The following is a 57,671-nucleotide window of genomic DNA, read 5'->3' as shown; positions in this document are numbered from 1 at the left end:
CTTTTTAGTTTTGGTGCGTTTCATGGCTTTGACCATACCCGTCACAAATTTGGTCACCTCCTTGGCGTCTCCGGTGTGATGCGGTTCGTTGCTGATTTCGAAGGCAATCACATTGGGGTCGTCTTTATAAGCAATAGCCTTATAAGGATTGACGTGATTTAAAAACTGATACAAGTAATTTTGTTGTGCCTTGATAGCATCGGGATTGGTAAGACAATCGTCTTTGCCGTATTTATGTGAAAAACCCGGCGTTTCGGTATTAGGTTCGGGCCAACCATCGCCCCAAAATGCAATGGGTGTGATGACGTAATTGATGTTGTTTTCAGTTAATTTATGAAGTAAATAATCAAAAGCATCCAGATATTCACTCTCCAATAAATTGCCATCTACATCACTAATTTGGGTATCCCAAACATGCAAACGGTACAGATCAAATCCCAAGCGACTAAAATGATACACATCGTTGTCTATGGCTTCCTTAGGATTAATTCCAAGTCGCTTTGCAGAACGATACGCATGGGCAAACGGCACCGAATAATTAACTCCAAAACCCTTCACTTCTTCCCGGTTTTGTTCCCATCGCATCACACCTTCTTTATCTACATAAACGTTGCCATTTTGTGCAGGTGTATGATGAAAAATAATGAAGCTTAGAAAAATGAGAATAGCATATTTGTAACCGGAATAGTTCATTTTTAGTGGTTTTATTTATAAACTTTTCAACATTTCAGCGGCACTTTCTGCCGTAATATCACGTTGCGGTGTGCCAAACATTTCGTAACCTACCATAAACTTTTTAACGGTGGCACTACGCAATAATGGCGGATAAAAACTCATATGCCAGTGCCAATGCTCATTGTTTTGGCCGTTGGTAGGCGATTGATGAATCCCTGCTGAATATGGAAATGAGGTATTAAATAATCGATCGTATTTGCGAGTTAAGACTGAAATGGCTTCGGCAAAATTCATACAAGTATCATCATCCATTTCTAAAATGTTTTTGAGGTGATGTCTTGGTACAATCATAGCTTCGTATGGCCAAACTGCCCAAAATGGCACCAAAACTATAAAATGCTTGTTTTCAAAAATGATGCGTTCATTGAGTGCCAATTCTTGTTCTAAATAATCGCCTAATAAACTGCTTCGCTTTTCTTCAAAATAGGCTTTTTGTTGTTGGTCTTTTTTCGCCACCTCATTGGGAATGGTACTCTGACTCCAAATCTGACCATGCGGATGCGGATTACTGCAGCCCATGACATCGCCCTTATTTTCGAAAATTTGCACATGGTTTATTCCTTCCATGTCACCCAGGGTTTTATATTCGTGCTGCCAGGCATTGACCACTTTTTTAATGTCTTCCACAGCCATATCGGGTAAACTCTTGGAGTGATCAGGACTAAAACATACCACTTTACAAATGCCACTTTCGCTTTCGGCGATCATCAATCCGTCCCTCACTTTAAAAGTTGGAGCGTCGGTTTGTAAGGCGGCAAAATCGTTTTCAAATATAAAAACGTCTTTGTATTCCGGATTTTTTTCGCCATTAGCCCTGGTATTTCCGGGGCATAAATAACAACTGGCATCGTGCGCAGGTCGTTGTTCGGCAGCCAGGTCTTCCTGTTTGCCTTGCCAAGGTCTTTTGGTGCGGTGCGGCGATACCAGCACCCATTCACCTGTTAAAATGTTATATCGTCTGTGAGAATATTCTTTTAAGTGTGCATTCATGACTTTATTTTTAAATTGAAACCAATCTTGTTCCCTGAGATAATTTTACCATATATATGGAACAATTGTTTTTAAATTCTTTTTTAAAGGCTTTAGACACCGACTTTTTAAAATGGTCTACCACATCTTCTCTTACCAAATTAATGGTGCAACCACCAAAACCGCCACCCATCATTCTGGCGCCAACAACGCCTTTGGTTGACCTGGCAAAATCAACTAAAAAATCCAGTTCCTCACAACTTACTTTGTACTGTTTGCTTAAACCTTTATGCGACGCATAGAGCAGCTGACCCATCGTTTTTACATCAGAATTTTTAGCTGCTTCTATAAATTCTAAAACCCGATGATTTTCTTGAATAACATACAGCGCTTTTTGATAGTCTGCTTCTGAAAGCTCATCTTTTATTTTAGACAAATCGTCTTCAGAAACGTCTCTTAAGGCCGTTACTTTAAGCATTTCTGAAACTTTTTCACACACAGCTCTTCGATCGTTATAGGCACTTTCAGAGAGATCGTGTTTAACATTAGTATTAATTAAAACCAGTTTATAATTTTTGAAATCTACTTTAAAAGCTTCAGAGGTAATACTTCTGCAATCTAACAACAAAGCACTTTTTTTCTCGCCAAACATGCTGGTGTATTGGTCCATAATACCACAATTGACACCGGCGTAGTTATGTTCGGCTTTTTGAGAAATTAAAATCATTTGCTTTTTTGAAAGTTTTAAATCAAACAATTCGTTTAGTGCAAAAGCCACACTGTTTTCTAAGGCTGCCGAAGAAGACATACCGGCACCACCGGGAATATTCCCCGAAAACACCATGTTAAAATTATTCAGTATAATGCCAAGGTTTTGCATCTCACCAATAACACCTAAAACATAATTGCGCCAGCCGCCGTTTTCCAGTGGTTTTACCTCATTTATATCAAATTCATACAATTCATCTTTATCTAAGGCACCAACTTTAGAAACCGACGCGTGGGATTTTGCTATCGCTACGGCAATGCCTTTATTAATGGCAGCAGGAAATGCATAACCGTCGTTATAATCGGTGTGTTCTCCTATTAAGTTGATTCTTCCCGGTGCGAATACCAACAAGGGTTCGCTTTTGAAGTAATTCTTAAACTTGCTGTAAACTTTTTTAACTATCTTTTTACTCATATCTAAGCGAAATAATAATAAATTAAAATAACCATCAGGGTAATTAAACCACCAACTATGTAAACAGGTTTCCATGGCGTGATATCAACCTGTTTGGTATATTCCTGCACATAGGCTTCTTTTCTTGGATATAGTTTGCCAATAACAAGCATGATGGCAATATTTAAAATGAAAAGAATAGCCATTACATCCAGATAATGTGGATAGGCATCGGCTTTAACAATAGCCAGACTCGCCGCATCGGCGATACCATTGTTGGCGGCATTTGCCAAGGCTTTGTTTACCAAATATGGCTGTAGTAAAAACTGACTTACCACATATAACAAACAACCAGACAACAGCCCTATTTTTGCGGCAATTGCCGGTACCCGTTTGGTGGCAAAACCAACCACAATAATCGTTAAAATAGGAATACTGTAAATACCATTCACCTCTTGCAAATAGTCAAACAAACTTCCTGCTTTTTCAATAAACGGTGCAATACACATCGCAAAAACTGCCAGTAATATCCCAAAGGTTTTACCCTTTCTAACTACCAGACGCTCGCTGGCATTGGCATTAAAATGCTGCTTGTAAATATCTAAACCAAAAAGAGTTACTGAACTATTTAAAGCGCCATTAAAAGAGCTTAAAATAGCACCAAAAAGTACCGCAGCGAAAAAGCCAACAAAAGCTTTTGGCAGCACGGCGTTTACCAACATTGGGTAGGCGCTGTCGGTATTTTCAAGCTGACCTTCAAAAATATGATACGCAATAATTCCGGGCAACACTACAATAATTGGCCCCAGGATTTTTATAAATCCAGCCAAAAGGAGTCCTTTCTGGCCTTCTTGTAAATTTTTCGCCGCCAAAGCCCGTTGAATAATTTGCTGATTGGTACCCCAGTAAAACAGATTAACCAGCATCATCCCGGTGAATAAGGTGTGAAATGGTACAGGATCGGTTTTGGCACCCATCGATTTAAATTTCTCGGGGTTTTCATTCATCAATATGCTGATGCCGTCGAGTAAACTCCCATCGCCTACCATAATTAAACCAAAAACCGGAATTAACAAACCACCGGTGAGTAAACCAATAGCGTTGATAGAATCTGATATTGCCACTGCCTTCAGTCCGCCAAAAACCGCGTAGAAAATACCGGCAATACCAATTAACCAAACACAAATCCAAATAGATTGCGTGTGTGAAATACCTAAGAGTTCGGGTACATTAAACATACCGCTAATGGCCAGCGAACCTGAATACAACACAATAGGCAGTAATACTACCGCATAACCGGTTAGAAATAACGCAGACGTAAGGGTTTTGGTAGTGACATCAAATCTATTCGCCAAAAATTGCGGAATGGTAGTCAACCCACTTTTTAAATATCTGGGCAACAAAAATATAGCTGTTAAAATCATGGCGATAGCCGCTAATGTTTCCCACGCCATTACCGAGATACCACTGGTATAGGCCGAGCCGTTTAATCCAACGATCTGTTCGGTAGATAAATTGGTGAGTAATAACGACCCCGCAATAACGCCGGCGGTTAAACTTCTTCCGCCCAGAAAATAACCATCAGAATTGGTATTGGGTGTGTTTCTGGTTTTTAGATACGCAATGATGGCGACCAGAGCTGTAAACGCGATGAAAGATAAAATTTGCATATGATTTATTTAAGAGTTGGTTTTATTAATTATTAACATCCAGGTTTCGGTATGACTTGCACCGGCTTCGAGAATTTTTAGTCCCAATCCGTTATTAAAGCTATTGGCTGGTGCTGTCATAGGCTCAATGGCAATGACACTTGCATCGGCAGGTGTGTAGATTTGTAAATAATTTGAGGTGTTATCGAGCTTAAGCGTTAGCTGATATTGAGGTGTTTGAAATAACGCTTCATTACTTGCCAGCTCAAAACAATCATCAAAAGATTGATCAAAATTTAAGCTCACCGCTTCAAGACGAGACTTAACTTCTACCGGAATGTTGCGATGGTTATTAATAAGTTGATTTTTAGATTTAAACTGAAGTGATGATTTATTTTTTTCTGAAGTAGAAAAATAAGGATGCCAGCCCAATGCGAATGGAAAAGCATATGCATCGGCATTGGCAACTTTGATTTGACACAAAAATTCATTGCCAAACAATTCATAAGTCAACTCAACTTTAAACTTAAAAGGAAATCCCTCAAAACTGCCATCAGAAACATAATCAAGTTTGACTTCTGCCTTTTCTTTATTTTGAATTCGCTCAACAACATCAAAAGCTTGATTGTAAATTAAGCCATGCAGCGCATTGTGTTCCTTAGTTTGATTACAAGTCAACACATAATCAACATTATTAAAATTATAAACGCCATCTTCTATCCTATTCGGAAACGGAAACAACACCGAAGCTGCATAACTATCGGCATAATCAATACCATCAGGTTCGGTGATAATGGGTATGTTTTCAATAACAAGATTGGTGACTCTGCCGCCTTGGCTCGGTGCAACTTCAAAATATGAATTGAAATCTCCAACCCTCAAAATAGCTTGTTTTTCCTGCGAATTTGACGCGTTGACATTATTACTAACTTCCTTAGGCATCTTTACAAAGATTTTCTAATAATTAAATAATTAGGGTTCTCTATTTGTTTGTGTTCTCCCGAAAAAATCATCTTGGCGAGATTTCTCCCCATTAATTTAAAATCGGTTGAAATGGTGGTAATACCGTCTTCAACCACTTCCTTTAGCATAGTATCGTTATAGGAGATAATGCCAATATCTTCACCTAATTTTAGTCCAACCGACTTTATTTTTTTGATGAGCTTAATCAGGTTTTGATCGTCTAATACCAAATAAACCTCGCCTCTTTGCGGAATCCGTTTTTCTAGACTTGAAATAACTTCATTGGTAATACTCATTTCCTTTTTAAACCTTTGAAATCCGGTGAGCATTCCCAAAGGCTGTTTGGTTTCAGGGAATAATAAAATGAGTTTGTTGTATTTACGAATATGCATTTTAGCTGCGCGAAGACTGCTGTAAATATCCGCTTCGAAGTTTTGATAAACTGCGGGATAATGTTTGAGCTCATCGCTAGTTTGGTCCAGGATAAAAACCTTGTCGTCAGGAAGGTTTGACAGTACAGCCGCCGTATTCTTAAAATTTACCGGCATAATTACATAATAGCTGTAGTTACCTACATTGTCGAAAATAAGTTTGCTAAATAGTTCAAAATTAAAATGATGAAAAAATATATCTACCTGAACATTGTCATCCAAGGTCTCTAGAAAGGAATTATATAAATCTTCCTTAAATGCGTTGAGCTCGTCAAACAGCAAGAATATTTTTTGAGTAACGTTAATGTCGGTACTTTTTACATAATAACCCTTTCCGGCTATGGAATGTACAATCCCCCGTGTTTTTAACTCGTTAAACGCCATTAACACCGTATCTCGTGATAAACCAAATTCATCTTTAATGGTGTTAATAGAAGGCAACTTATCACCTTTTACTAGCTCGCCTGTTTGAATGGCATTTTCTATAGATTTTACAATTTGCTTGTACTTAGGTATATCTAATTTGCTATGTACGGTGACTAGGTTCATTTCGCAAATATATAAAAAACTGGTAGGTACTGGTAGGTTTTATTAAAAATATTTTGTTACTTTTGTAATCAAACACGAATTTTTCTGTTTAATTAACAATCAAATGAACTGTAATTTAAATATTTCCGATTTTATAGCTACTTTGAAAAAAGTTTTTCTTTTGATGTTTTTCTCTGTAATTCTTTTCAATTGTAACACAGATAACAATAAAGAGAACGAACAAATCACCAATCCCGAACCTGACATTTTGTTTTACAAAGGCGCTGATTTATCCTACGTCAATGAAATGGAAGATTGTGGTGCCTTTTATAAAGATGCAAACAACATTACCAAAGACCCTTATCAGATATTTAAAGAAGCAGGTGCCAATTTGGTGAGAATACGACTTTGGCATAATCCTGACTGGACCAACTATTCTAATTTTGAAGACGTTAAACTCAGCATTGCCAGAGCCAAAGAACACAATTTAAATGTATTGTTAGATTTTCATTATTCCGATTCCTGGGCAGACCCGGAAAAACAACAAATTCCTGCCGCCTGGATAGAACACATTCATAATACCGAAGTTTTAGGCGATTCACTTTACAATTACACCCTTACCACCTTAAACAATTTGGCCGATTTAAATCTTACACCAGACATCGTTCAGGTTGGTAATGAAATTAACGCAATGATATTACAGGACGGCGAATTACAATGGCCTATAGATTGGCAACGCAATGCCTTTCTTATCAACAAAGGCATCTCTGCCGTTCGAGACTTCTCCACACAACAACAAAAAGAAGTTGACGTTATGTTACACATTGCTCAACCTGAAAATGCCTTATGGTGGTTTGAACAAGCTTCCGCCAATGCTGTAACCGATTACGACTGGATTGGGTTGTCCTATTATCCCAAATGGTCTACCTACAATTTGAATAATGTAGGCCAAGCCTTATCAACACTTATCAACACTTACAATAAAAAATTAATGGTAGTTGAAACCGCTTACCCATTTACTCTAACCGACGTGGATCAAGCCGGAAATATTTTAGGAACCGATGCCTTAATTGAAGGCTTTCCGGCAACACAACAAGGCCAACAGGATTATTTAACCGCTCTTAGTCAAGCCATTTTTGATGCAGGTGGAAAAGGTGTGGTTTATTGGGAACCTGCTTGGGTCTCTACCGGTTGTTCAACACTTTGGGGGCAAGGATCTCACTGGGATAATGCCACCCTATTCGATCACAATAATAAAACTAATTTGGGAATGCAATTCTATAACTTAAACTTCGCCGAATAACATGCGCAATCTTCCTTTTATATGCTTGATACTTTTAATTTGTTTTGGTTGTGCTGAAAAAATTGAGCCCGAAACCAGAACAGTTATCACCTTAAAAAAAGGATGGAAATTTCAAAAAGGCCAACATCCAAATGCTGTAAATCCATCATTTGATGATTCAACCTGGGAAACAGTAACCGTTCCGCACGATTGGGCTATTTATGGTCCGTTTGATAAAGAAATAGACAAACAAGAAGTAGCTATTATGCAGAATTTTGAATCCGTTGCCACCGAAAAAACAGGCAGAACAGGAGCCCTACCTTACATTGGTGAAGGCTGGTATCGCAATACTTTTTCTGTGCCCAATTTAGACGACAACAAAAAGGTTATCATTCAATTTGATGGTGCCATGAGCGAACCCGAAGTATTTATTAACGGACAAAAAGTTGGTGAATGGAAATACGGTTACGCCTATTTTCATTTTGATATTTCTAAATATGTAAAACCCGAAAATAACCTGATAACCGTTAAACTCAATAACCGCGAACAATCATCACGTTGGTATCCCGGTGCCGGTTTATACAGAAATGTCAAGGTAATTGTAAAGAACAGAGAAAGTATTGACCATTGGGGTACATTTATAACAACACCAATCATCACTAAAGAGCTTGCCAAGGTGAATATAAAAACTAAAGTAACAGGCAATGATCTTAAACTTATTACAACCATTTTTGACGCTAAAGGCAACGTAATTACTGCACAAGAAAGTGAAAGTTTATTCAATAACGAATTCGATCAAAATCTGGCCGTACCAACCCCAAAACTTTGGAGTCCGGATACGCCTTATTTATATACAGCCGTAACCAAACTTTATTCAGGTAATGATTTAAAAGATGAAATAAGCACCAAATTTGGCATTCGAGAGATTAAATTCGACAGACTTACAGGATTTAGTCTTAATGGCGAGATCACCAAATTTAAAGGCGTTTGTTTGCATCACGACTTAGGTCCGCTGGGTGCTGCCATCAATACATCAGCCTTAAGAAGGCAACTTACTATCTTAAAAGATTTAGGCGTTAACGCCATTAGAAGTTCGCACAACATGCCTTCATTAGAGCAATTAGAACTTTGCGATGAAATGGGTTTTATGTTTTTAGCAGAAAGTTTTGACGAGTGGAAAGTCCCAAAAGTTAAGAATGGCTACAATTTATATTTCGACGACTATGCCGAAAAAGATATTGTCAATCTGGTGCACGCCACCCGGAATCATCCAAGCATTGTCATGTGGAGTTCCGGCAACGAAGTCCCCGATCAATGGGGTAGCGAAGGCGTGAAACGCGCCAAATGGTTGCAGGATATTTTTCACAGAGAAGACCCAACCAGACCCGTTACTGTTGGAATGGATCAGGTGAAAGCAGTTATGGAATCGGGGTTTGGTGCTATTATGGATATTCCCGGATTAAATTACCGCGTTCATTTGTATGAAGAAGCCTATGAACGGTTTCCGCAAGGATTTATTTTAGGATCTGAAACTGCTTCAACAGTGAGTTCACGCGGGGTCTACAAATTTCCTGTTGAAAAAGGAAGTATGAAAACTTACGACGATTTACAATCGTCTTCATACGACTTAGAGTATTGCAGTTGGTCTAATTTACCCGAAGACGATTTTATTTTGCAAGATGACAAGCCTTGGGTGTTAGGCGAATTTGTATGGACAGGTTTTGACTATTTAGGCGAACCCACTCCTTACGACGAATTCTGGCCATCAAGAAGCTCATACTTTGGTATTGCCGATTTAGCCGGCTTACCCAAAGATCGTTATTACCTGTACCGAAGTCGTTGGAACACCAAAGAACCAACCCTTCATATATTACCACACTGGAATTGGGAAGGTCGAGAAGGCCAAACCACTCCGGTTTTTGTGTACACCAATTTCAATAGCGCCGAATTATTTGTAAACGGAAAAAGTCAAGGCATACAAACCAAAACCAAAAACGGTTCACCACAAGAACGCTACCGACTCATGTGGATGGACGTTACATACGAGCCCGGAACTTTAAAAGTGATTGCGCTTGACGACAATGGCAAACAGGTAGTAGGAAAAGTTATTAAAACTGCCGGAAAACCCCATAAAATTGTTTTAGAACCAGACGTCACCGTTTTAAAAGCCAATGGTGAAGATTTATCTTTTGTAACCGTTTCGGTTGTTGATGAAAATGGTATTCCCTGTCCTACCGCAAACAATCAACTCAATTTTGAAGTCAGTGGCAACGGCACTTTTAGAGCAGTTTGTAATGGCGATCCAACTTCGTTAGAGTTATTCCACCTGCCAACCATGAAGTTATTCAGCGGGAAACTGGTGGTTTTAGTTCAATCTACAGAAGCAGCCGGCAGTATGGAATTAAAGGTGAGTGGCGAAGGATTGATATCTAGGTCCGTTCAACTTCAATCATTTTAAAAAGTTAAATTCGTTATGAAACAAATAATAGTTATTGCTTTACTAACAATTACAAATATGACAATGAGTGCTCAAAATTTTGAATCACACCAATGGAAGCACAGGCTTGTACTTGTAATCTCAAGCGATGGTGATTCTGAAATCTTTCAAAAACAACTTGAGGAATTGAGTACAGACAGAAAAGGTTTAAAATCGCGAAAACTAATTATTTATAAAATCTTACCGGAAAACCGGCAGATACCCAATAAAGACAACACTTGGGTGTATAATTCAGAACTGTGCGCATCATACACAAAAAGCGGAGAACCCTTTAAAGTAATTTTAATTGGACTTGATGGTGGTATTAAGCTCGAGCAAAACGCGGTATTAACAACGGAAGAATTATTTTCAAAAATTGATGCCATGCCTATGCGACAGAGTGAGCTCAAAAACAATAATTAAAAACTTTAGTTCTATATTGGTTTTGGTATGGCCAAAACCTGTTCTTTATATCTGTAAAACACGGTTGTATCATCTTTTATATTCTTATCAATCATCATTCCGGCTTGTATAACATTATCATTGCCAATTTCTTTACCTGGTATTACCGATGAACGCAAACCAAAATAATTATTGTTTCCAATTTTTACATTACCGGCTATACCTGCTGTCGAGAAAAAATTATTATCCCCAATCACACAATCGTGGCTTATAAAACTATAGGTTGTTAACAAATTATAATTACCAACTTTAGCGTATTTTTCAATTACACAAAAAGGAAAGACTATTGTTCCTATTCCCATATCAATATTCTCAGAAACTATGGCGCTATGATGGATAAAACTGCCTATTTTGGCGTTTTTGGCTTCTAATCTTTCAATCTCTTTTTTTCTAGAATGCACATCCATTATGGCAATTAAGAGTTCTTCACCGGGTTTGGGTTTATATGAAGGAATATCGCACAAAAGAGGCGCTTTAAATTGGTATTTGTCGTAATTATCTGCAGCAACGTTTTTGTAATCTATATACCCCAGAATTTGTATTTGATCTTCGTTTTTAACAAATTCGTTGTGATTTTCAATATAAAATGTGACTTCAGCCGCACAGCCACCTGTTCCAACAATGATTACATTTCTCATAGCTTCATTCCTTTAAATTGGATATCTTTATTTTCTTAGACGCTTGAAATTTTTATTTGTTTAAAAACTCAAAATGTACAATCCTCTCATAATGATAATGACAAAGAGCCACTATCTTACCTTTCATTTATTATTTTAATGAAGGTGTACACTCCTGTTTAATTTCAATTAATTCCTTTAAACCCGAAATTGTCAACGAGTTTTCAATTTCTTCTCTAGTCAATTCAACATGATATTCGTCTGAAACCACTGCTATAATCGACAAAATTGTTAAGGAATCCCAGCTGTCAAAAGCAGTGAGCTCGTCTGTCATTTCTATCGAATCTACTTCTAAAACTTCGGCCATAATGCCCTTAAATTTTTCCATAACACTATTTATAATTGATTAATTCACAAAACATCAATTTATCCATGCGCATTATTAAAGCGGCCCAATTTAAACCGGTTCCGAAGCCTGCCATACACACTAAAAATGACTCGTTGACTAATGTATCTCCTAAATTATATGTAATTGCCGTTGGGACAGAAACGCCACTGGCATTGCCAAAATTTTCTACAATATTATCAGGCATTTTAGCATAAGGTACTCCAATTTTATCGGCTAGTTTTCTTAGCATAAATCTATTGGGTTGATGAAACAGATAATAATCAATATCATCTTTATTATAACCTGATTTCTGGAGAAGATTTTCAATCATAGGTGGAACCTCTCGTTGTACAAAATTAAAAACCTCATCACCTTTCATTTTTAAATTATCTAACGATCTAAGATTTCCTGACTGATCTTCTTTTAATTCTGACGTTTCGTTGCTGGATGGCATCTTAAATGCGCCGGCAGGTATTATTAAAGCCTCCGCACCTGTTCCGTCTACCTTAACTGCTCCAAATATGTTTGTGTTATTGTTATCATTTTCAATAATTGTTATGGAGGCACCATCGCCAATGATGGGGTTGCTATTTCTATCGCGATTTGATACTTTTTGGCTTAGAATATCTGCATTTAATAATACAACTTTATTAATTTCCTCTTGCTCCAGCAACATAAATGCCTGATTAAGGCCAACAATATAACCAGAACAGCCTTGATTAATATCCATACACACCATATCCTGTTTTAGATCTAGTTTACCATGAATAACGTGACTGGTAGGCGGCATAAAATAATCTGGAGACTGAGTCACCAAAACCATGGCATCAATATCTTCCTTCTTGAGCAGATTCTTTTCAAAAAGATAATTCAATCCAAAAATGCATAAATCTGAACACGTTGTACCCTCTTTAATTACCCTTCGCTTATCGTAACCCATAACCAATTTAAGTTTCATTGATTGGCTCTTCGAGAAATTATAGTTATCCAATTCATCTTCAAACTTTATCTCTTTTTCTGGCAGAACGGTTAGAATTCCGGATATTCTTTTATTCTTGAATTTTAAGTTCATTTTTTACTCCATTTTTAATTAGGATCGCAAGTATGCTATCGATACTTGAAAAATTTTCAGGTATAATATCCATACCATCAATTGAAATATTGTAATGTTCATCTAAGGCTGCTACCAACTGTACGACATCGAAAGAATCCAGTAAGCCTTCTGCTATAAAATTTGATGATTCTTTAAAATCAAATTCAGGTCTAATTTCAGATAATTGCTGTAGTATTTTGTCCTTCATGATATGCTTTTAATTATTAATCTTGCTATATTTATTTACAATAAGACTCCCATCACTAAATTTTATTAGCATTCCCAAATCGGCATCGAGATACAGGTTATTAGCACCATATTTAGTCTGTATTTCATTGTTTAACGCTTTTGAAGCTTTAATGGCACTCCGGATCTTGTAGCCATTTAATTGCGCACCGTAATAAGGCTCTGAAACGCCTCTTATAAGATTATAAGCAGCATCGCAACCCTTTTGAAGTTCTATATTACACTGCGTTTCTTGTAGTTTTCCATAATAGCTTCCCTCTGATGGGTTTTGCAAAACAGGTGTTATTTTTTTCGCCATTATTAATTCAATAGCATCTTTTACAATATGTTTATACGTTGCTAACATTTTTTGTTGCAAGCTTGCAACGTGCATATCAGGTTCAATTTTAATTTTTTGCTGAAGAATAATATTTCCTGTATCTATCCCTTCGTTTATAAAATGAACTGTTATTCCGGTTTCATCATCACCATTGATAATTGGCCAATGTTGGGGAGACAACCCTCGGTAATGAGGTAACAAAGAAGGATGTAAATTGATACATCCAAGAAGTGGTATATTGATAATATTTTTCTTTAGAACTTTTTCAAAATGACACACCACAATTAATTCCGGTTTAAGACTTTTAATAATAGCCTCATTATCTGTTGAATTAATATCATTTACCCTATAAAATTCAATTTGATGTTTTTTACAAATTAATTCCAATCGGGCGTGAATATGATTTTGATACATTGGGCAAAATACAGCCATTATTTGATGCCCATCAAAAATTAGAGACTCAACAACATGAGCGCTAAAGGTGTCTTCCCCAAAAAAAACTAGTTTCATATTAAATTGTTTTTTCTAGTAAAACTCTATCTATTTTTCCGCTCATGGTTAAGGGCAGTTGCTCTGTTTTAATATATTTTGTTGGTATCATATATTTAGACAGTACTGAAGTAAGTTTTATTCTAAAATCTTTAACGGAAATTTCGGTTGTAGATTCATAAAATAAAACAAGCTCTTTAGCTTTATGATCATATACAACACAAGCATTTATAGAATCGAATGTACTTAAAATCGCATGTTCAATTTCACCCAATTCAATCCTATAGCCCAAATGCTTTATTTGTCGATCTTTTCTTCCAACGTAAATAATCTCGCCAGACGCATCTGTAAAAACAATATCGCCGGTTCGATATATTTTTTCAGGATAAAAATTATTTAATGGGTTCTGTACAAAAACGGCATCTGTTTTTTCAAAATTGTTCCAATAACCTAAGGCGAGCGAAGTACCTCTTACGCAGAGTTCTCCGAATTCATTTTGACTACAAATTTCATTCTGATCATTTAAAATAATGATGTCGGTATTTTTACAAGGTTTACCTATTGGTAAGACGTCATTGTCTTTAAAAGTTCTGTCGATAATATAATAGGTGCAATCAACAGTGATTTCTGTAGGTCCATAAAGATTGGCGAATAAGACGTCTTTATCTAAATTATTAATCCAATAATTTAAGTGTTTAGTAGACATTACCTCACCTGCAAATAAGACTTTTCTAAGAGATCTAATTTTTACCGATTCAAGAAGTTTTAAATTGGCAATATTAATTAATACAGAAGGTACCCAAAACACAAAATTGATGTGATTCAATTCTAAAAATTCTAAAAGTTTTGCAGGAAACATAAACAGTTGCTCCGGCACGATTTGAAGCTCAGCGCCCGTAAACATCATGAGATATAAGTCTAGCGTTGAGTTATCAAAAATAAAGGGCGCTTGATTACCGATAATTTCCTTATCTGTAATATCAAAAGTATCAATTGCCCAATTGATGTAATTAAAAATAGATCTATGCGAAATAGCCACCCCTTTGGGGACACCAGTTGATCCAGAAGTATGTATAATATAAGCAGGATCGGTGTCAATGCAATGAATGTAATTAAAACTGTTGGTTTCACTCTGCAACCAATCAATGGTATCAATATTAATAATTTGAACATTTAAATTACAGGCCGATAATTTATTAAAATAGGCGTTATTGGTAATTACAGCGACAGGCTGTAAAACATTGATAACAGATTGGATTCTATTTTCAGGATTTTTAACATCTAGTGGTGCATAACAATTACCACTATACAAAATGGCGATAAATGCAACGACAGCATCATTACCTTTTGGCAAAAAAACAGCAATTGGGAGATTGATTGACTCTGATTGTTTTGAGATAAATCCAGCCAATTGCTGTGCGCTTTGCTTGAGTTCACTAAAACTTAGCCGTGACTCTCCATCACCAATAGCCGTTTTATCCGGGAATAAATCGACTGTGTTTTCAAAATATGATATAAGATTAATGTGCATTGACTGTTATGATTAGTTAAATTGGAAATACGAGCGCAACTTTAAACTTTTACAATAACATTGCCTAACAAAGTTATCTTCAAAAACTCATGTAATCAATGATATTAGTCATTTCGAGAAAAGAAATCTGCAGGTTCAAAGGGGCTTAGAAAACGTTGCATGAAGTAAAAATTCTAGAGACTGTTTTAAGAACTCAAGCTTTAGTTTAGTAGGTAGAAATGGCTGCCAGAAAGGCCTATTATTTGACTTAACTAAATGATTTTATAAACAAAAAAACGCCACCCGACAAGAGCAACGTTCTTTTTAAAGTTGTGCGGGCGGGGAGACTTACTTCGACTTCGCTCAGCATAAACTTCTCGTCTCCCCGCTTATTTCAATTAAACAAAAAACGCTACCCTATTAGAATAACGTTCTTCTTAAGTTTGTGCGGGCGGGGAGACTCGAACTCCCACACCTCGCGGCACCAGATCCTAAGTCTGGCGTGTCTACCAATTCCACCACGCCCGCGTAGACTTTCCGAAAATATCGGGCTGCAAATATAAACAATAGTTTGAATTTATATAATATTTTTATTTCTAGTTTTTTTTTTGGAGTTTTGGATGATGCAAAATGATAATTTAAAAATTAGTCAAAATAACGGCTCAATTTTCATATATGAGTACATATAATCCTCACACGAATGAAAATGACATTTTCTTAAATTTTAAGAAAGGACAGGAGCGCGCGTTTGATTTTTATTTTAATAATTACTACTCAAGAATTGTTGGATTTTGTATACAGTTTCTTAAAGATGAAGATAAATCTAAAAGTATAGCTCAAGAAGCCTTCATTCACCTTTGGAAGAGTAAAGAAACCATTAATACGCCCGCAGGAATAAAGTCTTTTTTATATACCTCAGCAAAATCAAATTGCCTGAATATTTTAAGGCATGAAATTGTAAAACAAAAAAGTAAGAGTATAATAATACATAATTATGAAAATCAATTAAATATTGATATTCTTGAATCGTTTAAATTTGATTCTGCTACATTGAGTGAACTAGAATCAAAGATTAATCACTGCATAGAAAATTTGCCGGAGCCCACTAAAACCATTTTCATTAAAAAAAGAATTGAAAATTTAAAAAATGCTGAGATTGCAAGTATTTTAAATTTATCTATTAAGTCTATTGAAGCTCACATGACTAAAGCTCTAAAATATTTTAGAATTGAATTAGCAGATTATTTATCTTAAATATTTTCTTAGGGTTTTTATCGATGTAGGTTTACTAAAAGAAACACCAATTAACAAGTGATTAATAAACTTATATACAAGTATCTTCGTTTTAAGACTAGCGAAAAAGAAACCGCACAATTATTTGAGTGGATCAATAAATCCGAAAAAAACAAACAAACATTTATTAAGCTAAAGCAATCTTGGGCCATAAATAGTAATTACAAATATGAGGCGAAAGAATTAGCAAAAGTTAAAAAAGCAGTTGGCTTTAAAACTGCTGAAAATTATTATCAAAGAACTATTTTAAAGTATGCAGCGGTTATAATTTTATTTTTAGCCATTGGTGGTATTGTTTTTAATTCGATTATAAAAACACAAAAGCCTGAAATTAATAGCTTCGTTACCATTAGCTTAGAAGATGGTAAAAACATCATAATACCTGAAAACACCATTAATCAGGTTTTAAATTTTAACAACAGTCACAAAGCTACTTTAAATGACAAGAAGCTTGAATATTCAAATAAAACAACCCCGAATAAATACGAGATGCACACCATAAATGTGCCTTTTGGAAAAACTTTTGAAGTGGTGCTTGAAGATGGCACGCTAGTTCATCTTAATTCCGGATCGTCATTAACTTATCCTTCTTATTTTGAAGAAAAAAGCAATAGAGAAGTTCTGCTTACAGGTGAAGCCTATTTTGAAGTAAAACAAGACTTTGGAAGACCTTTTTTGGTTAAAACTACATCTGTAGAGATCTTGGTTACTGGCACCAAATTTAATATTTCTGCCTATGGCGACGATAAAATTACTCAAGCTTCTTTATTAGAAGGATCAATAAACGTTATCAACGAAAACAACCGTAAAAAAGATACGGTAAACCTATCACCCGGTTTTGGCTATAAATGGGATAAAGAAAACCAATCATCAACTATTATTGAAATACTTCCTTCAGAATGTATTTCGTGGATGGAAGGAGAATTAGTATTTAAAGACACCGACTTTAAAAATTTAATAACTAAATTAGAACGAAACTATAATATTTCAATAGAAATAAATTACCCTTTTTTAGAAGATCAAAAATTTACTGGGAAATTTAAAACCAACGAACTTTCAATAGCTGATATTCTAAAGATTATAAGTATTGATACCGATTTTACTTTTGAAATTAATGGCAAAAAAATAAGTATAAATGCACCCGGTTTATAACTAATTTAAATGACAAACAATTCAATACATAACCAATCAATCAAACTTCACAAAAAGACAATTACATCTTTTATGGTGTTGTTTATGCTAAGCATAAGTTCGTTTGCCTATAATCAAAACGCAAAAATTAGTATTAATCTTATTGACCAACCGCTTTTCAAAATAATCAAGGAAATTGAGCAACAATCCTCTTACAGAGTGGTCTACAATTCTCAAAAAATTAACGACCGGGAAAAATTAACTGTCAAGATTAGCGATTTAACACTCGAGGAAACGCTTAGTGCAGTATTTAAAAATACGAATATAGATTATGTGATTTTAAATAATCAAATCTTATTAACCCAAAGTAACAAGAATTCAACAACTTCCGCTATTAAACAAGAAACTGAAAGGCTTATCACCGGTAAAGTCTACAGTACCGCAGATAACATGCCTTTAGCCGGCGCAACAGTATTAATCAAGGGTAGTTCACGAGGTGCTGTAACAAATTTTGATGGTGAATTTACCTACTTAGTAAAAGGCAACAATATTCCAGAATTGATATTAGAAATAAAATATCTGGGAATGAAAACATTGGAACAAAGAATTGGCAATAATTCAGAGTTTATTATTTATCTGGAAGAATCAGCAGATCAATTAGATCAAGTGGTTATTACCTCATCTTACGGAACAAAAACCTCAAAACAAGAAATTGTTGGTAGTATTGCTACCCTTAGATCTGAAGACATCGCGGTTGAACAAGCTTCAGAAAGTATAGATAAAATTGTAACCGGACAAATTGCAGGAGTGTTAATTGAAAATACTTCGGGCGTGGGCGGTCCTGTTAGAATTGATATTCGTGGTCAAGGCTCACTAACCCCATTAGGTAATCCTAACTTAGGCACTTCAACTCAACCATTAATTATAATTGATGGGGTTATCATAGCAGAATCGGTTACCATCGATAACAATTTTTTTGACGGACAAGGTGCGCTTTCTGAAGATTTATCAAATCCGTTGTCACAAATATCTGCTGAAAACATCGAGAGCTTTACGGTTTTAAAAGACGCTGCTGCTGTAAGTATTTACGGTGCAGATGGCGCCAACGGCGTTATTTTGATTACCACAAAAAGAGGAAAAAAAGGTGCCGCAAAGTATAACTTTTCTACCCAAATTGGCTTGTCTTCGGCAATTAACCAAATAAAGTATTTGAACGGCGAGCAGTATACACAACTGCGTAATGAATATTTAACAAATACAGGACAGCAAACAATCGACTTCAATGGTGTTGACACTGATTGGTTTAATTTACTCAACGGAACAGGTGAATTTAAACGTTATAATTTTAACGTTTCGGGAGGCTCAAATAATTTTACTTACAGGGCAAGTATTAATCATTTAAATATTGATGAAGCACAAATTGGCAATAATACCAAACAATATAATCTCGGCATAAATTTGGGTTACAAAGTAAATAAGTTAAATATGCAATTATCTATGTCGCCTAGTTTTATTAGGAAAGACGCCCCGAATATTTATTTTAATTTTGCCCTTCCGCCAACTTTATCGCCTTTTAATGACGATGGAACCTTTGCTCTATTGGGAATACAAGGTTTGGGTAATCCCTTGGCCGCTGTTGAACAAAACAAAAATATTGCAGATACATATGGACTTATAGGAAGTTTTTCCGTTAATTACAATATTTCAAATGCTCTAAGAGTCTATACCCTATTTGGTATAGATTACAAAACTAGAGAACAAGACCGCTATTTTTCCGGGCTAAATGAAAGTGGTCAGTTAAATGGCACCTTCACACTTGATGGCGTGACTTATCCGGCTTGGGGCAGACGACTACTTAATAACCGAGAAACCACTAAGTGGAACTGGCAGGGACAATTGCTTTACGACACTCAGTTTGGCGAACATCACAGCTTTGGAGCAATCACGGGAGTGGAATTATCTGAAGAAAAAACAGATTTCGGATATGCTTCCGGGAGGGGTTTTGTAAACCCTAATGTTATCAATAATGTGGAAGATGCTCTACAGGATGACAACCCTAATACAACACAAGATGAAACAAGATCGCTGCAAAATTTTCAACAAGATATTAATTATAATTCCAGGGTTTCGGCCTTTGCTCAATTCAATTATAACTATAAAGGAAAGTATTTTTTGCTTGCCAATATTCGTCGAGATGAAAGCTCTGTATTTGGCGTAGATACAAATGTGGCTCTTAATGGCGGAGCGGGAATAAGCTGGATCTTAACAAATGAAGATTTTCTGGCAAATAGTTCTTGGATTGATTTTTTAAAGCTTAAACTTAGTTATGGCTCTACAGGTAATTCTAGAATTGGGTCTTATCGTTCCAGAGGGCTTTATATAGTATCTCAAAATGGCTATAATGGTGGCATTAGCGCAACACCAAGTGCAGCACCTAATGGTAACTTAAGCTGGGAGACCAACAATAAATTTAACGCAGGAGTAGAGTGGAATATATTTAAGAAAATAAGTTTGGGGCTTGACGTATATCACGACGATATTCAGGATCTTATTACTTCACGCAGTATTCCTAATGAAACAGGTTATACCTCCATACAGTTAAACGCTGCAAGTATGTATAACAGAGGTATCGAATTTTCAACTAATATAAAATTATTTGAAAAAGAAAACTTTAAGTGGAATGCCTCATTCAATATTGCAACTTTAGAAAACAAGGTCACTGATCTTATTGGTGCCGGAAGTGCCTTCTCCGGTTCTGAACGTGCCTTGTCTCAGCAAATAGGATTTAGCACTTCAACCATATGGGGTGTAAAATGGGCAGGTATAGATCCTGCAACCGGACGAAATCTAGTAGAAAGACAAGGCGAAATTTATGATGCAGCTACTTACACCAGCCTATTTGGAAATACAGATTGGGTGCCTATTGGAGACAGACAAGCAGATGCTTTTGGGGGCTTTTCAACAACCTTTATTTTTTTTAAGCAACTTACACTAGCCATAAGAGGATCTTATCAAATTGGCGGTGATTTTTTAATTCAAGACGAACTAGTAGACCAATACCGAATTTCAGTAAACCGAAACATGTCTGTTAACGCACTGGATTATTGGTCGGCTCCTGGAGATATTGCAATCAATCCACTCGTAATTAACAATAATCCTATCATTCCTAATTTAAGTAAATTTGTTTACGACAATACCTACCTAAAACTAAACAATATCAATCTAAACTATAATATCCCATTAAAAAAGGAACAGTTGTTTATAGATAACCTTTCTGTCTTTATTGATGCCACTAACGTGGCTTATTGGTACAAACAAAAAAGTCCGGTAGACCGGAATGGTATAAGAGAGTTTAGATTTTTGTACCCGCAAAACAGAACTATTTCACTGGGATTAAATGCTAGATTTTAAAAGTATGAAAAGACTATTAAAAAAATATTTATTAAAAAACATAGCATTCAAAACTTATCATTTCGGTATGTTAAGTCAAGGCAAGTTTTCAAGACAAATCAAAATAGTATTTAATCATTATACTATAATAATATTGTTAGGACTAATTTTATTTTCATGTAGCGATTTTCTTGAGCAAGAACCTGGAAATCAAACTTCTATTACAGAATTGTTATCTACTAAAGAAGGCGTTTTGGCGGCTCTAAATGGTACTTATACCACTTTAGAAGCCAGCGTAAGAGAAGAGCGATTTGCAGTTTATGCCGATATGCAAGGCGGCAACATCAAATTTACTCCAATACCTACCGGTAGCAATCGCGGTAATATAATAATTCCGTTTAGAATAGAAAATGTTTATTCTTTTCAAGATCAAGCTATTTCAGGCGATTTTAGCTCGTTTTACCAACAGTCCTATTCAGTTATTAATCAAGCTAACCTCATTTTAGAATTTGTAGACGACCTTATTGACGCTACCAATTCAGAAAAAAATCAAATAAAAGCCGAGGCTTTATCCATTAGAGCTTACGCTCACTTTTTATTGGCCTTAGTGTATGCTCAAAACTATAGTTTTACACCTAATGCTTCACACCTTGGAATAGTTTACAATAGAACTACCTTAACAGAAAGTGGTGTAACATTTCCTTCAAGAGAGACTTTAGATAATACCTATACCCTCATCATTGATGATATTCAACGGGCTTTAAGTTTGTATACAAACCTATCAGCCTTGGATGGTCCAATTCAAACCTATTTTAACGAAAATAATACCAAAGCAATTTTAGCCAGAGTCTATTTAAACAAAAACGATTGGCAAAACGCTTTTGAAACGGCCATAGAAGTTATCAATACCTCTGGAGTTAATTTAACCTCACAAGAGAATTACTTGAGTGAATGGGAAAACTCTGTAGTTCCAATGACTGAGATACTATTGCAACTGTCGGTACCTAGAGATTCTGGCGGCAGTGCCGGAGGATCACTGTCGCAGCACTTTGGATTTCAAACTATAACTGCCTATGGAAATTATGTAGCTACCAATGATTTACTTAGCCTATATGAATCTTTCGATATTAGATCTCAAATGTTCTTAGAGCAATCTCTGGCAACTAATATTAATGGCGAATTAGAAAATGTTAACTATTACTTTACCAGAAAGTTTCAAGATACACCACCCTATCCTGCTGTTAGATTGAGCGAAATGTATTTAATCGCTTCAGAAGCTGCATACAACTTAAACAGAACTGATGATGCTTTAAACTATTTGAATTTCATAAGAGTGCGTGCTAATGCCAGTTTAATAAGTAGCACCACTAATTTACAAAATGAAATCCTTAATGAAAGACGAAGAGAATTGGCTTTTGAAGGGCATTACTTTTTTGATTTGGGTAGAAATCAAAGGTCAATTACGAGAAATGACGGCTGCCTGGCAATTGTTTGTGATTTGAACTACCCTTCACCAAAGTACGTTCTTCCAATTCCTCAGGAGAATATTAATTTAAATTCAAACTTACAGCAAAATGAATCGTATTAGCCTTTATTTTTTAGTTCTAACAATTACAGTGCTTTTTACATGCTCTGATGATGACAATCAATTGGCTCCATCGATCTCACAATCTTTTGTGCGATTTAATTTTTTGGTTAACAATAATAATATTCCTTTAGAATTTCCGCAACAACACGGTAGTTTAATACCGCAAAGCACTTACGAAAATGCCTTGTTAAAAACCCTAAAAATCCCTGTTACATTAACTACAAGCAACATAGAACAACCGGTATCAGTAACTTTTAGTAGTACATTATCGAGCGGTTTAAGTTCTGAAGATGTCAATATATCTCCTGTCAATACAGTTACGTTTGAAGGCACACGACTTACCGATACTATTTACGTAAGCTTTGCTGAGCGATGGACACCCGGCGAATCAATCTTTTTTAAACTTGAATCTGTTTCAGATTCATCCATAAATATTGGTAATCTCAATAATACAGCGGTTAACGATACCTTTCTGCTACAACTGGAAACTGTAGAACCATCTTTTAGTTTTGAAACCAATCGAATAGAGATTACCGGTATCATGGGTGAAGAGGTATTTTTTGACGTCCTTTTTCCAGAAGGTTATTTGAACGCAGAAATTGAGAACGGTGATATTTTTGAGGCATTAGATGGCTTTAACTATTCTCTGGAAATTTTAAATTTAGGAAGTCTTTCAACATCTATAACTTACAAAATGATAATTAATGAAGATTTGCAAAACGATGATGTATTTTATCAAACCATCTTGTCACTAACAGATGGATTTGGATATAACCCAACGGGTAATACCGTTTTGCAAATAGTAAAACCTATTAATACATTTAGAGATCCGGCCGTTAATACTGCCTCCAATTTCTACGATGTTTCAAACACTTTTTATAGAACCTTTGGTGAATCTTGGGGTGACCATAATAATACAGGCACCTGCAGTTGGTTTAGTTTTTCGGCTTTTACGCGTCCTGTAATAGTAGATGTCAACCACCCAAATGCAGTTTTATTTGACGATATGGGAACCGCCGACCCAAGCGACGATATTTATCACGATGCCTTTAGAATAGGATTTAGATCGCCTACCAACCCCAACGTTACCACCAATTCGTTTAATATGAAACGTTGGTTCTCAAACGAATCTACAAACTTTGCCAATTCTCCCGGTTTTGATGTTAATCCGGCCTTAGAATTTTTCCCGGATAACGGTACCAGTAACTCCTCGGGGACAGTTTTAGTGATTCCACAGTTTATAACCATTGCCGGCACCAATGGCAATAGTTATTCTATTGCTATATCAGGAGAAGGCAGCTATCAAGATATTGGAAACGGACTCTACGAAATGACTTTAACAATGAACGCAACCAACGACCAATTGTTTGGCGGAACTATTTCTGTAGAATATCGTATTTACAACAATCAAAACTACCCAGAACCAGAACCTTTAAATAACAACAATTGCATTACAGAATATGATTTATAGAACTAGCTTAGTTTACTTAACCATCTTTTTGTCTTTATCAGTTCTTTGGAGTTGTAAAGACAAACAACAGGGAAGTTATACAGACATTACAAGTTTAAAACAAGCTTATAGCAGTGGCGACTACAGCCAATGGCCTGAGCCAACTCTTGATGAAAGTATCGATAAATCTAATTTTGAAGACATTGGCGTATTGCCTAAGGTTGAACACCCAGACTATAATCCGTACTCAGAAGAAAAAGCCAAACTTGGTAAAACTTTATTTTTCGATCCAAGACTATCTGTTAGCGGACAAATTGCTTGTGCCTCGTGCCATAATCCGGAATTGGGCTGGACAGACAACACAACGAGATCTTTTGGGCACGATAGACAAACAGGACCAAGAAATGCCATGACCATTTTAAATGTGGCCTATGCGCATGAATTATTCTGGGATGGCCGCGCTAAAAACTTGGAAGATCAGGCCAGATTTCCAATTTCAGATGAAATTGAAATGAATGAAAATCTCAATATTGCAGTTGATAAAATTGCTAATATTGAAGGATACAAACCCCTTTTTGAAGCCGCATTTGGCAATGACTCCATTTCTCTTCAACGAATACAATACGCCATTGCAACTTTTGAAAGAACAATTAAAAGTCCTAAGAGTAAATTTGATAAATTTATCGAAGGAAAATCTGATTTGTTTTCAGACCAAGAAGTAAAGGGTTTACATTTGTTTAGAACAAAAGCTATGTGTATAAACTGTCATAACACGCCTTATTTTAGTGATAATAACTATCACAACGATGGCCAGACACTTTTTGGCACTAAAGACGAAGATTTTGGTCGATATTTGGTAACAAAAGATGTTGATGACATAGGAAAGTTTAGAACACCAACCTTACGCGAAATATCAAATACGGGGCCATGGATGCATCACGGGCATTTCCCTAGTTTGTTAGATGTAGTAGAATTTTATAATTTGGGGAATCCGGCTGTCATTCAAAAAAAATATCTAGGTACTCCCAGAGATTCTCTAATCCCCAAAACATCACCATTATTGAGAAAATTAAATATGGATAGAGAAGAAATTGATGCGCTCCTAGCATTTTTAGAAACTTTAAGCACACCAAACCGCAGAACTATCATACCTACTTTACCAAAATAGCATATTAACCTTTTAAACTATATTATTATGAAAAAACAATTACTAACTTTTTTAACCTTGAGTTTTGCTCTTTTTGGCTTTTCTCAAATTACGCTTGTAAAGGAAATCAATCCCGCAGGAGATGGCAATCCTCGTAACTTGTATGCCTTTGACGGAAAAATTTACTTTGATGCTACCGATGGCACGAACGGTTTTGAGCTTTGGGTATCGGATGGCACCGAAGCTGGCACCTTTTTAGTAAAAGATATTAACCCCTCTGGCACTTCTGCTCCCGGTAACTGGTTTGAATACAACAATACTTTGTATTTTTCCGCTAACTCGGGAGGCGGCTCAGTGTTACATAAAACTGACGGTACCGAAGCAGGCACCTTGGCTACGGGAGATACTGGTTTATTTGGGCCTGTCTTAGTGGGCACGGAGATTTATGCTGTTAATTCAACCGACACCAATAATTTGTGGAAATTTACAGGTGACGGCACCGCCGCCGCCGTGGCTCCTGCCGCCATCAATGCTTTAGGGTTTAACTTGATTGAACTAAATGGCAAACTGTTAATTGTAGGAACTGTACCAAGCACTACTGTAGGAAGAGAATTGTACGAATACGACCCGGCAACAAATAGTTTTACTCTGATTAAAGATATCGATAATGCGACTACCAATTCTGGCGCACAAAATTTTGTATCAACCGGTAGTAAAGTTTATTTTAGAACCGGAACTAACGCCATTTGGGAAACCGATGGAACACCAGCAGGAACCCAAGAAGTTACTACGGTTACAAACGCTGGAATTGGTGGTATCTTAGAACTATATGCCTGGGATGGAAAAATATTTTTTGAAGGCGATACTAGTGCTTCTAACGACCAGCTTTGGGTTTATGACCCTGCAGCAGATACCGTTACCAATGTTAGCAATATCACTGGTGGTACCGGTACAGGTGCGAATAATCACGATCCCTCAGATTTTGCACCTTTTGGCGACTTTTTATATTATGCTGGGGAAATTGCAGACGATACCAGACAATGGTTATTTAGAACAGACGGCGTTAATTCTGTAAGAGTAAATGATGACATTTTTGATATTGACGATATTGCAGTGTTAAACGGTGTATTATACTTTGAAGGCGATGACGGCGTTGCCGGAAATGAGCTTTATAAGGCAGATCCAACAACCCTATCTAATGGAGAGGCTGTTTTGGAAATTGTGAATGTTTATCCAAACCCTGCCAAAGATCATGTCATGTTTTCACAAAATATGATTGGAAAATCTTACACTATTTTTGATGCCGCCGGAAAACAACTTTCTGAAGGAATCCTTAATACTGACAGGCTAGAATTGAATTTAGCCTCAGGCTTATATCTTATTAGAGTAAAGTCAGACAACAGTATTCTTACCAAGAAAATTATTATTGAGTAATAGCATCTTGTTTTAATTGAAAAAGGAGTTTCATTTTGAGACTCCTTTTTTGTTTTATTAAAAATTAACTCTTGTATTTTTCGTAAATTTGAAGTTCACAAATTCAATTTTATGAACACTATCCAATCCTATATTGAAACACACCAACAAACCTTTATAAACGAACTTATTGATCTTTTAAAAATACCATCCATTAGCGCTGACTCGATTTATAAAAACGATGTCTTAAAAACTGCCGAAGTTATTAAAACCCGGTTGCAGGAAGCAGGTTGCGATTTGGTGGAAATTCATCCTACTGCAGGTTACCCGATAGTATATGGTGAAAAAATAATAGACCCAAAATTACCCACAGTTTTAGTTTACGGGCATTATGATGTGCAACCGCCCGATCCATTAAATTTATGGGATTCTCCTCCATTTGAACCCGTAATTAAAAACACAGAACTACATCCCGAAGGCGCCATTTTTGCCCGCGGTGCTTGCGATGATAAAGGACAAATGTATATGCATATCAAGGCTATGCAGTTTATGACCGAGACTAATCAATTGCCTTGCAATGTGAAGTTTATGATTGAAGGCGAAGAAGAAGTCGGCAGCGTTAACCTGTCGACCTTTGTAAAACAAAATCGTGAGAAATTGGCTAACGATGTAATTTTGATTTCAGATACGGGAATGATTGCTAAAGATGTGCCATCGATTACTACAGGTTTACGCGGATTGAGTTACGTGGAGGTTGAAGTGATCGGCCCAAATCGCGATTTACACTCCGGACTTTATGGCGGCGCCGTAGCCAATCCCATCAATATTTTGGCTAAAATGATCGCTTCGCTTCACGATGACAATAACCATATCACAATTCCGGGATTTTATGATAAAGTAGAAGAATTATCGGCAGAAGAACGCGCCGAAATGGCCAAAGCTCCGTTTAATTTAGAGGCCTATCAAAAAGCTTTAAATATCGAAGCTGTTTATGGCGAAAAAGGTTACACAACCAATGAAAGAAATTCAATCAGACCAACTTTAGACGTCAACGGCATTTGGGGTGGTTACACAGGCGAAGGTGCTAAAACCGTTATCGCCAGCAAGGCCTACGCAAAAATATCGATGCGTTTGGTACCGCATCAGGATTGGGAAGAAATTACCCAGTTATTTAAAAATCACTTTGAAAGCCTTGCCCCAAAAGGTGTAACGGTAAAAGTAACGCCACATCACGGCGGACAAGGATATGTAACACCCATTGATAACATTGCCTATCAAGCCGCTTCAAAAGCTTATGAAGAAACCTTTAGCAAAACACCTATTCCCCAACGCAGCGGTGGCAGCATTCCAATAGTTGCTTTGTTTGAGCAAGAGTTAAACAGCAAAACTATTTTAATGGGATTTGGTTTAGATAGCGACGCCATTCACTCACCTAACGAACATTTTGGCGTATGGAATTATCTAAAAGGGATTGAAACTATTCCTTGGTTTTACAAATATTTCGTGGAGTTATCGAAATAATTACTGCTAAACCTTTGCCAACGTTTGTAGCTTTTAAAAAGGTTATCCTAAAAAATCCGTTTATTCTTAATTGAGTAAACTAATTTTTATCATCCCAATTGAAAATTCAATCTCAAAATGAAATGAATAATTAATCAGTGGCTTTTTTTATGCTCCAACTCATCAAATAGTTGCAACAATTTGAAACATTTAACGTTAAAATTGTACTAATAAATCATCATCAATCAATCCGAGGCGTATCCGAATTATTTGGAACGTAGCGGAAAAAAATCAATCATCATGCTCAAAAAATTCTTTTTGCTTTGCTCGGGTGCCGACAAGCATATCATTGAAAGTTGTTCCAATGGCGAACAAAACAAATATGCCGGAATCGGCGCAACCGTTTTCTTTACAGCAGTCATGGCTTTTATTGCCGGAAGTTATGCGCTTTATACGGTTTTTGATAACGTGTATTACGCAATATTTTTTGGGTTCGTTTGGGGCTTACTCATTTTTAACCTTGACCGTTTTATTGTTTCCACCATTAAAAAAAGAGATCGCTTTTTGGACGAGTTCATTCAGGCTTCACCGCGAATTGTTTTAGCGATTATAATAGCGATTGTGATTTCAAAACCGTTGGAAATCAAAATTTTTGAAAAAGAAATCAATACCATTTTGTTACAAGAAAAGAACCAAATGGCTATGGATAATAAAAAGCAAATCGCCAATTATTTTCAATCTGATATAGATCAAAACAATGCTCAAATCGACAGGTTAAAATCCGATATCCAAGAAAAAGAAAATGAAGTAAACAACTTATATGACGTTTATATCGCTGAAGCAGAAGGCACAGCCGGAACCAAAAAACTTGGAAAAGGTCCGGTTTACAAAGAAAAACGAGAAAAACACGATGCTGCTTTACAAGAATTAACAACTTTAAAAACTACAAATCAGGCCAAAATCACAGAATTAGAAGCACAAGGGAAAATCCTGCAAGCCAATTTGGATGAAAAAGTAGCTGAAACCCAACCTATCATTGATGGTTTTGATGGTTTAATGGCGCGTATCAACGCCTTAGATGAACTACCTTGGATACCATCGTTTTTTATCATGTGCCTTTTTTTGGCGATTGAAACCTCACCCATTGTTGCTAAATTATTATCGCCCAAAGGCGAATACGATTTCAAACAAGAAGAAGGAGAGTTGGCAGTGAAAAACGTGTTAGCTCAAAACAAATACCAAAGCGACTTACAAAAACAAACGGATGCATCTATTTACGATAGCGTGTATGCCGATATTCGAGAGGACAAAGATTTATACAATTATAAGAAAACACGAGCCATCAAAATATTGGAATTACAAGCAGATAGTTTTTTACAAAAACAAATGAAGTCATTATAAAATTAAAACCCCGATTTTTCTTAGTTCGGGGTTTTTTACGTCACTTCTTAAGGTAAATAAGACAGCCCATTTCGGGTTTTCCAGAGAAAATATTTCTCAAATAATACTTTGTTGAAATCGTACAAAATATTCGGAATCATAATAGTAAAAGTTCTTGGTTTGAATAAGCTGGTAGAAAGTAGTAGAACTTCTTTTTTACCGGCATCCATGATACATAATCCGGGAATTCTACCCCAAGCCTTTTCTTTTAAATCGGTTCTACCCTTTGTTACTCTAATAATGTTTTCTGCAACAATTTTACCGGTTTCATCAGAAGGATATCCTGTTTTTGGCGAGGCAAATGGCACTGCTCCAGGTGTAAAAGGTAGTGGCACATTCACCGCAATTCCTGCCGCCCAAATATTTTGATAATCAGGATGTCTGTAATCATTGCCCACCGGAATATATCCGGTTGGAGTAGCATTCAAATCAGGTGAATTGGTCACAAAATCTACACCTATAAAAGGAGGCATCAACATAGTGAAATGGCTAGGTAAAACTTCGTCGCTGGTTAAAATTACTTTATCTTTTTGTACCTCCTTTACACCAACTTGAGTACGATAATGAATATTAAACATATTCATGAAAGATTTCAACATAGTCTCACCCATCGGCATACCATCAATGCCAAAATGACCTAAATAATCTTCAGGTGTAATCCAGTATAAATCTACCTTTTTACGGATGTTTTGCTCACGAAGCCATTTTTCAATATTGAATAAAAACTCATAAGCAGCACCCATACAACCAGCATTTTGGGTAGCTCCAATCACAATCGGTCCTGGATTTTGCTTGAATTCTTCTAAGGCTTTTCGGGTTTTCATCGCCCCATTGGGTGTACCGATATAGTGTGCAAATTCTTCCACTCCGGGAGCTACATCATATTTTACTTTGGGCCCTGTAGCAATCACCAAATGATCGTAACGTATTTCTCCTTGATCAGTAAATAAAGTACTGGTTTTTGGATCTACTTTAACCGCTTCAGCTACCATAAAATCTACACCCTTTTTTTTCAGAATCTCTTCTTTTTTAAAGGAAATATCTTTGATTTCTCTTCTTCCAAGTGGTACCCATATAAGTGACGGTATAAAGAGAAAAAGAGGTGATTTATCAATTAAAATAACTTTGTGTTGGCTCTTTCCTTTTCGTTTAATTTCTAAAGCAGAAGTCATTCCTGCAAAACTCCCTCCAATTACAACTGTTGTGGTCATGATCTTTAATTTTAAAAATTATGATATGGTCTAACCCTATATCTAAATCAAAATTAATCAAAGCTTAAAATGCAAAATATGATCAAAGTCATTTGAGGCCAAGTAACTGCTTATTTACTAGCTTTGTGTAACATAAGTTACATATATCACTATCAAAAAGAACAATTAACAGAATGTTTAGGCAACTAATAGCAACCATATAAAAATAGGTCTAATTTCAATTAGAGAATAAGCCCATAAAAGATTTAGTAGTTATTCTTTAACAATTTTGAAGGTACCGGTTTTCTTACTTGTAGCAACTGTTACAAAGTATACTCCTGCAGATAACTGACTAATATCTAAAGTTGTATTACTTTTTAGGCTGTTTTTGGAAAGTACTACCTTACCTGAAACGGTTTTTATATCAAGTTTGAACACTTGGCTTTGGGATACAGAAACCGTGATGTTTGAATAAGTTGGATTTGGATAAATAGTGACTTCATCTGGCGCGAAATTCTCTAAACCGAGGGTCGCAAAAATAAGGCAATCGCTACTTTCTGTGCAACCGGCGTTGGTGACCTCAACGCGGTAAAGTCCGTTGGCACTTGGTATAAATGTTCTGTTGGTTTCGTTGGTAATTGGTAAATTGGTATCGCAATCGTACCATTGGTAAGAAGTTGCATTTAGTTGATTGGCCGTTAGAGTATTAGAGTTAACAGTAACCGCATTATCCACATCAATAAGTCCTGCCTTGGTAGCTGTGTAAGCCATCACCAGTTTCGTTAACTCGTGAAAATATGGTAAATCTAAAGTTGCTAAACGGTCGTTTGAAGTATGATAAAACGGTGTTTGGTCGTTAGTTGCCCAAGACTCACCTACCAAAACAGCAGAGTAACCTTGATCCCAAAATCTGGAATGGTCACTTGCGGTGGTTCCGGGGTTCACTACAATAGGTGCTTTTAAATCGAAGGTGTAGGTGTTGTAAATATTCACAATATCGTCTTTCATTGCCAACGAACCGGCAATGTTTCTCACATCAATATCCCATTCGTTATCGCCCGGCGTGCCAGGTTCATCACCATCGTAACCAATCATATCCATATTTAAAACTCCTAGAATATTATCGCCTCTATTAGCAACTTCTGCGGCATAAAAACCGGCGCCTAACAATCCAATTTCCTCTTCATCCCATAAAGCGTACACAATAGTATTATCAATACATTGCGTTGATAAAATTCTGGCTATTTCCAACACCGCAGCCACGCCGGTAGCGTTGTCATCTGCACAAAAAGCCGCTACCGAATCGTAATGTGCACAAATAATATAAATATTATCGGGATTGGTTTGGCCTGTCTGTGTGGCGATAATATTGCGGCCATTCACGTTAAAAGCTTGATCTTGTATGATAAGGTTCTCTAAATTTTCGAGCCGTTCCTTAATATAATCAGCGGCTAAATCATTATTATTTTGTAAGCGTGAGGCTATAGTAACAGTGTTGCCATTAACGGTAGTGGTTTGTTCGCCAGATAATTCGCTAACCATCAACTCTAATCGACCAATATCAACTTGATTAATTAAATCCTGAACAGATTGCGAGTGCGCGTTAATAGCAAATAACACACATAAGCTTAACGCAGTAAGTATTTTATTCATTTATGGGAGTACAATTTTTCGTTACAAAAATAAGGATTTCAGGGAATTAAACTTATTATTTTGTTTTTTCAAAAAGTTATTCTACATTTGTAGAGTTATTTCTAAATATGTAGAAAATGAATTTATCAAAATCTGAAGAAGAATTAATGAATTATATATGGACTTTAGATAAGGCCTTTATGAAAGATCTTATGGAAATTTATCCTGAACCAAAACCCGCTACAACTACCATTGCAACACTTTTAAAACGCATGACCGAAAAAGGATTTATCGCCTACAAAACCTACGGTAACTCAAGAGAATACTATACCTTGGTAAAAAAGAAAGACTACTTTTCTAAGCATGTTAATGGTTTAATTAAACACTTCTTTAACGATAGTGCTACGCAATTCGCTTCCTTTTTTACAAAAGAAACCAATCTAACCAAAGAGCAGTTAGAAGATTTAAAAGCAATTATTGACTCTGAAATTAATAAGAAATAACATGGAAATTCACCTTCTAAAATTCACGGCTGCCTTAGCTATCTTATGGTTGTTCTACAAGTTGTTTCTAGAAAACGATAACAGACATCAATTTAAACGGTTTTATCTTTTGGCATCAATTTTTTTCGCGCTAATAGTGCCGTTTATAACTATTACAGAATATATTGAAGCTACGACTCAATCGGTAAGTTTATCATCTAATCTTGAATTCACCACAGTAATTGAACAAAATGTTCAACCTCCAGAAGTCGATTATTTACCTATTATTTTATGGAGTGTTTACGGCATAGGTGTTTTGTTTTTCGGCGTAAAGTTTATAGTGAATTTGTTTAGTGTTTTTAATAAAATTCGAACAAGCGAAAAATATTACGATCAATCATTTATTTATGTTTTAATTGATAAATTAAAAATCCCACATTCATTTTTTAGTTACATTTTCTTGAACAAGGACTTATACAAGTCAGCCCAAATACCAAAAGAAGTTTTAATACACGAGCAAACGCACGCGCAACAAAAACATAGCATTGACATCCTCATAATGGAGCTGCTGCAGATTGTTTTTTGGTTCCATCCCTTAATATATATCATGAAGCACAGTATAAAACTCAATCATGAATTTTTAGCTGACGAAGCCGTTATTCGTCAAGGCATAGAAGCATCGATCTATCAACAATTATTGCTTGCATTCTCATCAAATGCATCAAAAAATCTCCCGACAGAAATCGGGATAACAAGTTCCATCAATTATTCATCCATCAAAAAACGATTTACAGTTATGAAAACACAAACATCAAAAACCCGGATTTGGATTAGTACGATTTTGCTACTACCTATTATTGCGATTCTTTTTTATAATTTCAGTTCAACAGAATATGTTTTAAAGGAATCTCCGGAAAATATAGAGACATTACAAGAGGATAAAATCCTAAATGTTGTTGTAAATTCTGAAGACGAAATTTTAATAAATGGTAAAGTTGAAAGCTTTGAAAATCTGGAAAAGCTTTTAAGTCAATTCCCTAAAGAAAATTATACAGTTAATTTAACCAAGGAAAAACTTGCATCTAATAATGTTTTTTCAAAAGTTATGGCGCTTTTTACTAGTTATAACATTCTAATTGACCAGGTTTCCACCCAAGATATAAGTAAAGAAAAACAATCTTTTCAGCGCATAAATGAAGGCGTTTCTCAATCATTAATGGATGAATATAATCTTTGGATTAAAGAGTTTAAGCAATATAGTGTAATAAAGGTTTCCCATTACGAACGTATAGTTTCAATATATAATTTAATGTCTGACAAACAACGTTCCTCAGTCGAAAAATACCCAGAAACACCTCAAATAAATCGAACTAACCAAAAGATGAATAAACCTTCCACAGCACAATTTGAGGCTTGGAAAAACAAAGACACCTACGCTTTGTGGCTAGATGGTACACCAATAAAAAATTCTGAACTCAATAACTATAGCATCGAGGATATAGTGCATTTCATAGAATCTAAAGTGTATAGAAATGCACGAAGTGTAAAATATCCACAACCTTTTCAAACTAGTCTATACACTAAGGAAGGCTTTGCTCAAGCCTATGAGGAAGCTCCTGTAAAAGAATATAACAGGTTGGCTGACAAATATTCTAAAGACATTTTAACATTTCTTAAAGGCTCAAGATCTGACAATACGGAACTATTAATCCAATTTGAGCAATTAAATAGAATGTACGATAATTTTGCGCCAAATTTAATTAAAGAATTCAATATACTAGCGGTACCGCCAGTGCCAGCTAAATTTTCATCCAAAACCAATTTTCCACCACCACCTAAACCTGAGAATCCACCAATTGCAAAGAATCCAACAATCCAAGATGATAGTAAAAATCAAATGAAAATGGATGATGGTGAAAATGATTCAAATAATAGTAGAATAAAAACAATGAGTTTTACATTTTCATCTCTTAAAAATGCTAAAAAAATAGATTGGAACTTAAAACAAGCCTTTAAAGATAATTTCGCAAAATTGAATCACCAAGATTCAATTAAGGCTGTCTTAAAGATTGAAAAAAAGGTTATGATTGATAATAAGAGAATAAAAGATTATAAAACAGAATTTACAGGAACATTTGGTGAAGTTGATATGATGTATGTCAAAATTAAACAGCACATAAATGAGTTAAAACAAGAATAATAATAAGCTTGAATTCTTTAGTATTAATATTAGTCCTATCATATTTAAAATTTAAAACCTCACAGGTTTTCAAAACCCATGAGGTTTTATATGAAATCAACTATCTTTAACTATCAATATTTAAAATTCAAATCATGCGGCATTTTTGGTATCTCTTAGTATTAGCTATTTTATTTGGTTGTAATTCTAACAACCAACAAACCCAAACTTCAATAGAGGCCGACAAAACCCAAATCCTACAAGTATTAAAAACCCAAGAAAACGCCTGGAATCAACGCGATTTTGAAGGATTTATGCAAGGGTACCTCAACTCTGATTCATTAAAATTTTACGGCCGAAATGGCTTAACCAAAGGTTGGCAAAACACGCTTGACAATTATATAAAGGGTTATCCTACCGCAGCCGAAAGTGGCACGCTGACATTTAAAATCAACGACATCTCTCCTATTGAAACTAATAGTTATTGGGTGATGGGCGAGTTTTTTTTAGAACGCACCGTGGGTAATGCAAACGGCATTTTTATGCTCATCTTTAAAAAGATTGATGGCGAATGGAAAATTGTAGCCGATATGTCGGCTTAAATTAAGCCGCAGTTTCTTCCGATTTAAAATGGTCGTAAAGTTCTTTACAACCCAAACCAACAATTGAAAATTGTTTATTCTTCAAAATAGATTGATTGTGCAAATGCACCAAAGCATTTACACCAAAACGGTCTATATTCTCCAAGTCGTCTATGCTCAAAGTTAGAGAATCTAACTTCTCAAAAATATATTGAAAAGTTTTATTGAATACCTCTAAATTACTTTGATTTAAACTGCCTTTTAACTTATAAAAGTTGTTGTAATTGGTAATAGTAAGTTCCATACCCCGATAGTTTTTAATGTTAATAATAAATTTGGCGCTAATAATCATTGATTACCAAGTAAATATCGTAAGTTAAAAACTACTATCCTTTTAAAATCGACAAACAGCTAAATTCTCAAGGTTTTTGAAAAACACTGACATTTTTTATCGACAAAACGCATGTTATTAAGCAGTTGAATTCTAAAATTTTCTATCGGGATTAAATGCTGAAAGATCTAAAGACGCCGGTTTATTGGCTATGATTTCAGAAACTAATAAACCTGTGGCAGTGGCCATACTCCAGCCCATCATGGCATGACCGGTAGCAACGGTTAAATTTGAATAGGCTTTAAATTTTCCAATATAAGGCAATCCGTCAGGTGAAACCGGTCTTAAACCGAAGGCAGCATTGCTTTTTTCGTCTTGCGTGAGCACAACATTTGGATAGTAGCTTGCAGCTGCTTTTGCAATGGCTTCAACACGCACGCGGTTGATGTTGTTATTGATGCCTGCAATTTCCATAGTACCTGCAAAACGTGTAAAACCATTCATTGGAGTTACAGCAACTTTGGCCTCTGTCAAAATTGCGGGTATGGTTATTCCGGTATCTAAATTGGTGTTGATTCGATACCCTTTACCCGGTTGAAGCAATAATTTAATCCCTAATTTTTCACTGAGCAAACTACTCCACGAACCGGCAGCTAATACAAATTCATCTGCTTTGTAAGTGTTTTTAGCGGTAGTTACACTCTGTATTCTATTAGATTTTAACTGTATATCCTCTATTTTTTCATTGAGATGAAATGTTACACCTTTTTTCTTTAAAAGCAACTTCATTTCATCCATAAACTCATGTGGCGTTGTATGTGCATCGCATTTGTAATAAGTTGCTCCAATGGCATTAAGTTGGACTTTAGGTTCTAGTTGTTTTAAAGTTTCTAAGGATAATTCGGTTGCTTCTAAACCTTCTTGATTTGCGAGTTGTGCTGTTTTAATTTCGGCTTCTAATGCAGCCTCTGTTTGGCATAACATCAGCAATCCCTTTTTTTCATATTGAAAGGTAAACTGCTCTTCTCGTTTTATATCGTCATACAATTCCTGACTCAACAAAGCAATATTCTTGATAACCGGAATAGCTTTGGTTACATGTTTGGCATTACACGATCGGTTAAAAGCCAGACTCCATTTTAAGAAATCCAAATCCATACGAGGTTTGATATAGAGCGGACTTGCAGGATTAAGCATCCATTTCAACCCCTTTTTCATGACTCCCGGTGCCGATAAAGGTATGATATGGCTAGGTGATAAATAGCCGGCGTTGACATAAGACGCCCCTGCATCTAAATTAGATTGGTCAACAAGCGTTACTTGATAGCCTTCTTTTTGAAGGTAATAGGCAGAACACAAGCCGATGATACCGCCGCCAATAACAATAATATTTTTACTCATTTATTCCCAAATAATATCCCAAATTGGTGTTGTCTCCAATAAGTGTTCAATGAAATAATTCCAACGTTTTTTAATAAAATAATTTTGGGCCTTCCCCTGGTAACCATGTCGTTGACTAGGTAGAATTAACAAATCAAACGCTTTATCTGCATTTACCAAAGCTTCGGCTAATTTAAAGGTTGCTGAAGGGTTTACATTCTCATCAATACCACCATGCACCAATAACAATTTTCCTTTTAAGTTTTTTGCATTGGTAATGTTTGATACCTTTTCATAAGTATCGTCAACAGGCCAACCTTGATACATTTCAGGCCACCAAGCTTTTTCCATTCTAAAATCATGATCTGCCGAACTTGCCACGCCAACTTTATAAAAATCCGGAAAACCCAACATGCCCCGACCTGTATCATAACCTCCAGCCGAATGCCCAAAAATGCCCACTTTATCAATATTTATCCAGGAATATTTCTCAGCAAGATGTTTAATGGCTAAAACGTGATCTTCTAAATTATTTTCCATGTTTTTATAGGAATAGTCGTGAAACTCCTTAGAACGACCCGATGTTCCCAATCCATCAACACTTACCACAATAAACCCAAATTCAGCTAACGATTGATTACTAAAACTTCTATCAAACGATTTTGGGAATTGTTGCGTATGTGGTCCCGTATAGGTTGCATCGATGATAGGATATGATTTGCCGGCATCAAAATTAGTTGGTTTCCAAATAGCACCATAGATTGTTGTTTTTCCGTCTTTAGCTATAACATCTAAAACTTCGGGAGATTGCCACCCTTTTGAAATGACATCATCAATATTTGCATGTGTTAACTCGGCTAATATTTTTCCATTTTTTGAATCTCTTAAAACAGTTTTTGTCGGAATATTTACGGTTGAATAATTATCTGTAAAATACTTTCCGTCTTCAGAAAAATCAACAATATGATGCGTGTTTTCCGGTGTTAATAAGGTAAGGTCACCTTTAAAGCTAGTTTTGTAAAGTTTTTGATGGTAAGGATTACTATTTGAGTCTTTTCCTGATGCCAAAAAATAGATTTCCTCTGTATCTTCATCAACATGAACAACTGAGTTGATATAATAATTGCCAAGCGTAATTGGCTTTGTTACTTGGGTAGCAACATCAACCATATATAATTGTCGCCAGCCACTGCGTTCTGATAAGAAAATAATTTTTTGATTTTTTTCAAGATTTTTAAACCAAAAGTTGTCAATATTTGTTTTACTGCTTTCCTCTATAAGCGCTGTTTCAGTCTTATTATTAAGATCTACGAGCGTTAAAAATTCCTTTTGATAGCCTCGTTCTGAATAATTAGACAATAAATTTCCTGAATCATTAATCCATCTAACCGAAACAGCGTTGATATGTGTCCCTGTCGGTAAATTAGTATGGACTTGATTTTTGGTTTCTATATTAAAGAACACAGGTTTTACTTGAATCATTGCAGTGTCTCCCGGTGAGCCACGATAATAAGAAAGTAATTTTGATTTGTAGAGGGTATCGATACTATGATCTAACAAATACATTTTTTCGGCATTTCTAAAGTCGACAATGTTCGCGGCTATCCATTTAGAATCTTTAGACCAATTGACACTAAAGTGTTTTGGCCGTTCAGCATTTTCTCCTTCCATAACATCGCCCCAACCGTAATACGTGGCATATTCATAGTCCTTTTTTCCATCAAAACTTAATTGATATGAGTTATTCGTTTCGGTTGACTTAACAAATAAATTATAATTTTCAGAATAAGCTATCCACCTGCCATCAGGAGATTTTGATTCAAATTCACTATTTCTTTGCTGGTGTTTATCTTCTTTTAATTGGAGATCGTAAGTTTTAAGATCTAAAGTATAAGTCTTGCCTTTAAAGCTTAAATCTAAATTTCCATCTTTTAATATTTCAATATTTGAAATTGGCAAATCAATTGATTTTACTGTATCATCCCCTAATTTATTTAAGGCAATTGCCAACTTTTCATGATTGAATAAATCAACAACTTTATAATTTTTGAAGTTAACTGTTTTGTAGGTTTTATTGTTTTTGCCGTAATCAACAAACCAAATTCCTGAACTATCCTTAAACCAATTCACCTTGGTTTGAAGATTAAAAACTGTTTTATTATTATAATTATCATACAAAAAACTTATTGCCCGGGTGTAATCTTCTTGTGTGACATTTTGTGCTTTAGAAGATGTTGACAACAACATTAAAGTTGCCAATACAATGATAATCTGTTTCATAATAAACGTTTTAAATCATTAAAAAAACTTTGCCTGTACGCGATTTAAATCTTCCTAAGCAGAAAGAATCTTCATCTTTATATCTAGGGCTATAATCTACTTTAAGATGGTTAGCTAGGCGTATTATTCAATTAATTTTTTTTGAATATAATCATTAATTCTCCTTTCCATTATTGAAAGAGTAACAGTTCCTTCTTCAAGAATTACTTCATGAAATTCACGAATATTAAATTTACTTTCTAAAGTTTTCTCGGCCTTATTTCTGAGTTCTCTTATTTTTATTTCTCCAATTTTATAGGATAAGGCTTGTCCTGGCCAAGATATATAACGATCTGTTTCTGTTGTAACTTCATGAATTGACAGCGCTGTATTTTTTGCCATATAATCTAACATTTGTTCTCTGGTCCAACCCTTGGCATGCACTCCTGTATCAACTACCAATCGGCAAGCTCTCCACATTTCGTAGGTTAATTGACCAAACTTTTCATAAGGGGTTGTATAAATATTCATCTCGTCGGCCAGATATTCAGCGTATAATCCCCAACCTTCACCATAAGCTGATAAGTATAAATCTCTTCTAAATTTTGGTATGGTTTCGGGTAATTCATTGTTTAAAGAGATTTGTAAATGATGACCCGGAACTGCTTCATGCGATGTTAAAGCAGGAATTGTATATAGAGTTCTACTTGGTAAATTATAGGTGTTTACCCAGTAAAATCCGGCGGTTGTTTCGCTGCGAGAACCAGAATATCGACCTCCGGTATAATTAGGTGCAATGTCTGCAGGTACCGGAACAACACCATAAGGTTTTCTCGGTAAAGTTTTAAAAAATTTAGGGAGTTCGGCGTCTATTCTTTTGGCAATGTCACGTGCAAACATCAATAACTCATCGGCGGTTTTAGGGTAGAATTGTTGGTCTGTTCTCAGGAATTCTAAAAAATCTCCAAAGCTGCCTTTAAATTCTAAATCATCAATAATTTTTTGCATTTCTGCTTTAATTCGAGCCACTTCATTCAAGCCAATTAGATGAATATCGTCTGCTGTGTACTGAGTGCTTGTTGTAAAATAATTGATTCTGTTTTGATAAAACTCTTTACCGTTTGGTATTGATGAAATTCCTAAACCTTTTCTGGTTTTTGGAAAATATTCATCTTCAAAAAACCTTTTAATTTTCTTATACTCCTCTATGGCATTTTTTTGAACACTTAATTTGGCAATCTTTATAATTGAATCTTTTTCAGTTGCCGATAATGTTTCTGGCAAGTTTAGAAATGGTTTGTAAAATTCACTTTGGGTAACATCTAAAACTATATGTTTGTTGTAAGTGTCATCATAGTTGTTAAATACGACTCGAGGTTGTGCCATGCCTTCTTTAATTGATGCTCTTAACAGCTCGATATTATAATTAATAGATTTTGACAACTTATTAAGCTGCTCTAAATAATCATCGACTTGTTGTTTATTCTTAAAAGTTCTGTTTCCCATTCTACTCAAATTGAGATGAAAAGCAGACTCATTTGTAATGGTATTTAAATAAGTTTTATAAGTGTTTGAATCTATTTTATCTTGTAGAACAAACAGCAGCAACTTTCTTGAAATTTTTTCTGTTTCCGATAAACCTTTTTCTGAAATCTGTTCTAATTCTTCTTTTAATTCTTTTGAAAATTCAGCTTCAGCTTTATAATATTTTGCTGTGTTTTCAACAGATTCATATCTATCGAAATCATAATCCCTATCTGCTTCGTATCTGGCAATAATTGCATTTAATTTGTCGGAATCTGAAAGTGATTGAAAGGAAAATAATGCGAAGCAAAAAATGATTACCAAAGGTTTAAAGCTTTTCATAAAGGGATTATTTCAGTTAAAATTATTAAACTTTTTTCACATATTGCGTAATAATTACAATGTGCTGGCCATCTACTTTACCTTCAATGTAGGTTTCGTTGTCGGGATCTAATTTTATATTTCTTACGGCGGTACCTTGTTTGGCCACAATACTGGAACCTTTCACTTTTAAATCTTTTATAAGTACAACTGAGTCTCCAGCTTCGAGAATAACACCGTTTACGTCTTTATGAACAATTTTGGTTGATTCGTCTTCTGCGTCGCCGGCAGATTTGGCAAAGGCCAATGCTTGGTCGTCTAAATACATCATATCAAGCAAATCTTGTGGCCAACCTTCAGATTTGAGTCGGTTGAGCATGCGCCAGGACAGAATTTGAACAGGTTGAAATTCGCTCCACATACTGTCGTTTAAACAGCGCCAGTGATTCGCATCTAAAGGCTTAACACCTTCAATTTGATCGAGACAATTTTTACAAATCAATACCGAATTATCAACAGTTTGGTTTTGCGACGGTGGTAATTTATAGAAATGTAAAGTTGAATCTGATTTACATAACTCGCAGCAATTATTACTTCTTTCCTGAAGTATTGGATTTATATTCATGTCTTTTATTTTAATGCAATTTAGAGCGATTCTCGCAACTTTTTTGGCAGTGATTGAAGAATTAATTCATAGGAATGATCGATTAATTTTACAATCAATTTTGGAGATAATTCACCTGTATGAATATAAACGCTGTTCCACAACTTTTTATGCATGTGATAACCGGGTTGTATGCTGTTGTATTCGGCTCTTAATTCTTCGGCGTAATCGGGGTCGCATTTTAAATTGATATATGCATCGCCCTTTTCCCATTGAGATAGTGATGCCAAAGCAAACACTTTTCCGCCAACCTTAAACACCAGCACATCATCATCAAAAGGAAAGTGCTCGGTTACTCCTTTTTTACTAAGGCAATAAGTTCTGTATTGCTCAATATTCATTTTAGCTTCTTAGAAGTTTGTGACTCTATTTCTAAGGCCGAATAATCTAATTTCCAGCCAATGGTTTCTACAATATGCTGCATGATGTTAATAGCTTCTAAGGCTTCGTTTTGAGCAGCATTAAACAACGAACTTTCCGGAATTTTGCTCATAATGTGTTCCTTGGTTTGTGCAGTCAGTGCTGTTAGGTCTTCAGCTTCAAATTTGTTAAAAACTCCGTTTTTTATATCGTAATAATTGAGATTGGTTTCTATGGAAAGCACTTCGGGTTGCGGAAATTGCGATAAAATAACGATTTTAGACTTGCCATTGGCTGTCATTTTTATTTTACTCAAGTCAAAGCCAATATGCGCCTTGGCCCTGATAACAATCAATGCTTTCTTCTTGCTGCTGAGTAGTTTAAGAAACTTCTCTTTGACATCTTCGTGATGGTAAATTTCGGTGAAATCGCCTTCTACCGTGATAAACTTACAAACCCTTTTAATTTTATCTAAAAGTATTACAGATTGCGTTCTTGTAAGTTGTTCAGATTGTTTCGTTTTGATGTAATACCAGACCAATCCTGATATTAAGACACCTATAATAATTCCTAAAAATGCTTCCATTAGTCTGTGATTTTGTACAGCGTTGGTTTACTGGGGCTTGCGTCGTTTTCAAACGAAGCTATTTGCAAATTTAACAGATATGAGCCGTCAGCCACATGGTTGGGCACAAAAATAAACTCGGTGATGGTGGCATCCAATCTTATATTGCCCGAAGTATTCCAAAAGGCATGATGCGCTAACAATTTACCTTCGTCTTTTTCTTTGTCAATACTAGGGAGATCAACCAACCAATGCTTAACACCAATCGATTTTAAGTAAAGCGCTGCCTCTTCCAAATAATAGGGCGGATTGGTATTTGAGTATTGCTGACTTAACTTTTCTGAAGTATTGGGAATGGTTCTTATAATTAAAGCCTCTGGCTTTTTACCGGCCAAAGCAAATTGCAATTGTTTTTTTGAAATTACAAAGTCTGTTTTCAACTTTGTGGGCGCAATGGTAATCAATTCGGACAAAAAGAAGAATTGTTTTAAATTTTGATTGACAGAATGAAATTCTTCGGTAATATGCCCAATACATTCTGTGTGGGTGCCATGTGCATGCGGATTAAATTCAATAGTATTAAAATTTACCGATGCGCCATTTTTAATACTGCCAATCCAGTTTCCAAGTTGAGCAGGTGCAATTTTTGGCGCACCCAAATACCATGCATTAACGTTTTTTTCTGAGGCATTTAGTGGTATGGAAATATCTATAGGTTGCGATAAATCAACCTTAAAACTATTGGTTTTGGTTTGTATGGTGGCTTTCATAGTTTTCAAATATTACAAATTCAACAAAAACAAATCAGCGGCAATGCCATCACTTAAGAACTTACCCTTTTTTGTGGTGAGTAATTTATCATCATCAAGATACAATAAATGTTCGTTGATATGCTTTTGGGCTTGTTTTAAGAGATAATTTTTATGAGTCTTACCGAATTCCATTTCTACTTTGTCCACTGAAACACCCCAAATGGTGCGCAAACCTGTCATAATATATTCATTGTACCTATCGGTGACTGTGAGTGTTTCAACTTCGCTAGGCAGTATTTCATTTTTAATTGAATTGATGTAAATTGAATTATTTCTAATATTCCAACTGCGCTCATGGCCATTAAAAGAATGCGCCGACGGACCAATACCTAAATAACTTTTACCTTGCCAATAGGCCGAATTGTTTCTACTGAAAAAGCCTTCCTTTCCAAAATTCGACAACTCGTAATGAATAAAATCTGCTACTTCTAAGTGCTCTAACAAAATTTGAAATTGTTGTTGTGCCTGCTCATCATCTACATTTTCAATCACCCCTTTATCAATAAACTTTTTTAAAGCAGTTTTTGGCTCTACCGTAAGCGCATAACTCGAAATGTGTGGCACATTAAAAGACAAGGTGGTTTCTATATTTTTAATCCAACGTTTATGGGAGGCACCGGGAATACCGTAAATTAAGTCTACAGATACATTGTTAAAATGCTTCATAGCTGCTGTAATACTAGCTTTGGCTTCTTTAGCGTTATGCGCACGATTCATCAATTTCAAATCTTCTTCAAAAAAGGATTGAATACCTATACTCAATCGATTAATTGCCGATTTAGACAGTTTTTTTATTTTTTCTTTTGATAAGTCGTCGGGATTGGCTTCTAAAGTAATCTCAGGATTGGTGTTGACTTTGTAAAATTTATAAACGGTATTAATAATACTATCTATTTCATGAAAGCTCAACAAACTTGGTGTACCGCCACCAAAATAAATGGTTTCAACGCGCTCATTCTTAAATTCTGCTTGACGCATCTTAAGCTCTTTAACAATGGCCTCTACCACTAAGTCTTTCTTTTTCAAAGAAGTTGAAAAGTGAAAATCGCAGTAGTAACAAGCTTGTTTACAAAATGGGATATGGATGTAGATACCGGACATTACTATTTAATTCGCTTTTCGTTTTGCTTTACAAAACTTGCCCAACCTGTATAACTTTTTGTGCCTTCAACTTTGCCTTCGTTGTAGAAATGACAAACCGCAGCTGCCAAACCATCGGTGGCATCTAAATTTTTTGGTAAAGTTTTCATCCCTAATAAACTTTGTAACATTTTAGCTACTTGTTCTTTACTGGCATTGCCATTTCCTGTAATGGCCATTTTTATTTTCTTAGGTGAATATTCGGTAATAGGTACTTCTCGCGATAGGCCCGCGGCCATTGCCACACCTTGCGCACGACCTAATTTGAGCATACTTTGAACATTTTTACCAAAAAATGGAGCTTCAATAGCAATCTCGTCTGGATGATGGGTATCAATTAACTCGATGGTTCGTTCAAAAATTAGCTTGAGTTTAAGGTAATGGTCGTCATATTTTTTTAAATCCAGTTCGTTTAGCTGAATAAATTGCATTGTTTTTCCAACCACTTTTATGAGTCCGAAACCCATAATAGTGGTTCCCGGATCAATTCCTAATATAATTTTTTCTTTAGACATGCTAACAATACTGGCAACCGCTTAAGGCGAAGGTAACCCCAAAGGTAAGGTATAATAAATCGCCATTAAACGAAAAACCATCAACATTTACGTCGTATTTGTCATTGCCCGCCAGCGATAACGCATACGACAAATCTGTAAAGATGGTAACGCCACGAGATAGTCTATAGTGTATTTCGCCTCCGGCTAGGAGATTCAAATAAGTATAAGTGTTATTGTTGTACGGTGCCAGCGGACTCGTAAAACTTAGTCCGGGACCCGCGTGAGCGACTACCTCAAGTCGCTCGGGTAAAAATCCTAGAACATTAGTGGCATTATAAACAATTTGCGTATTAACACGCGTGTAATTAAGTTTAAATTCTAAGGAGCCGTCGGCATTAGAAGCGCGGTTAAATCCCAAATCTAATCTGGCGCCCCAATCGGGTTTGAACATGTGCTGAACACCAATATTTATAGTTGGAATATTGGCGTATTTTGTAAAATAGCCATCGTTAGTGCCGTCATCAATAGGATTATTTATGCCTACAGCAATCTGGCCGGTCCAACGTTGGGTGTCGCGTTGCGCATTACTAGAATGTAAGTTACATACCGCAATTAATAAGAGTAATATAAGTTTATTCGAAGCTTTCATTTGATAATATTTAATTTAATTTGCAACATGCTTAACAACCTGCCTTACAAATCTAAACAATTCTTTTTTGTACTTATCAAATTAAGTATCATTAGCGGGGCTTTTTTTGTTATTATCCAAAAACTCACACTTAACCAACAGTTAAGTTTTAGCGATTTTTGGTCGATTTTAGTCCAAAATCGTATTTATTCCGCTCAAATCACATTTTTTTTGATGATTTTAAGCATTTTTAATTGGTTCTTAGAAATTAAAAAATGGCAACTTCTAGTTACGAAAGTAAGTGATCTGTCATTCAGATTGGCTTTACAACAAAGTCTTACTGCATTGACAGTTTCTTTGATTACACCTAACAGAATTGGGGATTATGGAGCCAAAGCATTGTTTTATCCAAATCACTTAAGAGGAAAAATCATGTTACTTAATTTAGTCGGGAACTTCTGGCAAATGGCAACGACCGTTATTTTTGGTCTTTTTGGAATACTTCTATTAATTATTCAATTTAATTACCAACCCTTCAAATATGAGCCCTGGCATTTCTTAATACCGATTGGCTTTTTCGCACTTATTATGTTTGCCTCTCGATTAAAAAATTACCGGATTCAAGGCGTTTCCATTTCTGAAATTATAAAATTCATTCAGAATTACTCTTTGAAGGGACACACAAAAATTGCAACTCTTTCAATAACAAGATATTTGGTGTTTTCATTCCAGCTTTATTTTTTATTGAATTTATGCGGAGCAGATCTATCATATTTAAATGCTATGGCAGGCATTTCGGCTATGTATTTATTAGCTTCTGTAGTTCCGGTGTTTCAATTGTTTGATGCGGCCGTAAAAGGTGGTATTGCTATGGTTATTTTTGGACTATTTAATGTGCCGGCCATTGTAGTTTTAAGTGCCGTAACCTGCATGTGGTTTCTCAATGTGGTGATACCTGCAATGTTTGGTAGTGTGTATCTTTTCAATTTGAAAACCGCCAGAGCCTTTTAGTTATGGATGCGGCCTTTTACATCAATCTCGGTATTTATATATTGTTTATTATAATTTTATGCGTTGGATTTCATAAAGTTAAATTGTTTGAATCTGAAATCACAGATGCAAAAACCAGGTTTTCAATTATTATTCCTTTCAGAAATGAGGCCGAAAACTTACCGCAATTATTACAAAGTTTAGCGTTGATAGATTATCCAATTCACTTGTTTGAATTATGTTTTGTAAATGACGCTTCGAAGGACAGATCAGTAGAAATTATCAATAATTTTAAAAAAGAGTGCGCATTAAATATTAGCATTACTAACAATCAGCGCTCTACTCAATCACCTAAAAAAGATGCTATTACAACAGCCATCAATCAAAGTAATTTTGAGTGGATTGTAACAACAGATGCAGATTGCCTTTTACCAACAAATTGGCTTTCTATTTTAAATAGTTTTATACTAAGTAATGAGGTCGATTTTATTGCTTCGGCTGTGGCATACCGCACGAATACTTCTTTTTTTGAAAATTTTCAAGCCTTAGATTTTTTGAGTTTGCAAGCCATTACCATTGGTGCTTTTGGTATAGACAAAGCTTTTATGTGTAATGGTGCTAATTTGGCATATAAACGCTTGGTTTTTAAAGAAATCAACGGATTTGAAGGCAATTCAAACATGGCTAGTGGCGATGATGTGTTTTTACTTCAAAAAGTGATTCAACAGAAAAAATTCAACGTTAACTATTTAAAATCCAAAGCGCATATTGTTGAAACCTTTCCGGTAAATAACTTAAAAGACTTGTTTTCGCAACGAATTCGATGGGCTTCAAAAACAAAAGCCTATCGAGGTTATTTTCCTAAATTTTTGGCTTTAAGCGTTTTTCTAGTAAACCTTAGTTTGGTAATATCTCTACCATTTTTGGCATTTGGGATTTTGAAAATTGAAACCATTATTTTTATCTGGATTGGAAAGTTATTGATTGATGCTTTACCGCTTTATCAAACAGCACAATTCATGCGGCAAACCCAAGCATTTAAGTATTATGCTTTATCGGCAATTATCTATCCGTTTTTTGTTGTAATTTCTGCTTTGACATCATTTTTTAAAACTTTTGAATGGAAAGAAAGAACCTTCAATAATTGATTTATTTTTGGTAGCTTAGCTTGACGAAAAATCCTGACCGCCATGAAACGCTTTTTATTATTTGTTGGTTTATTAATATCGCTTTCAGCGGTATTTGCACAGGAAACTTATACTATTAACAACGAAACTTTAGAGCTAAAGACAGATATTGAAGGCGAATTGGATTTACTCTGGAATATTGTCAATAACCAATACCGTTATTTTGTGAGAACTGCGACCGGCGATATTATTGAGCTAAAAAACACAAGAGGCGCAGACAACAAGTTCAGTGAAGAATATAAACAAACTTTAAAAGAACTCACCAATAACAATTTAGACACTAATAAACTAAATCTAACCTTGGTTGATTTGCGAAAATTCTTAAACGCCTATAATACCAACATTGACAATACTTATGTGTCTGAAAACTTCAAAAATAAATTACAAACACGCGTGGCTGTTTTTGGTGGAATCACGAATCATCCTTTTGTAAATAACCCCGAAAACATTAAAAATACACTCATTGGCGGCGAACTGGAAATTTTTGAAGCCACCAGCATGCCCAGACATTCGGGTTATTTGCAATTACGAAATACTTTTGAAAGTGACGATTTTAAATTTCGTACTACCGAAATTTCGCTGGGTTACAGATTCAGGTTTATAAAAACCAAACCCTTTAATATTTTTGGAAATTTTACTTTTGCCACTTTAAGTTTTACAGACTCTAATTTACCCAATGAAACTAATCCGTTATTAATTAACAATGAATCATCCACCTCTTTTGATGTACCATTGATGTTTGGTTTAGGCGCCGATATCAGGATAGCCGAAGGTCATTTTATCACCATTGGTTTTAACGAATTGTTTGCGCTGCTAATTGATAATCAAGGTAATTTTCCGGTAGATCTTACCATTGGTTACCGATTTAATTTATAATCTAATTCAATCTGTTTTAATCACAATTGGTAAGGTGAATTGCGTTGCCACGGGCTGACTCCTTTTAATGGCAGGATACAACTTTGGTAAACTATCAAACCCTGATAAAATAATACTGTCCAAGGTTGGGAGTTGCGCTTTGGTTTCGGGTTTTATTTGAGTATGTTCTATTGAAAGTTGCCCGGTGCTACTACAATTTAAGGTCAGCAAAACTGTATCGTTGATAGTTTCTGATACTACCAAAACGTGCTGAGATAAATTTTTATTAATGTGATTAATTAAGGTATTCTGAAAGCAGTTCTTTTTATCGGTGCTACTTGATAACTCTTCGCAATTTGGAAAACTTGGGTAAACATCTACATCGCTCCAGTTAATACTCTGCAGTTCTTCTTCAACTAGAGTCTGAGTATCCAGTTTATTTTTTTCAAAATAACTGCAAGACATCAGTAAAGCGACTAAAAGAAGACTTAAGTATTTCATTGGCATATAACTCATGCCGAAAGTACAATTTTTTTAAAAGAAAAAACAGCTTTAGTTTTCTTCTAAAAACTGTTCTTTTTTGAGATCGGCCATGCGTCTTTCAACCATGGGTTTAAATTGACCGTTGGGGAACTTTTCTAAATACTTGTTATATACCTCAATTTTAGATTGTAAATCGGCATAATAAGTTTCTTTAGTGTAAGCCAAAATAAAATGCGTGTATTCGTTATCTGGGTTTTCTTTAATGGACTTGTTTAATACCTGAATAGCCTCGGCATATTTTTTCTGAAAATTATATACAACAGCTAACTCCCTGTATTCTTTATCCAATGGCTGATCCATTAATAACAAAGCGGCATTCATGTACTTTTCGGCATTTTCATTATCACTAAGTTTGTGATAGTATTGCCCAACTCTAAACAGGTTATCGGCATTTTTAGGGTCGTATTTGAGTGCTATTTCCAATTGTTTTATCGCCAAATCGTAATCGTAATTTTCTTTGAAAGCAAAGCTCAGCATTTCGTGAATTTGCTGTGAGCTTTCGCCTAAGTCAATTAGTTTTTCGAACCAGTTAATAGCATTTTCATATTGTTGTAACCAATAGTAATTCTGGGCTTTTAAACTGATAAGCTCCAAATTTTCAGGATAGGTTTTTAATCCGTTGTCTACATAAAAACTTACCGAATCGTGCCGGCGTTTGACCAGATGATTTCTGGCGATTTTAAAAATAGCTTTTTGATGGTTATTGTCTAACTTAAACACCTCTTGGAAGGTTGGCAAGGTTAAAGTATCGTTGGTTTTTTCGTAGAGAAGTCCCAATTCAAACAAAAAATTGGGGTTTTTAGGGTCTTTATTTACCAAATCAGAAAACACCGTTTTGGCTTCGGGATACTTTTTTATTTTCGACAGTAATTTACCATATTGGTAATTGAGCAAAGTATTTTCAGGTTGATTGTTGATGGCAAACTGATAATATTGCGCAGCTTGGTTATAATTTCCGATGGCCTCGTAGGCACTTGCTATTTTTTGATTGACGGTTGTAGGATTTTCATGTGTTTTGTAAAGCTCAATGGCTTTGGAATAGTTACCCAAAGCCATTAAGCTATCGGCCTTTTGCATTACCGCATCTTGTGCATGAAGAGATACACAGAGTACTAAAATAAAAAATTGTAAAATGTTATACACCTATTTGAAATATTATTGGTAACGAGTATTGAACAGTTATATTTTCACCTTTTTGCTGACCTGGTGTCAATGGTGGAATGCTTTCAATAACCCGTTTGGCTTCGGCTTCTAAATCGGGATGTGCAGCGCGTGCTTTTACATCGATGATGTTGCCGTCATCGGCAATTTTAAACACGACGGCAATACGCTGTCTACCTTTTAAACCCGCTTTTTCTGCAATGGAAATATCAAAATTCTTATTGACAAACTGCGACATACTTTGCGTTGTACATTCCTTAATTTGTTGATTGGTTGGAAGTATTTCGCAACCTTCGAATGCGGGAACGCGTTCTACAACGGCGTAGGGAATTTCAGTTAGATTTGTAACGTTATTTGACATTTTATTTATGGCGTCATCAAGTCTTTGGTCCTGAAGAACTTTTCCTAAAAAGTCATAATTATCGGCAGTTACTTTATAGTTTAACGTATTTTCAGCATTGCGCACGACCAATGATCTCCAACTAGAATTTTTCTTTATATCATTTAACTTATCAAGGATTTCTGAACGTTCTGAGTCAGTCAAACTTTTCATGTCTTTAAGAATCACCATTAGACTATTTCTCTTATTCATTTCATCCCATTTTTTCCTGGCCTCTTCGGTACTTTTATACTTTAAATAAGATTCGTAATTTTTGTATGCCTCATCCTCTTTAAAGGGTAGTGATTTATGGTTAACATCTACTTTTTTTAGACTGTCATCATGCTTCCTGATTACATTAGAGATAAATTTAAAATATGCTGCTTGTCTATAAAAATCTTCTTTAGACAAGAGATACTCATCCATTTTGCCTGTATATGCCCTGGAAATTTCAAGAAGTTGGACTCCTTTGGAATTAAGAAGTTCCAATTCTTGATAATATTTATTTATCATTTCCTCATCACTCAAATTTTCAACTTCCTCAGAAGTAACAGGTTTGATTTCCTGAGCCTGAGACGATGTATACATCAGCATTCCAATTACCGTGGGAATGAGCAAAGCATACTTGATTAAATGCAATTGTTTTGACTTTGATTTACTTAACATAACGATTCGTTTTTTGATTAATGATTGTTTATAAAATGGATTGATGAATGAAATTTTATTGGTGTCAAACACCTGCGCCAACAGGTTTTGATAATACAGCTGTTTGTCCTGATTTTTGGTAGCCTCAGCATCGGCAATGTATTCGTGTAAAGCTGTAATTCTGCTTTGATAAAGGTAGATGAGCGGATTAAACCACATGACAATTCTGAGCACTTCAAAAAATAACAAATCGATGCTGTGTTTGTGGTTAACATGCACCATTTCGTGTTGTAAAATGGTGTTTCGCTCTGTTTCAGCAATAGCATCGCCAATAAAAACACGGTTAAAAAATGAAAAAGCAGCCGTACTTTTTAAGAGTTTGATTAATAAAATATCGCCGTGCCAGCGCTTTGGATTTTTTTCAATGAGATAAAGCAGTTTAAACAACTTGATAACAAAAAGTGAGGTGGCAATAAGCATTCCAGCGTAAATAACATACATCCATTGCCAATTTCCCTGCATCGTAATTTCACTAGCAGTTTGAGAGCTTGCTATTGATTTTGTGGTATCTACATTACCAATAACCACTTCGGGTAAGTTAATAACAAGAACTTCGGGTATGCTATTGGCAAAGACTTGCAACTGTACCAATGGTAACACAAAACTTAAAACTGCAGTGGCCAAAAGATACAACCTGTTGTAATTAAAAAAGGTTTCGCGCTTTAAAAATGCATCGTAAATCAATAAAAACAACAACTGAAATAATACTATTTGAAACAGGTAATTGAGCATGTTACTTCTCTTTATTAATATCTTTTAAAACGGCTTCCAGGTCTTTAAGGTCTATATCGTTTTTCTTCACAAAAAAAGACAACATACTTTTAAACGAACCCTGAAAATAATTTTCTACAATTTTATTGATGCTCTGGTTGCTGTATTCTTGTTTTTGCACCAAGGGAAAATACAAATGGCTTTTCCCAACCTTTTCATAAGACACAAAGTCTTTGCTCTCTAAAATCCTTATAATGGTAGATACCGTGTTATAAGCGGGCTTTGGCTCTGGTAATTCATCTAAAACCTCTTTTACTCCGGCTTTTTTAAGTTGCCATAACACTTGCATAATTTCTTCTTCGGCTTTGGTGAGTTGTTTCATCATAGCGGCTGTTTTTTGTTATCTTATTGTATATTTACATATTAGAACAACACAAATATAACTAAATATTTAGTTCAAACTAATTTTTTAGTTTTAAAGTGAGATTTTTAACATTTGAGCGTCCCATCAATAAACATTTAGATTTTGGATTTTGTACTTATTTTTTTCGGAATTATTTTTATGATTGCCGGTGTTTTAGGCAGTTTTCTGCCAATTTTACCCGGACCGCCTTTAAGCTGGATTGGCTTGTTGTTACTGCATCTCACTAAAATTGTACCTGCCAATACTACATTTTTAGTGGTGACTCTTGTTGTAGCCATTCTGGTATTGGTGTTGGATTACGTAATTCCTGCGGTTGGCACCAAGAGATTTGGCGGTAGTAAAATAGGAATGATAGGAACTACCTTAGGCTTATTGGTAGCCATTATTTTTCCTGTATTTGGTGTATTTGGAATTGTGATCTGGCCATTTATTGGCGCGTTAATTGGAGAATTAATCAATAAGAGTACCGGACAAAATGCAATGAAGGCCGCCTTTGGATCTTTTATAGGTTTTTTGGCCTCAACATTTTTAAAATTTATTGTGGCTGTTATTTACTTTGGTTTTTTTATAAAAAGTTTGATTACCTACGGACCTAACCTATTTTAAACACAAAACCTAACAACGATTGCTGTTAGGTTTATGTTCTTTGCTATTAATTCAACAAACTTTTGAGGGATATGTAAAATCTTGTTGACATGTCAAATATAGAATAGCTAAATAACTTTTTGTTGCGGAAAAACCGTAAACTTGATGCGGAAAAACCGTAATTCTCAACAATAGCAAGGGATACAAGCGTTTTTTAAAAGGCAAAAAAACGTAATTTTAACACTTTTATTACAGAAAACCTTTTTCTCGGGCCTCTTTTAACAGCGTTTCGTCCTTACCATCTTCAACTCCAAAGAGTAATTTGAGTTGTTTTTTGCGTTTTTCGATAGCACTCATAGATAAATCTACGTATTCTGTGAGGCTTCTGGTTTTAACACCCTGTGATAAATAATGAAGTATTTGACGATTGATATCATCTACATAAACCTTACTTGTAACTGTTCTTTTAAGAAAATTACTTACAGTACTACTGTAATATGGCGGTGAATGCAAAATATGCTGAAAGGCCTCGGCCAATTCAAACGAGGTTAAATCGCTTTTAATTAAAAACCCTTCAGGATTGATGGCTTTTATGATGTTGTGAATTCGAAATGATTCATTAAACATCGTTAGAATTATAATTTTAGCATCCGGCAACAAGTCTCTGGCTATCAATGCCAAATCTTCACCTGAAGTGATGCTACCATCTTCTGAAACCGGCAAACTGATATCAAAAAAACAAACGTCGTAGGGATGGTTATTCGCGCTTTTACGAAGTAATTGGTTGGCTGCATCGCAAGTATTGGCCGTGTGTATGAGATATTCATATTCTGGCTTTTTGGTAGCCATTAATACGTTTTGATAGCCTTCTAAGATTATTGGATGGTCGTCTACCATTAAGATATTAATTTGCGTGCTCATGTTCAATTTTTTGTATGGGTACTTCTATGATGACCTCGGTTCCTTTTCCTGGTTCAGATTTAAATTTAACTGTGCCGCCAAGCTCGGTAATACGAGAGTTGATGTTTTTGAGGCCGATACCTTTTTTGCTCTTACCGGTATCAAAACCAAGACCGTCATCTTTTATTGTTAAGCAAATTACATCATTTATTAGTTTTATGCTAATTGTAATGTGTTTTGCTTTGGCATGTTTATAAATATTTTGCAGCGATTCTTGAGTAATGCGGTAAAGATTGATTTTAGTTTTGTTTGGAACGGTATCCCATTGAATTGAATCGTCGAAATTAAAGGTATAGTCCAGATTATAGGCTTCGGTTTGTTTTGAAACCAATTCTTCGAGAATGATGATAAATCCGGTACCCGAGATAAAATCGGTGTTCAGGTTATGAGACACCTGACGAATGTCTTGCTCAATTTTCATCAGGTCTTTAATATACTGGGCTCTTGTTTTGATGGAGTCTATATCTGTATTAAAATTTAAGCTGTCCAGACTTAATCTCACGCCGAACATTCTGCCTAAAACGCCATCATGCAATTCTTGCGAGATACGCTTTTTTTCGTTAACTCTTGCCTCATCAATTTTATCTTGTTGAGACAACATGAGATTATATATTTCTTCGTTGGCCCTCTGTTGCTCTTGTGTGAATTTCAACTCTTTGTTTTTAGCGCGTTGAGCCACGATGATATAAATTAAAACAGCAGCCAACAAAAGACTAATAGACAAACCTAAAAGCCATAAGCGTTCTCTGGCAATTCGTCTGTTTTCGGCTTCAAGTTCGTCTGTTTCAAATTTAATGCGGGCAAATTTATTGCGAATATTGCGTTCGTAATTGAGCAGACTATCACTTAATTTGATATGTTCTTCTAGGTATTTTTTGCCTTCATCACCTTCCTTAAGTCTCGCTAAAATGGTAAGAGATTCAAGAAATATTTCATTTTGCTTGATACGCTTGGCCAATTGGTAGGTTTCATTGGCAAACTGTAAAGCTTTGTCTTTGTTCCCAATGCCTTCGTAATAGTTGGCTTTACTTACCAAAACGCCAACTTTGGTAACATCTTCACCAATACTATCACTTATAACTAGGGCTCGATCAAATAATCGTTCTATTTCCTCACTTTGAACCTTTTCTATGGCGAATTTGGTGATGGCAACACTCTCTAAAATAAGTGCAAAGAAACCGGGATCATCTTCATATAAATTCTCGGTTTCTAAGATGAAATTATAAATATCCAGGGCTTTTTGATACTTGTCTATTTGTCTTAAGGTGTATGCTTTGTTATTAAGTGAATAAAGTTTGTTGTAAAGTCCATCTTCCATGGAATTGGCGATGCTGATGGCTTCATCAAAATAATCTAATGATTTAAAATATAATTTAAGTCCTCTGGAATTAATCCCAAGGCCGTTATATAAAATCCATAAATCATCTAATATAGTTTCTGTTTTTTTTGCCTTCTTTAATATTTCAATGGCCTTAATAGCACTCTCTTCTGAGCCAATAAAATCTTTTTCCGTTCGTTGTATGGCTGATAAATTTAACAATACACCTGACAAAGACAAGTCCATATCTAAAGATTCAAAAATATCGGCTGCTGTTGAATAGTAATAAAAGGCACTATCATTAACTTGTTTGGAATAAAAATAATAACCTTTAAAATTCGATAAATGCGCTTGTTCTAAGTCAGCATCCATCGCATTGGCAAGCTTTAAAAATTTATCAGTTTGTATTAGAAATTCCTCGTCCTGATTCGCTATCAAATATTGATAAGATAGCAATCTACCGGAAACCATTAACAATGAATCGTTGTTTTGTTTTTTTGAGAGCGTTAGAGCCTCTTTGGCGAGTTCAATGCGCTCTTCTATAGACTTTTCAGATTCAAATATTTTTCTGTGAATAGATCGAATACTATCTAAGCTCTCAATATCTTTTCCTGTTTGTGAAAAAAGATTTGAAGCTAAGAATAGAATTAGCCACGACGATACAAAAGAAGCCTTCAATTACTTAAAAAATTTAATTTAATTTCAAAGTAAATGAATTTATTTAAGAATAATACCTTTAATAAAATAAAAAGCCGTTTAACAATAAGAGCTAGACGGTCTTTATTTTTTATGCATATTGTTCGTTTATAAAGCTAAGCCAGCCGATGGCAACTTAGTTTTATCTCTATTGTGCACCAACAAATTCAAATTTTTGCTATTGTTTTGTTTAATCTGTAATTCGTTATCCATTACCTGATCAGAAGAAGTACCAGACATGGTTAGTACAAATACTGCTGCAAGAAGTAAAGTAGTTTTTAAAGTTTTCATAGTTATCAATTTAGGGTTATTATTAGTTTCTTTAATTAAACACATAGGCCGGAGCCTTTTTTTGAGGGAGGGAATGGATTAATTGATAACAATGCCAAAAGGGTTATTGTTAGTACAAAAACCTTGAGGGAAGTCTGGCAATTGAATGCCTTTTAGTAAAATGGATTAAATTTTTCCTAGAAAAGTGTATATGGGGCTTTTAAAGGAAGACCAAAGAAGCAACAAATTTAAGGTACAAAGAAATAAATCCGATGAAATACGCATTTCATCGATAAAATGCGTATTTCATCCAATTTCAACAGATTTTATTGGCACTAGGTCACTAAAACCTTGCAAACGTATCAATAATATCAGTGAATTTTTAATAAAATCGTTTACCAGTAGAAAAAATGCTATCATTAACCTTTTTAAACAAAAAAAGCCCTCCGACAAAGGCGGAAAAGCTTCTCACTGCCTGCACTTTGCAGGATTGGCCCTACTACAGACCTGCCGCTTTCGCGGACAACACAACTTTGTTATTCTCTGTTCTAATAGAGATACCTGCTTTCGCAGGCATTTTGGCGGTCTGGAACCACCAACAAGTTGGGGTCACAGCGGGACTCGAACCCGTCCCCAAGTATACTTGGGGATGACAGGGCGAAATTCTAACT

General features: G+C 35.4%; 52 protein-coding genes and 1 tRNA gene (1 of these 53 running past the window's edge). 20 read left to right on the top strand and 33 right to left on the bottom strand.

Annotated elements, in window-relative coordinates:
• The 6 genes in view from FJ651_RS13550 to FJ651_RS13525 are tightly spaced (at most 15 nt apart) and all read right to left on the bottom strand, a layout consistent with a single transcriptional unit that may run on beyond the window.
• Positions 1–693, bottom strand: the 5' portion of a protein-coding gene (locus tag FJ651_RS13550) for a glycoside hydrolase 5 family protein (protein WP_140991082.1). 1,890 nt of this gene lie to the left of the window's left edge; the window shows 693 of its 2,583 coding nt (coding positions 1–693); it begins with the start codon at positions 691–693; the stop codon falls past the left edge of the window.
• Positions 694–708: 15 nt separating this feature from the next.
• Complete coding sequence (locus FJ651_RS13545) at positions 709–1,725, bottom strand: UDP-glucose--hexose-1-phosphate uridylyltransferase (RefSeq protein WP_140991081.1); 1,017 nt, start codon at positions 1,723–1,725, stop codon at positions 709–711.
• Positions 1,726–1,735: 10 nt separating this feature from the next.
• On the bottom strand, positions 1,736–2,887 hold the full coding sequence (gene galK, locus FJ651_RS13540; protein WP_140991080.1) for a galactokinase: 1,152 nt from the start codon (positions 2,885–2,887) through the stop codon (positions 1,736–1,738).
• Between the two features lie 2 nt (positions 2,888–2,889).
• Positions 2,890–4,536 carry a solute:sodium symporter family transporter gene (locus tag FJ651_RS13535; protein WP_140991079.1) on the bottom strand — a complete coding sequence of 549 codons (1,647 nt, stop codon included), beginning with the start codon at positions 4,534–4,536 and terminating at the stop codon, positions 2,890–2,892.
• 9 nt (positions 4,537–4,545) lie between these two features.
• Positions 4,546–5,457: an aldose 1-epimerase gene (locus FJ651_RS13530; protein WP_140991078.1), complete on the bottom strand. Its 912-nt coding sequence runs from the start codon at positions 5,455–5,457 to the stop codon at positions 4,546–4,548.
• 2 nt (positions 5,458–5,459) lie between these two features.
• Positions 5,460–6,458, bottom strand: coding sequence for a GntR family transcriptional regulator (locus tag FJ651_RS13525; RefSeq protein ID WP_140991077.1), 999 nt, complete (start codon positions 6,456–6,458; stop codon positions 5,460–5,462).
• A gap of 103 nt (positions 6,459–6,561) precedes the next feature.
• Between FJ651_RS13525 and FJ651_RS13520 the strand changes: the two genes are divergently transcribed.
• From FJ651_RS13520 to FJ651_RS13510, 3 genes are read left to right on the top strand one after another with little or no spacing between them, the layout of a single operon-like run.
• A complete protein-coding gene (locus FJ651_RS13520) occupies positions 6,562–7,740 on the top strand; it encodes a glycoside hydrolase family 53 protein (protein ID WP_140991076.1) in 1,179 nt (392 codons plus the stop codon).
• A gap of 1 nt (position 7,741) precedes the next feature.
• Positions 7,742–10,177, top strand: coding sequence for a DUF4982 domain-containing protein (locus tag FJ651_RS13515; protein ID WP_140991075.1), 2,436 nt, complete (start codon positions 7,742–7,744; stop codon positions 10,175–10,177).
• A gap of 15 nt (positions 10,178–10,192) precedes the next feature.
• The gene (locus FJ651_RS13510) at positions 10,193–10,618 is read left to right on the top strand and encodes a DUF4174 domain-containing protein (protein ID WP_140991074.1); all 426 of its coding nucleotides are present in this window, start codon (positions 10,193–10,195) and stop codon (positions 10,616–10,618) included.
• Between the two features lie 11 nt (positions 10,619–10,629).
• Here FJ651_RS13510 and FJ651_RS13505 read toward each other — a convergent pair whose 3' ends face one another.
• The 7 genes from FJ651_RS13505 to FJ651_RS13475 all read right to left on the bottom strand — a co-directional run bounded on the left by FJ651_RS13505 (position 10,630) and on the right by FJ651_RS13475 (position 15,847).
• Positions 10,630–11,295 carry an acetyltransferase gene (locus FJ651_RS13505; protein WP_140991073.1) on the bottom strand — a complete coding sequence of 222 codons (666 nt, stop codon included), beginning with the start codon at positions 11,293–11,295 and terminating at the stop codon, positions 10,630–10,632.
• 130 nt (positions 11,296–11,425) lie between these two features.
• A complete protein-coding gene (locus tag FJ651_RS13500) occupies positions 11,426–11,662 on the bottom strand; it encodes an acyl carrier protein (RefSeq protein ID WP_140991072.1) in 237 nt (78 codons plus the stop codon).
• A 4-nt stretch (positions 11,663–11,666) separates the two neighbouring features.
• On the bottom strand, positions 11,667–12,734 hold the full coding sequence (locus FJ651_RS13495; RefSeq protein ID WP_140991071.1) for a 3-oxoacyl-ACP synthase III family protein: 1,068 nt from the start codon (positions 12,732–12,734) through the stop codon (positions 11,667–11,669).
• Positions 12,712–12,963 carry an acyl carrier protein gene (locus FJ651_RS13490; RefSeq protein WP_140991070.1) on the bottom strand — a complete coding sequence of 84 codons (252 nt, stop codon included), beginning with the start codon at positions 12,961–12,963 and terminating at the stop codon, positions 12,712–12,714. Before FJ651_RS13490 ends, FJ651_RS13495 begins: the two co-directional genes overlap by 23 nt.
• A 9-nt stretch (positions 12,964–12,972) precedes the next feature.
• Positions 12,973–13,830: a methionyl-tRNA formyltransferase gene (locus tag FJ651_RS13485; protein WP_140991069.1), complete on the bottom strand. Its 858-nt coding sequence runs from the start codon at positions 13,828–13,830 to the stop codon at positions 12,973–12,975.
• 1 nt (position 13,831) lies between these two features.
• Positions 13,832–15,340 carry an amino acid adenylation domain-containing protein gene (locus FJ651_RS13480; RefSeq protein ID WP_140991068.1) on the bottom strand — a complete coding sequence of 503 codons (1,509 nt, stop codon included), beginning with the start codon at positions 15,338–15,340 and terminating at the stop codon, positions 13,832–13,834.
• 425 nt (positions 15,341–15,765) lie between these two features.
• A tRNA-Leu gene (locus tag FJ651_RS13475) sits at positions 15,766–15,847 on the bottom strand.
• A gap of 147 nt (positions 15,848–15,994) precedes the next feature.
• Between FJ651_RS13475 and FJ651_RS13470 the strand changes: the two genes are divergently transcribed.
• The 9 genes from FJ651_RS13470 to FJ651_RS13430 all read left to right on the top strand — a co-directional run bounded on the left by FJ651_RS13470 (position 15,995) and on the right by FJ651_RS13430 (position 29,632).
• Positions 15,995–16,573 carry an RNA polymerase sigma-70 factor gene (locus FJ651_RS13470; RefSeq protein WP_140991067.1) on the top strand — a complete coding sequence of 193 codons (579 nt, stop codon included), beginning with the start codon at positions 15,995–15,997 and terminating at the stop codon, positions 16,571–16,573.
• Positions 16,574–16,630: 57 nt separating this feature from the next.
• On the top strand, positions 16,631–17,764 hold the full coding sequence (locus FJ651_RS13465) for a FecR family protein (RefSeq protein WP_140991066.1): 1,134 nt from the start codon (positions 16,631–16,633) through the stop codon (positions 17,762–17,764).
• A gap of 9 nt (positions 17,765–17,773) precedes the next feature.
• Positions 17,774–21,154 (top strand): SusC/RagA family TonB-linked outer membrane protein, encoded by a 3,381-nt coding sequence (locus FJ651_RS13460; RefSeq protein ID WP_140991065.1) that lies wholly within the window; start codon positions 17,774–17,776, stop codon positions 21,152–21,154.
• 4 nt (positions 21,155–21,158) lie between these two features.
• On the top strand, positions 21,159–22,721 hold the full coding sequence (locus FJ651_RS13455; RefSeq protein WP_246085371.1) for a RagB/SusD family nutrient uptake outer membrane protein: 1,563 nt from the start codon (positions 21,159–21,161) through the stop codon (positions 22,719–22,721).
• Positions 22,708–24,192 carry a hypothetical protein gene (locus FJ651_RS13450; RefSeq protein ID WP_140991064.1) on the top strand — a complete coding sequence of 495 codons (1,485 nt, stop codon included), beginning with the start codon at positions 22,708–22,710 and terminating at the stop codon, positions 24,190–24,192. The genes FJ651_RS13455 and FJ651_RS13450 overlap by 14 nt, the downstream gene beginning before the upstream one ends.
• Positions 24,193–24,220: 28 nt before the next feature.
• Positions 24,221–25,339: a cytochrome-c peroxidase gene (locus tag FJ651_RS13445; protein ID WP_246085370.1), complete on the top strand. Its 1,119-nt coding sequence runs from the start codon at positions 24,221–24,223 to the stop codon at positions 25,337–25,339.
• A gap of 27 nt (positions 25,340–25,366) precedes the next feature.
• Positions 25,367–26,752 (top strand): ELWxxDGT repeat protein, encoded by a 1,386-nt coding sequence (locus FJ651_RS13440; RefSeq protein WP_140991062.1) that lies wholly within the window; start codon positions 25,367–25,369, stop codon positions 26,750–26,752.
• A gap of 111 nt (positions 26,753–26,863) precedes the next feature.
• Positions 26,864–28,252, top strand: coding sequence for a dipeptidase (locus tag FJ651_RS13435; RefSeq protein WP_140991061.1), 1,389 nt, complete (start codon positions 26,864–26,866; stop codon positions 28,250–28,252).
• A gap of 279 nt (positions 28,253–28,531) precedes the next feature.
• Positions 28,532–29,632, top strand: coding sequence for a DUF4407 domain-containing protein (locus FJ651_RS13430; RefSeq protein ID WP_140991060.1), 1,101 nt, complete (start codon positions 28,532–28,534; stop codon positions 29,630–29,632).
• A gap of 47 nt (positions 29,633–29,679) precedes the next feature.
• Here FJ651_RS13430 and FJ651_RS13425 read toward each other — a convergent pair whose 3' ends face one another.
• Together FJ651_RS13425 and FJ651_RS13420 are read right to left on the bottom strand one after the other, a co-directional pair.
• Positions 29,680–30,882 (bottom strand): NAD(P)/FAD-dependent oxidoreductase, encoded by a 1,203-nt coding sequence (locus tag FJ651_RS13425; RefSeq protein ID WP_140991059.1) that lies wholly within the window; start codon positions 30,880–30,882, stop codon positions 29,680–29,682.
• 252 nt (positions 30,883–31,134) lie between these two features.
• Positions 31,135–32,514 carry a M28 family peptidase gene (locus tag FJ651_RS13420; RefSeq protein WP_140991058.1) on the bottom strand — a complete coding sequence of 460 codons (1,380 nt, stop codon included), beginning with the start codon at positions 32,512–32,514 and terminating at the stop codon, positions 31,135–31,137.
• A gap of 116 nt (positions 32,515–32,630) precedes the next feature.
• On the opposite strand from FJ651_RS13420, the gene FJ651_RS13415 reads away from it, so the two are divergent.
• The 3 genes from FJ651_RS13415 to FJ651_RS13405 all read left to right on the top strand — a co-directional run bounded on the left by FJ651_RS13415 (position 32,631) and on the right by FJ651_RS13405 (position 35,756).
• Positions 32,631–32,996 carry a BlaI/MecI/CopY family transcriptional regulator gene (locus tag FJ651_RS13415; RefSeq protein WP_140991057.1) on the top strand — a complete coding sequence of 122 codons (366 nt, stop codon included), beginning with the start codon at positions 32,631–32,633 and terminating at the stop codon, positions 32,994–32,996.
• A 1-nt stretch (position 32,997) separates the two neighbouring features.
• Complete coding sequence (locus FJ651_RS13410; protein ID WP_140991056.1) at positions 32,998–35,175, top strand: M56 family metallopeptidase; 2,178 nt, start codon at positions 32,998–33,000, stop codon at positions 35,173–35,175.
• A gap of 134 nt (positions 35,176–35,309) precedes the next feature.
• The gene (locus tag FJ651_RS13405; RefSeq protein WP_140991055.1) at positions 35,310–35,756 is read left to right on the top strand and encodes a YybH family protein; all 447 of its coding nucleotides are present in this window, start codon (positions 35,310–35,312) and stop codon (positions 35,754–35,756) included.
• Between the two features lies 1 nt (position 35,757).
• Here the strand turns inward: FJ651_RS13405 and FJ651_RS13400 are convergent, their stop codons facing one another.
• The 11 genes from FJ651_RS13400 to FJ651_RS13350 form a co-directional block, all read right to left on the bottom strand.
• Positions 35,758–36,039 (bottom strand): hypothetical protein, encoded by a 282-nt coding sequence (locus tag FJ651_RS13400; protein ID WP_140991054.1) that lies wholly within the window; start codon positions 36,037–36,039, stop codon positions 35,758–35,760.
• A 180-nt stretch (positions 36,040–36,219) separates the two neighbouring features.
• Entirely contained in the window at positions 36,220–37,467 is a 1,248-nt protein-coding gene (locus FJ651_RS13395) for an NAD(P)/FAD-dependent oxidoreductase (protein ID WP_140991053.1), read from the bottom strand.
• Positions 37,468–39,726 carry a S9 family peptidase gene (locus FJ651_RS13390; RefSeq protein WP_140991052.1) on the bottom strand — a complete coding sequence of 753 codons (2,259 nt, stop codon included), beginning with the start codon at positions 39,724–39,726 and terminating at the stop codon, positions 37,468–37,470. It abuts the gene before it with no gap.
• 123 nt (positions 39,727–39,849) lie between these two features.
• Positions 39,850–41,571, bottom strand: a complete 1,722-nt coding sequence (locus FJ651_RS13385) for a DUF885 domain-containing protein (RefSeq protein ID WP_140991051.1) — start codon at positions 41,569–41,571, stop codon at positions 39,850–39,852.
• 25 nt (positions 41,572–41,596) lie between these two features.
• The gene (locus FJ651_RS13380) at positions 41,597–42,175 is read right to left on the bottom strand and encodes a PhnA domain-containing protein (protein WP_140991050.1); all 579 of its coding nucleotides are present in this window, start codon (positions 42,173–42,175) and stop codon (positions 41,597–41,599) included.
• A gap of 20 nt (positions 42,176–42,195) precedes the next feature.
• Positions 42,196–42,555: an MmcQ/YjbR family DNA-binding protein gene (locus tag FJ651_RS13375; protein ID WP_140991049.1), complete on the bottom strand. Its 360-nt coding sequence runs from the start codon at positions 42,553–42,555 to the stop codon at positions 42,196–42,198.
• Positions 42,552–43,160 (bottom strand): DUF4230 domain-containing protein, encoded by a 609-nt coding sequence (locus FJ651_RS13370; protein ID WP_140991048.1) that lies wholly within the window; start codon positions 43,158–43,160, stop codon positions 42,552–42,554. Before FJ651_RS13370 ends, FJ651_RS13375 begins: the two co-directional genes overlap by 4 nt.
• Complete coding sequence (locus tag FJ651_RS13365) at positions 43,160–43,909, bottom strand: cyclase family protein (protein ID WP_140991047.1); 750 nt, start codon at positions 43,907–43,909, stop codon at positions 43,160–43,162. The genes FJ651_RS13370 and FJ651_RS13365 overlap by 1 nt, the downstream gene beginning before the upstream one ends.
• Before the next feature lie 12 nt (positions 43,910–43,921).
• A complete protein-coding gene (hemW, locus tag FJ651_RS13360) occupies positions 43,922–45,052 on the bottom strand; it encodes a radical SAM family heme chaperone HemW (protein WP_140991046.1) in 1,131 nt (376 codons plus the stop codon).
• A gap of 2 nt (positions 45,053–45,054) precedes the next feature.
• Positions 45,055–45,606 carry a crossover junction endodeoxyribonuclease RuvC gene (ruvC, locus tag FJ651_RS13355; protein ID WP_140991045.1) on the bottom strand — a complete coding sequence of 184 codons (552 nt, stop codon included), beginning with the start codon at positions 45,604–45,606 and terminating at the stop codon, positions 45,055–45,057.
• A 1-nt stretch (position 45,607) separates the two neighbouring features.
• A complete protein-coding gene (locus FJ651_RS13350) occupies positions 45,608–46,237 on the bottom strand; it encodes an outer membrane beta-barrel protein (RefSeq protein ID WP_140991044.1) in 630 nt (209 codons plus the stop codon).
• Positions 46,238–46,450: 213 nt separating this feature from the next.
• On the opposite strand from FJ651_RS13350, the gene FJ651_RS13345 reads away from it, so the two are divergent.
• Genes FJ651_RS13345 through FJ651_RS13335 form a run of 3 tightly spaced genes read left to right on the top strand, consistent with a single transcriptional unit; the run spans position 46,451 to position 49,269 of the window.
• Positions 46,451–47,227, top strand: a complete 777-nt coding sequence (locus FJ651_RS13345; RefSeq protein WP_140991043.1) for a hypothetical protein — start codon at positions 46,451–46,453, stop codon at positions 47,225–47,227.
• A 2-nt stretch (positions 47,228–47,229) separates the two neighbouring features.
• Complete coding sequence (locus FJ651_RS13340) at positions 47,230–48,354, top strand: glycosyltransferase family 2 protein (protein ID WP_140991042.1); 1,125 nt, start codon at positions 47,230–47,232, stop codon at positions 48,352–48,354.
• Positions 48,355–48,396: 42 nt separating this feature from the next.
• The gene (locus FJ651_RS13335) at positions 48,397–49,269 is read left to right on the top strand and encodes a hypothetical protein (protein ID WP_140991041.1); all 873 of its coding nucleotides are present in this window, start codon (positions 48,397–48,399) and stop codon (positions 49,267–49,269) included.
• Between the two features lie 6 nt (positions 49,270–49,275).
• Here the strand turns inward: FJ651_RS13335 and FJ651_RS13330 are convergent, their stop codons facing one another.
• Genes FJ651_RS13330 through FJ651_RS13315 form a run of 4 tightly spaced genes read right to left on the bottom strand, consistent with a single transcriptional unit; the run spans position 49,276 to position 53,129 of the window.
• Positions 49,276–49,749, bottom strand: a complete 474-nt coding sequence (locus FJ651_RS13330; protein ID WP_216746154.1) for a hypothetical protein — start codon at positions 49,747–49,749, stop codon at positions 49,276–49,278.
• 51 nt (positions 49,750–49,800) lie between these two features.
• Positions 49,801–50,868, bottom strand: coding sequence for a tetratricopeptide repeat protein (locus FJ651_RS13325; RefSeq protein ID WP_216746153.1), 1,068 nt, complete (start codon positions 50,866–50,868; stop codon positions 49,801–49,803).
• 58 nt (positions 50,869–50,926) lie between these two features.
• The gene (locus FJ651_RS13320; protein WP_140991038.1) at positions 50,927–52,768 is read right to left on the bottom strand and encodes a M56 family metallopeptidase; all 1,842 of its coding nucleotides are present in this window, start codon (positions 52,766–52,768) and stop codon (positions 50,927–50,929) included.
• Position 52,769: 1 nt separating this feature from the next.
• Positions 52,770–53,129: a BlaI/MecI/CopY family transcriptional regulator gene (locus tag FJ651_RS13315; protein ID WP_140991343.1), complete on the bottom strand. Its 360-nt coding sequence runs from the start codon at positions 53,127–53,129 to the stop codon at positions 52,770–52,772.
• 144 nt (positions 53,130–53,273) lie between these two features.
• Here FJ651_RS13315 and FJ651_RS13310 point away from each other — a divergent pair, with 144 nt between their 5' ends.
• Positions 53,274–53,777 (top strand): DUF456 domain-containing protein, encoded by a 504-nt coding sequence (locus FJ651_RS13310; protein ID WP_140991037.1) that lies wholly within the window; start codon positions 53,274–53,276, stop codon positions 53,775–53,777.
• Between the two features lie 228 nt (positions 53,778–54,005).
• Here FJ651_RS13310 and FJ651_RS13305 read toward each other — a convergent pair whose 3' ends face one another.
• The 3 genes from FJ651_RS13305 to FJ651_RS13295 all read right to left on the bottom strand — a co-directional run bounded on the left by FJ651_RS13305 (position 54,006) and on the right by FJ651_RS13295 (position 57,021).
• A complete protein-coding gene (locus FJ651_RS13305; protein WP_140991036.1) occupies positions 54,006–54,677 on the bottom strand; it encodes a response regulator in 672 nt (223 codons plus the stop codon).
• Positions 54,661–56,712: a tetratricopeptide repeat-containing sensor histidine kinase gene (locus tag FJ651_RS13300; RefSeq protein ID WP_140991035.1), complete on the bottom strand. Its 2,052-nt coding sequence runs from the start codon at positions 56,710–56,712 to the stop codon at positions 54,661–54,663. The genes FJ651_RS13305 and FJ651_RS13300 overlap by 17 nt, the downstream gene beginning before the upstream one ends.
• Positions 56,713–56,838: 126 nt before the next feature.
• Positions 56,839–57,021 (bottom strand): hypothetical protein, encoded by a 183-nt coding sequence (locus FJ651_RS13295; RefSeq protein WP_140991034.1) that lies wholly within the window; start codon positions 57,019–57,021, stop codon positions 56,839–56,841.
• A gap of 190 nt (positions 57,022–57,211) precedes the next feature.
• Here FJ651_RS13295 and FJ651_RS15770 point away from each other — a divergent pair.
• A partial coding sequence (locus tag FJ651_RS15770; protein ID WP_216746152.1) for a hypothetical protein occupies positions 57,212–57,671 on the top strand: 460 nt, incomplete at its 3' end.

Source organism: Paucihalobacter ruber, assembly GCF_006494535.1.
Classification (GTDB): Bacteria; Bacteroidota; Bacteroidia; order Flavobacteriales; family Flavobacteriaceae; genus Paucihalobacter; species Paucihalobacter ruber.
This window is presented reverse-complemented; position numbering and strand designations above follow the sequence as displayed.

Coding starts and splice junctions, on each gene's coding strand:
- FJ651_RS13455 (WP_246085371.1), top strand. CDS start 21,159: ATGAAAAGACTATTAAAAAAATATTTATTAAAAAACATAGCATTCAAA.
- FJ651_RS13400 (WP_140991054.1), bottom strand. CDS start 36,039: ATGGAACTTACTATTACCAATTACAACAACTTTTATAAGTTAAAAGGC.
- FJ651_RS13345 (WP_140991043.1), top strand. CDS start 46,451: ATGATTTTAAGCATTTTTAATTGGTTCTTAGAAATTAAAAAATGGCAA.
- FJ651_RS13510 (WP_140991074.1), top strand. CDS start 10,193: ATGAAACAAATAATAGTTATTGCTTTACTAACAATTACAAATATGACA.
- FJ651_RS13375 (WP_140991049.1), bottom strand. CDS start 42,555: ATGAATATTGAGCAATACAGAACTTATTGCCTTAGTAAAAAAGGAGTA.
- FJ651_RS13295 (WP_140991034.1), bottom strand. CDS start 57,021: ATGAAAACTTTAAAAACTACTTTACTTCTTGCAGCAGTATTTGTACTA.
- ruvC (WP_140991045.1), bottom strand. CDS start 45,606: ATGTCTAAAGAAAAAATTATATTAGGAATTGATCCGGGAACCACTATT.
- FJ651_RS13340 (WP_140991042.1), top strand. CDS start 47,230: ATGGATGCGGCCTTTTACATCAATCTCGGTATTTATATATTGTTTATT.
- FJ651_RS13315 (WP_140991343.1), bottom strand. CDS start 53,129: ATGAAACAACTCACCAAAGCCGAAGAAGAAATTATGCAAGTGTTATGG.
- hemW (WP_140991046.1), bottom strand. CDS start 45,052: ATGTCCGGTATCTACATCCATATCCCATTTTGTAAACAAGCTTGTTAC.
- FJ651_RS13405 (WP_140991055.1), top strand. CDS start 35,310: ATGCGGCATTTTTGGTATCTCTTAGTATTAGCTATTTTATTTGGTTGT.
- FJ651_RS13480 (WP_140991068.1), bottom strand. CDS start 15,340: ATGCACATTAATCTTATATCATATTTTGAAAACACAGTCGATTTATTC.
- FJ651_RS13535 (WP_140991079.1), bottom strand. CDS start 4,536: ATGCAAATTTTATCTTTCATCGCGTTTACAGCTCTGGTCGCCATCATT.
- FJ651_RS13415 (WP_140991057.1), top strand. CDS start 32,631: ATGAATTTATCAAAATCTGAAGAAGAATTAATGAATTATATATGGACT.
- FJ651_RS13525 (WP_140991077.1), bottom strand. CDS start 6,458: ATGAACCTAGTCACCGTACATAGCAAATTAGATATACCTAAGTACAAG.
- FJ651_RS13505 (WP_140991073.1), bottom strand. CDS start 11,295: ATGAGAAATGTAATCATTGTTGGAACAGGTGGCTGTGCGGCTGAAGTC.
- FJ651_RS13365 (WP_140991047.1), bottom strand. CDS start 43,909: ATGAAAGCCACCATACAAACCAAAACCAATAGTTTTAAGGTTGATTTA.
- FJ651_RS13325 (WP_216746153.1), bottom strand. CDS start 50,868: ATGCAAAAGGCCGATAGCTTAATGGCTTTGGGTAACTATTCCAAAGCC.
- FJ651_RS13370 (WP_140991048.1), bottom strand. CDS start 43,160: ATGGAAGCATTTTTAGGAATTATTATAGGTGTCTTAATATCAGGATTG.
- FJ651_RS13335 (WP_140991041.1), top strand. CDS start 48,397: ATGAAACGCTTTTTATTATTTGTTGGTTTATTAATATCGCTTTCAGCG.
- FJ651_RS13330 (WP_216746154.1), bottom strand. CDS start 49,749: ATGAAATACTTAAGTCTTCTTTTAGTCGCTTTACTGATGTCTTGCAGT.
- FJ651_RS13435 (WP_140991061.1), top strand. CDS start 26,864: ATGAACACTATCCAATCCTATATTGAAACACACCAACAAACCTTTATA.
- FJ651_RS13320 (WP_140991038.1), bottom strand. CDS start 52,768: ATGCTCAATTACCTGTTTCAAATAGTATTATTTCAGTTGTTGTTTTTA.
- FJ651_RS13490 (WP_140991070.1), bottom strand. CDS start 12,963: ATGAAGGACAAAATACTACAGCAATTATCTGAAATTAGACCTGAATTT.
- FJ651_RS13530 (WP_140991078.1), bottom strand. CDS start 5,457: ATGCCTAAGGAAGTTAGTAATAATGTCAACGCGTCAAATTCGCAGGAA.
- galK (WP_140991080.1), bottom strand. CDS start 2,887: ATGAGTAAAAAGATAGTTAAAAAAGTTTACAGCAAGTTTAAGAATTAC.
- FJ651_RS13425 (WP_140991059.1), bottom strand. CDS start 30,882: ATGACCACAACAGTTGTAATTGGAGGGAGTTTTGCAGGAATGACTTCT.
- FJ651_RS13420 (WP_140991058.1), bottom strand. CDS start 32,514: ATGAATAAAATACTTACTGCGTTAAGCTTATGTGTGTTATTTGCTATT.
- FJ651_RS13305 (WP_140991036.1), bottom strand. CDS start 54,677: ATGAGCACGCAAATTAATATCTTAATGGTAGACGACCATCCAATAATC.
- FJ651_RS13410 (WP_140991056.1), top strand. CDS start 32,998: ATGGAAATTCACCTTCTAAAATTCACGGCTGCCTTAGCTATCTTATGG.
- FJ651_RS13495 (WP_140991071.1), bottom strand. CDS start 12,734: ATGAACTTAAAATTCAAGAATAAAAGAATATCCGGAATTCTAACCGTT.
- FJ651_RS13385 (WP_140991051.1), bottom strand. CDS start 41,571: ATGAAAAGCTTTAAACCTTTGGTAATCATTTTTTGCTTCGCATTATTT.
- FJ651_RS13350 (WP_140991044.1), bottom strand. CDS start 46,237: ATGAAAGCTTCGAATAAACTTATATTACTCTTATTAATTGCGGTATGT.
- FJ651_RS13470 (WP_140991067.1), top strand. CDS start 15,995: ATGAGTACATATAATCCTCACACGAATGAAAATGACATTTTCTTAAAT.
- FJ651_RS13430 (WP_140991060.1), top strand. CDS start 28,532: ATGCTCAAAAAATTCTTTTTGCTTTGCTCGGGTGCCGACAAGCATATC.
- FJ651_RS13545 (WP_140991081.1), bottom strand. CDS start 1,725: ATGAATGCACACTTAAAAGAATATTCTCACAGACGATATAACATTTTA.
- FJ651_RS13460 (WP_140991065.1), top strand. CDS start 17,774: ATGACAAACAATTCAATACATAACCAATCAATCAAACTTCACAAAAAG.
- FJ651_RS13380 (WP_140991050.1), bottom strand. CDS start 42,175: ATGAATATAAATCCAATACTTCAGGAAAGAAGTAATAATTGCTGCGAG.
- FJ651_RS13395 (WP_140991053.1), bottom strand. CDS start 37,467: ATGAGTAAAAATATTATTGTTATTGGCGGCGGTATCATCGGCTTGTGT.
- FJ651_RS13515 (WP_140991075.1), top strand. CDS start 7,742: ATGCGCAATCTTCCTTTTATATGCTTGATACTTTTAATTTGTTTTGGT.
- FJ651_RS13440 (WP_140991062.1), top strand. CDS start 25,367: ATGAAAAAACAATTACTAACTTTTTTAACCTTGAGTTTTGCTCTTTTT.
- FJ651_RS13450 (WP_140991064.1), top strand. CDS start 22,708: ATGAATCGTATTAGCCTTTATTTTTTAGTTCTAACAATTACAGTGCTT.
- FJ651_RS13500 (WP_140991072.1), bottom strand. CDS start 11,662: ATGGAAAAATTTAAGGGCATTATGGCCGAAGTTTTAGAAGTAGATTCG.
- FJ651_RS13390 (WP_140991052.1), bottom strand. CDS start 39,726: ATGAAACAGATTATCATTGTATTGGCAACTTTAATGTTGTTGTCAACA.
- FJ651_RS13485 (WP_140991069.1), bottom strand. CDS start 13,830: ATGAAACTAGTTTTTTTTGGGGAAGACACCTTTAGCGCTCATGTTGTT.
- FJ651_RS13520 (WP_140991076.1), top strand. CDS start 6,562: ATGAACTGTAATTTAAATATTTCCGATTTTATAGCTACTTTGAAAAAA.